Source organism: Micromonospora sp. NPDC003197 (assembly GCF_053590565.1).
Map to the genome: position 1 here is coordinate 1 of NZ_JBSFTE010000037.1, position 57,671 is coordinate 57,671.

At 68.9% G+C, this 57,671-nt stretch carries 50 protein-coding genes (2 of these 50 only partly in view); 29 read left to right on the forward strand and 21 right to left on the reverse strand.

The genetic code is table 11. From position 1 onward, the window contains the following. Nucleotides 1-107: 107 nt before the first annotated feature. The 3 genes from ACWDV4_RS28190 to lnt form a co-directional block, all read right to left on the reverse strand. Nucleotides 108-641 (reverse strand): FxsA family protein, encoded by a 534-nt coding sequence (locus ACWDV4_RS28190; protein WP_449984802.1) that lies wholly within the window; start codon nt 639-641, stop codon nt 108-110. Nucleotides 642-702: 61 nt separating this feature from the next. After that, complete coding sequence (locus ACWDV4_RS28195; protein ID WP_449984804.1) at nt 703-1,512, reverse strand: polyprenol monophosphomannose synthase; 810 nt, start codon at nt 1,510-1,512, stop codon at nt 703-705. Then, the gene (gene lnt / locus ACWDV4_RS28200) at nt 1,481-3,097 is read right to left on the reverse strand and encodes an apolipoprotein N-acyltransferase (RefSeq protein WP_449984937.1); all 1,617 of its coding nucleotides are present in this window, start codon (nt 3,095-3,097) and stop codon (nt 1,481-1,483) included. Before lnt ends, ACWDV4_RS28195 begins: the two co-directional genes overlap by 32 nt. 367 nt (nt 3,098-3,464) lie before the next feature. Between lnt and ACWDV4_RS28205 the strand changes: the two genes are divergently transcribed. After that, a complete protein-coding gene (locus tag ACWDV4_RS28205) occupies nt 3,465-4,703 on the forward strand; it encodes an MFS transporter (RefSeq protein WP_449984940.1) in 1,239 nt (412 codons plus the stop codon). Nucleotides 4,704-5,164: 461 nt separating this feature from the next. On the opposite strand, the gene ACWDV4_RS28210 is transcribed toward ACWDV4_RS28205, so the two are convergent. Genes ACWDV4_RS28210 through kdd form a run of 6 tightly spaced genes read right to left on the reverse strand, consistent with a single transcriptional unit; the run spans nt 5,165 to nt 11,890 of the window. Beyond that, a complete protein-coding gene (locus tag ACWDV4_RS28210; RefSeq protein WP_449984807.1) occupies nt 5,165-6,520 on the reverse strand; it encodes a glutamate mutase L in 1,356 nt (451 codons plus the stop codon). Nucleotide 6,521: 1 nt separating this feature from the next. Continuing rightward, entirely contained in the window at nt 6,522-6,950 is a 429-nt protein-coding gene (gene kal, locus ACWDV4_RS28215) for a 3-aminobutyryl-CoA ammonia lyase (protein WP_449984809.1), read from the reverse strand. Then, on the reverse strand, nt 6,947-7,699 hold the full coding sequence (gene kamE, locus ACWDV4_RS28220; protein WP_449984811.1) for a lysine 5,6-aminomutase subunit beta: 753 nt from the start codon (nt 7,697-7,699) through the stop codon (nt 6,947-6,949). Before kamE ends, kal begins: the two co-directional genes overlap by 4 nt. Then, nucleotides 7,696-9,288, reverse strand: a complete 1,593-nt coding sequence (gene kamD, locus ACWDV4_RS28225; protein ID WP_449984814.1) for a lysine 5,6-aminomutase subunit alpha — start codon at nt 9,286-9,288, stop codon at nt 7,696-7,698. The genes kamE and kamD overlap by 4 nt, the downstream gene beginning before the upstream one ends. Then, the gene (locus ACWDV4_RS28230) at nt 9,285-10,853 is read right to left on the reverse strand and encodes an amidohydrolase (RefSeq protein WP_449984817.1); all 1,569 of its coding nucleotides are present in this window, start codon (nt 10,851-10,853) and stop codon (nt 9,285-9,287) included. The genes kamD and ACWDV4_RS28230 overlap by 4 nt, the downstream gene beginning before the upstream one ends. A gap of 5 nt (nt 10,854-10,858) precedes the next feature. Then, nucleotides 10,859-11,890, reverse strand: a complete 1,032-nt coding sequence (kdd, locus tag ACWDV4_RS28235; protein WP_449984820.1) for an L-erythro-3,5-diaminohexanoate dehydrogenase — start codon at nt 11,888-11,890, stop codon at nt 10,859-10,861. 155 nt (nt 11,891-12,045) lie between these two features. On the opposite strand from kdd, the gene ACWDV4_RS28240 reads away from it, so the two are divergent. Next, nucleotides 12,046-13,467: a KamA family radical SAM protein gene (locus tag ACWDV4_RS28240; protein ID WP_449984822.1), complete on the forward strand. Its 1,422-nt coding sequence runs from the start codon at nt 12,046-12,048 to the stop codon at nt 13,465-13,467. Between the two features lie 71 nt (nt 13,468-13,538). Here ACWDV4_RS28240 and ACWDV4_RS28245 read toward each other — a convergent pair whose 3' ends face one another. Together ACWDV4_RS28245 and ACWDV4_RS28250 are read right to left on the reverse strand one after the other, a co-directional pair. Beyond that, nucleotides 13,539-13,733 (reverse strand): CsbD family protein, encoded by a 195-nt coding sequence (locus ACWDV4_RS28245; protein ID WP_449984825.1) that lies wholly within the window; start codon nt 13,731-13,733, stop codon nt 13,539-13,541. Nucleotides 13,734-13,905: 172 nt separating this feature from the next. Further along, on the reverse strand, nt 13,906-15,480 hold the full coding sequence (locus tag ACWDV4_RS28250; protein ID WP_449984942.1) for an FAD-dependent oxidoreductase: 1,575 nt from the start codon (nt 15,478-15,480) through the stop codon (nt 13,906-13,908). A 176-nt stretch (nt 15,481-15,656) separates the two neighbouring features. Here ACWDV4_RS28250 and ACWDV4_RS28255 point away from each other — a divergent pair, with 176 nt between their 5' ends. Continuing rightward, nucleotides 15,657-16,094: an OsmC family protein gene (locus ACWDV4_RS28255; RefSeq protein WP_449984827.1), complete on the forward strand. Its 438-nt coding sequence runs from the start codon at nt 15,657-15,659 to the stop codon at nt 16,092-16,094. 50 nt (nt 16,095-16,144) lie between these two features. Here ACWDV4_RS28255 and ACWDV4_RS28260 read toward each other — a convergent pair whose 3' ends face one another. Further along, a complete protein-coding gene (locus ACWDV4_RS28260; RefSeq protein ID WP_449984830.1) occupies nt 16,145-17,101 on the reverse strand; it encodes an endonuclease/exonuclease/phosphatase family protein in 957 nt (318 codons plus the stop codon). Between the two features lie 63 nt (nt 17,102-17,164). Beyond that, nucleotides 17,165-18,322, reverse strand: coding sequence for a CapA family protein (locus ACWDV4_RS28265; protein ID WP_449984833.1), 1,158 nt, complete (start codon nt 18,320-18,322; stop codon nt 17,165-17,167). A gap of 332 nt (nt 18,323-18,654) precedes the next feature. Between ACWDV4_RS28265 and ACWDV4_RS28270 the strand changes: the two genes are divergently transcribed. After that, on the forward strand, nt 18,655-19,485 hold the full coding sequence (locus ACWDV4_RS28270; protein ID WP_449984836.1) for a hypothetical protein: 831 nt from the start codon (nt 18,655-18,657) through the stop codon (nt 19,483-19,485). A 66-nt stretch (nt 19,486-19,551) separates the two neighbouring features. Here ACWDV4_RS28270 and ACWDV4_RS28275 read toward each other — a convergent pair whose 3' ends face one another. Both ACWDV4_RS28275 and ACWDV4_RS28280 read right to left on the reverse strand, forming a co-directional pair. Continuing rightward, nucleotides 19,552-20,085 (reverse strand): ATPase, encoded by a 534-nt coding sequence (locus ACWDV4_RS28275; protein ID WP_449984838.1) that lies wholly within the window; start codon nt 20,083-20,085, stop codon nt 19,552-19,554. 217 nt (nt 20,086-20,302) lie between these two features. Beyond that, nucleotides 20,303-20,620 (reverse strand): hypothetical protein, encoded by a 318-nt coding sequence (locus ACWDV4_RS28280; RefSeq protein ID WP_449984841.1) that lies wholly within the window; start codon nt 20,618-20,620, stop codon nt 20,303-20,305. A gap of 267 nt (nt 20,621-20,887) precedes the next feature. On the opposite strand from ACWDV4_RS28280, the gene ACWDV4_RS28285 reads away from it, so the two are divergent. After that, complete coding sequence (locus ACWDV4_RS28285) at nt 20,888-21,877, forward strand: DUF2267 domain-containing protein (RefSeq protein ID WP_449984843.1); 990 nt, start codon at nt 20,888-20,890, stop codon at nt 21,875-21,877. Next, complete coding sequence (locus tag ACWDV4_RS28290; RefSeq protein ID WP_449984846.1) at nt 21,816-22,994, forward strand: AI-2E family transporter; 1,179 nt, start codon at nt 21,816-21,818, stop codon at nt 22,992-22,994. The genes ACWDV4_RS28285 and ACWDV4_RS28290 overlap by 62 nt, the downstream gene beginning before the upstream one ends. Before the next feature lie 19 nt (nt 22,995-23,013). Here ACWDV4_RS28290 and ACWDV4_RS28295 read toward each other — a convergent pair whose 3' ends face one another. Then, nucleotides 23,014-24,318, reverse strand: coding sequence for an NAD(P)/FAD-dependent oxidoreductase (locus tag ACWDV4_RS28295; protein WP_449984849.1), 1,305 nt, complete (start codon nt 24,316-24,318; stop codon nt 23,014-23,016). A gap of 175 nt (nt 24,319-24,493) precedes the next feature. Between ACWDV4_RS28295 and ACWDV4_RS28300 the strand changes: the two genes are divergently transcribed. From ACWDV4_RS28300 to ACWDV4_RS28310, 3 genes are all read left to right on the forward strand, one after another. Beyond that, nucleotides 24,494-26,251 carry a sensor histidine kinase gene (locus tag ACWDV4_RS28300; RefSeq protein WP_449984850.1) on the forward strand — a complete coding sequence of 586 codons (1,758 nt, stop codon included), beginning with the start codon at nt 24,494-24,496 and terminating at the stop codon, nt 26,249-26,251. Continuing rightward, the gene (locus tag ACWDV4_RS28305; protein WP_449984852.1) at nt 26,242-26,925 is read left to right on the forward strand and encodes a response regulator transcription factor; all 684 of its coding nucleotides are present in this window, start codon (nt 26,242-26,244) and stop codon (nt 26,923-26,925) included. The genes ACWDV4_RS28300 and ACWDV4_RS28305 overlap by 10 nt, the downstream gene beginning before the upstream one ends. Nucleotides 26,926-27,106: 181 nt before the next feature. Further along, nucleotides 27,107-27,616, forward strand: coding sequence for a hypothetical protein (locus tag ACWDV4_RS28310; protein WP_449984854.1), 510 nt, complete (start codon nt 27,107-27,109; stop codon nt 27,614-27,616). 99 nt (nt 27,617-27,715) lie between these two features. On the opposite strand, the gene ACWDV4_RS28315 is transcribed toward ACWDV4_RS28310, so the two are convergent. The 4 genes from ACWDV4_RS28315 to ACWDV4_RS28330 all read right to left on the reverse strand — a co-directional run bounded on the left by ACWDV4_RS28315 (nt 27,716) and on the right by ACWDV4_RS28330 (nt 32,028). Further along, the gene (locus ACWDV4_RS28315; protein ID WP_449984945.1) at nt 27,716-28,375 is read right to left on the reverse strand and encodes a 4'-phosphopantetheinyl transferase family protein; all 660 of its coding nucleotides are present in this window, start codon (nt 28,373-28,375) and stop codon (nt 27,716-27,718) included. Nucleotides 28,376-28,377: 2 nt separating this feature from the next. Beyond that, nucleotides 28,378-29,217: a metallophosphoesterase family protein gene (locus tag ACWDV4_RS28320; RefSeq protein ID WP_449984856.1), complete on the reverse strand. Its 840-nt coding sequence runs from the start codon at nt 29,215-29,217 to the stop codon at nt 28,378-28,380. Nucleotides 29,218-29,367: 150 nt separating this feature from the next. Then, nucleotides 29,368-30,657 carry an NYN domain-containing protein gene (locus ACWDV4_RS28325; RefSeq protein ID WP_449984858.1) on the reverse strand — a complete coding sequence of 430 codons (1,290 nt, stop codon included), beginning with the start codon at nt 30,655-30,657 and terminating at the stop codon, nt 29,368-29,370. 60 nt (nt 30,658-30,717) lie between these two features. Then, on the reverse strand, nt 30,718-32,028 hold the full coding sequence (locus ACWDV4_RS28330) for a COG1470 family protein (RefSeq protein ID WP_449984860.1): 1,311 nt from the start codon (nt 32,026-32,028) through the stop codon (nt 30,718-30,720). A gap of 151 nt (nt 32,029-32,179) precedes the next feature. Between ACWDV4_RS28330 and ACWDV4_RS28335 the strand changes: the two genes are divergently transcribed. The 20 genes from ACWDV4_RS28335 to ACWDV4_RS28430 all read left to right on the forward strand — a co-directional run. Then, nucleotides 32,180-32,803 (forward strand): LuxR C-terminal-related transcriptional regulator, encoded by a 624-nt coding sequence (locus tag ACWDV4_RS28335; protein WP_449984863.1) that lies wholly within the window; start codon nt 32,180-32,182, stop codon nt 32,801-32,803. A 135-nt stretch (nt 32,804-32,938) separates the two neighbouring features. After that, on the forward strand, nt 32,939-36,673 hold the full coding sequence (locus ACWDV4_RS28340) for a VWA domain-containing protein (RefSeq protein WP_449984866.1): 3,735 nt from the start codon (nt 32,939-32,941) through the stop codon (nt 36,671-36,673). Nucleotides 36,674-36,676: 3 nt separating this feature from the next. After that, entirely contained in the window at nt 36,677-37,360 is a 684-nt protein-coding gene (locus ACWDV4_RS28345) for a DUF4255 domain-containing protein (protein WP_449984868.1), read from the forward strand. Beyond that, nucleotides 37,357-39,381, forward strand: a complete 2,025-nt coding sequence (locus ACWDV4_RS28350) for an AAA family ATPase (RefSeq protein ID WP_449984870.1) — start codon at nt 37,357-37,359, stop codon at nt 39,379-39,381. The genes ACWDV4_RS28345 and ACWDV4_RS28350 overlap by 4 nt, the downstream gene beginning before the upstream one ends. A 126-nt stretch (nt 39,382-39,507) precedes the next feature. After that, nucleotides 39,508-40,299, forward strand: coding sequence for an eCIS core domain-containing protein (locus tag ACWDV4_RS28355; RefSeq protein WP_449984872.1), 792 nt, complete (start codon nt 39,508-39,510; stop codon nt 40,297-40,299). Nucleotides 40,300-40,944: 645 nt separating this feature from the next. Beyond that, complete coding sequence (locus ACWDV4_RS28360; RefSeq protein WP_449984875.1) at nt 40,945-44,256, forward strand: phage tail protein; 3,312 nt, start codon at nt 40,945-40,947, stop codon at nt 44,254-44,256. Further along, the gene (locus tag ACWDV4_RS28365; protein ID WP_449984878.1) at nt 44,253-44,810 is read left to right on the forward strand and encodes a HEAT repeat domain-containing protein; all 558 of its coding nucleotides are present in this window, start codon (nt 44,253-44,255) and stop codon (nt 44,808-44,810) included. Before ACWDV4_RS28360 ends, ACWDV4_RS28365 begins: the two co-directional genes overlap by 4 nt. A 253-nt stretch (nt 44,811-45,063) precedes the next feature. Beyond that, the gene (locus ACWDV4_RS28370) at nt 45,064-46,614 is read left to right on the forward strand and encodes a phage tail sheath family protein (RefSeq protein ID WP_449984881.1); all 1,551 of its coding nucleotides are present in this window, start codon (nt 45,064-45,066) and stop codon (nt 46,612-46,614) included. Between the two features lie 46 nt (nt 46,615-46,660). After that, the gene (locus ACWDV4_RS28375; protein WP_449984883.1) at nt 46,661-47,104 is read left to right on the forward strand and encodes a phage tail protein; all 444 of its coding nucleotides are present in this window, start codon (nt 46,661-46,663) and stop codon (nt 47,102-47,104) included. Between the two features lie 4 nt (nt 47,105-47,108). Beyond that, nucleotides 47,109-47,567, forward strand: a complete 459-nt coding sequence (locus tag ACWDV4_RS28380) for a hypothetical protein (RefSeq protein ID WP_449984885.1) — start codon at nt 47,109-47,111, stop codon at nt 47,565-47,567. Further along, on the forward strand, nt 47,564-47,722 hold the full coding sequence (locus ACWDV4_RS28385) for a DUF6760 family protein (protein ID WP_449984888.1): 159 nt from the start codon (nt 47,564-47,566) through the stop codon (nt 47,720-47,722). The genes ACWDV4_RS28380 and ACWDV4_RS28385 overlap by 4 nt, the downstream gene beginning before the upstream one ends. Before the next feature lie 181 nt (nt 47,723-47,903). After that, nucleotides 47,904-50,276, forward strand: coding sequence for a hypothetical protein (locus tag ACWDV4_RS28390; RefSeq protein WP_449984891.1), 2,373 nt, complete (start codon nt 47,904-47,906; stop codon nt 50,274-50,276). 43 nt (nt 50,277-50,319) lie between these two features. Further along, nucleotides 50,320-50,757 carry a phage tail protein gene (locus ACWDV4_RS28395; RefSeq protein WP_184538644.1) on the forward strand — a complete coding sequence of 146 codons (438 nt, stop codon included), beginning with the start codon at nt 50,320-50,322 and terminating at the stop codon, nt 50,755-50,757. Nucleotides 50,758-50,797: 40 nt separating this feature from the next. Beyond that, entirely contained in the window at nt 50,798-51,577 is a 780-nt protein-coding gene (locus ACWDV4_RS28400) for a CIS tube protein (RefSeq protein WP_449984894.1), read from the forward strand. After that, entirely contained in the window at nt 51,567-53,402 is a 1,836-nt protein-coding gene (locus ACWDV4_RS28405; protein ID WP_449984896.1) for a VgrG-related protein, read from the forward strand. The genes ACWDV4_RS28400 and ACWDV4_RS28405 overlap by 11 nt, the downstream gene beginning before the upstream one ends. A 13-nt stretch (nt 53,403-53,415) precedes the next feature. Then, nucleotides 53,416-53,697, forward strand: coding sequence for a PAAR domain-containing protein (locus ACWDV4_RS28410; RefSeq protein WP_449984899.1), 282 nt, complete (start codon nt 53,416-53,418; stop codon nt 53,695-53,697). Between the two features lie 2 nt (nt 53,698-53,699). Next, nucleotides 53,700-54,110, forward strand: a complete 411-nt coding sequence (locus ACWDV4_RS28415; RefSeq protein ID WP_449984901.1) for a GPW/gp25 family protein — start codon at nt 53,700-53,702, stop codon at nt 54,108-54,110. Then, complete coding sequence (locus ACWDV4_RS28420; protein WP_449984903.1) at nt 54,110-56,071, forward strand: putative baseplate assembly protein; 1,962 nt, start codon at nt 54,110-54,112, stop codon at nt 56,069-56,071. The genes ACWDV4_RS28415 and ACWDV4_RS28420 overlap by 1 nt, the downstream gene beginning before the upstream one ends. A gap of 46 nt (nt 56,072-56,117) precedes the next feature. Then, a complete protein-coding gene (locus tag ACWDV4_RS28425; RefSeq protein ID WP_449984906.1) occupies nt 56,118-56,657 on the forward strand; it encodes a phage tail protein in 540 nt (179 codons plus the stop codon). After that, nucleotides 56,654-57,671 carry the 5' portion of an NADase-type glycan-binding domain-containing protein gene (locus ACWDV4_RS28430; RefSeq protein WP_449984908.1) on the forward strand. It continues 41 nt past the right edge of the window, so only the first 1,018 of its 1,059 coding nucleotides appear in the window; it begins with the start codon at nt 56,654-56,656; its stop codon lies beyond the right edge, outside the window. Before ACWDV4_RS28425 ends, ACWDV4_RS28430 begins: the two co-directional genes overlap by 4 nt. Continuing rightward, nucleotides 57,627-57,671: the 3' end of a BTAD domain-containing putative transcriptional regulator gene (locus ACWDV4_RS28435; RefSeq protein WP_449984911.1), read on the reverse strand. Its footprint extends 2,883 nt past the window's final position; only the last 45 of its 2,928 coding nucleotides appear in the window; the start codon falls outside the window, past its right edge; it ends in the stop codon at nt 57,627-57,629. The genes ACWDV4_RS28430 and ACWDV4_RS28435 overlap by 86 nt on opposite strands.

Consider the following 57,671-nt stretch of genomic DNA (forward strand, 5'->3'; position numbering starts at 1 on the left):
GGTAACGACGGCGGCGATACGCCTGTTACCGGGAATTCCCGGTAACGACGGCGGCTTTGTCTGCGGCTCGCCTGGCCGCCCACCCAATGGCGGCCGACCGACTGTGGTCAGGGCTGGCGGGGCTCCACGATTTCCCCTTCGATCGCCACCCCGGGCGGGACATCCTGTGCGGCGGTAGGACCGGGCGACGGGGACGTACCGTTCGGCTGTGGCTGCCCGCGATACACCCGTACCCGACGGGGACCAAACAGGTCACCGGCCACCATCGCCGACACCCGCCGCTCGGCGGCGGACTGCACCTGTCGGCGGACCAGCCGCCGTACCGGCGGCACCACCAGCAGCAGCCCGACCGTCCCGGTGACCAGTCCCGGTACGGCCAGCAGCAGCCCACCGGCCAATCCCACCAGACCGTCGGTCACCTGAATCCCCGGTGGTTGTCCCGAATCGACGGCGGACCGGAACCCGCGCCACGCCCGCATGCCCTCCCGCCGCAACAGCAGCAGGCCCAGCGCCGACGCGGCCAGGACCAGCAGGATCGTCCAACCGAACCCGATCCACTGACCAACCGCCACGAACACGACAAACTCGGCGATCGCTGTGAGCAGCAGTGCCAGCGGCACCAACCTCAGTCCTCGGCGCATGTCACCTCAATCCGGATCTGCGGCCATGGGGATCCGCCCATCCAGCATGACACGCCCACCATCACGGCCAGCGAACCTGCCCGGTGGGCCTACCGCGTAACCCTCGTCGCAACGCCGCCCGCCGATCCCGCACACCCCAGACAGTGACCCGCCACAAAGCCTCACCGATGATCGTCGGGCTCATCTTGCTCGCCCCGTGTTCCCGCTCGGAGAACGTGATCGGCACCTCGACGATGCGGAATCCGGCCTGGTGGGCGCGGCGGGACAGCTCGACCTGGAACGAGAAGCCCTGCGACGACACCGACCCGAAGTCGATCTTCTCAAGCACGGGAAGCCGGTAGACCCGGTAGCCGCCGGTAACGTCGGAAACCGGCATCCCCAACGCCAACCGGGCGTACAGGTTCGCCCCCCGGGAGAGCACCAACCGGTGCCACGGCCAGTTGACGACCTCCCCGCCGGGCATCCACCGCGACCCGATCACCACATCCGCCGTACGGGCCGCGTCCAGCAGCTTCGGCAACTCCTCCGGGGCGTGCGAACCGTCGGCGTCCATCTCCACCACCGCGTCGTAGCCCCGGTCCCGGGCCCAGCCGAACCCGGCCACATACGCCGCCCCCAGGCCCTGCTTGCCGCTGCGGTGCAGCACGTGGACGCGCTCGTCGTCGGCGGCCAGCCGATCGGCCAGCGCCCCGGTGCCATCCGGGCTGTTGTCGTCGGCGATGAGGATCTCCACATCGGGTGCCGCCCGGCGGACCCGATCGGTGATCACCTTGACGTTGTCGGCCTCGTTGTAGGTGGGAATCACCACCAGGACCCGACCCACGCCGGGATAGCCGGCCCTACGGTCGGACTTCAGCGCCTCGCTCACCATGTTCCTCCGCCCCCGCCGGGTCACCGACGTCCCCCGTCGTCACGTCCCGCCGGGCCGCCCCCGGGCGGCGGCGTTCGCGCACCGCCAAGGCCAGGATCAGCACGGCCGCGGCCACCAGGGCCACCTCCGGCCACAACCCGACGCGGGTGGCCACCGTACGACCGTCCTGCGGCCGCAACTGTCGTACCACCACCTCACCGGTGTTGAAGCCGGTGGCGTCGGATACCCGCCCGGCAGGGTCAACGAACCCGGACACTCCGACTGTGGAGGCCATCAACGCCGGGCGGCCGTGCTCCACCGCCCGCAGCCGCACCATCGCCATCTGCTGCAGCGCCTCAGCCTCGTCGAACGTGGCGTTGTTGGTCTGCACCACCAGCAGCTGTGCCCCACCGGTGACCGTGTCCCGCACCACCTCGTCGTAGGCCACCTCGAAACAGATCACATCCCCCAGCACCGCCCCGGCGGCCCGGACCACCCCCGGGGTGCTGCCCGGTACGAAGTCCGCCCGAACCCGGTCGACCTCCTTGCTGACCATCCGGGCGATGTCGCGCATCGGGACATACTCGGCGAACGGCACCGGATGCCGTTTGACGTACAGCTGGTCCAGGTCCGGGCCGCTGCCCGGCTGCCACAGCAGCCCCACGTTGCGCACCTGCCCCGCACCCGGACCGGTCAGCACCGCCCCCACCAGGACCGGCACCCCGATCGCCGAGGCCGCCTCGGAGATCCGGGCGGCCGCATCCGGATACCGCAGCGGATCAATGTCACTGGAGTTCTCCGGCCATACCACCAGGTCCGGTTTCGGCTGCTGGCCACTGGCAGCCAGGGCCACCGTCGCGTTGACATGGTTGTCCAGCACCGCGCGCCGCTGGGCGTTGAAGTCCAGCCCCATGCGCGGCACGTTGCCCTGCACGATCGCCACGGTCAGCGCCTGCCCGGTCGGGGTGCCACCCGCCGGCACCAGCAGCCCGACCAGCATCAACAGCCCCGCCGCCGCCACCAGGCCCACCGCCGGCCGCCACCCGGTCAGCCGCCAGCCGCCGTCGGGGCGCCGCCAGGACCGCCACACCGCGGCCACCAGGCACCCCCCGGCCAGCGCCACCCCGAACGTCACCAACGGCGCGCCACCCAACGCCGCGACCCGCAGCAGCGGCGAATCCCCCTGGCTGAACGCCAACCGACCCCACGGGAACCCCCCAAACGGCGTACGGTCCCGCAGCGCCTCCTGCGCCACCCACAGCAGCCCCGTCACCATCGGCCACGACCAGCGGAACCGGTCCACCAGGGCACTGGTCCACGCCCCGGCCGCCCCCAGCAGCGCCAGATACGCCGCCTGCAACACCGACAGCAACACCCACGGCAGAGAACCGGTGTGCAGGTTCGTCCAGCTCAACAAGGGCGCGAAGAACACCAGCCCGGCGAGCAGCCCCAGTCCCGCCCCGGCGCGTAACCGCCGCCGGTGCACCGCAGCCGCCAGCAGCGCCACCCCGACCGGCGCCAACCACCACAGCCCGTACGGCGGAAACGCCACCAGCAGCGCCCCACCGGCCGCCGCCGCGGCCAGCACCGCCCACCCCAGCGGCATTGGACGAACCGCCCGGCCGTCGACGACCTCCACCGGCGTCTTCACCCCACCCCATCACGTCGCGTCCCAGCAGCGGGCCGCCAACCGCCACCGGCGGCACCGGCGACGAGAAATCTCCCGCCGAAGGCTACCGGCCCGGCCCGCCGGGACGCCGGCACCGCCCACCGCCCGTCGTGGCACGGGCCGGGCGGCCAACCGGGAAAGAACTACAGACGCGACATTCAGCCGTAAACGACCATCCGGGCCTGTCGAAAGTGAGCGGGATCATAGCCGGCAAAACGGGCGCCCTCGTGGCAGCATCCCGTGGGCGGCTCGACCCAAGAGCCGAAAAGAACGTGACACCACACCTGGAAAGGCCTGCGTGGCAATGACACAAGTCAAGAGCAAAGAGCGGTTGTGGACCCGGGACCTGGTCCTCGCCTCGATAACGAACCTCTTCCTGGCGTTCGTGTTCTACATGCTCATGACCACGATGGCCGGATACGCCATCGCACGCTTCAACGCCTCGGACACCCTCGGCGGCCTCACCTCCAGCGTCTTCGTCATCGGCGCCACCGTAGCCCGCCTGTTCGCCGGAAACCTCGTCGACCTGGTCGGCCGCCGCCGCACCCTCACCATCTCCCTCGTGGTGTTCCTCATCGCCTCCCTGAGCTACCTACCAGCCGACGCGCTCGACTCACTCGGCGTCCTGCTGGTCGTACGGGCCATCCACGGCGTGGCGTTCGCCGCCGCCAGCACCGCCGCCATGGCCCTGGCCCAATCCCTCATCCCCGCATCCCGCCGCGCCGAAGGCACCGGCTACTTCACCCTCAGCATCACCCTCGCCACCGCGCTCGGACCATTCGTCGCACTACTACTGGTCCACGGCCCCGGCTTCCAGGCGCTGTTCATCGCCGGCTGCATCGCCTCCGCGCTCGCAATGATCACCGCACTGTTCCTGCGCACCCCACACGTGCCGCTGCCCGCCGAACAGCGCGCCCGGCTACGCCGCTTCCACCCCAGGGACATGCTGCACGCCGACGTCGTCCCCGTAGCCAGCTTCATGTTCGTCATGGCCATCAGCTACTCCGGGGTGCTGACCTTTCTCAACTCCTACGCCAACGAACGCGGCCTCGAATCCGCCGCCAGCGTCTTCTTCCTCGTCTACGCCGCCGTCGTGTTCCTGGCCCGGTTCGTCGCCGGCCCACTACAGGACCGTCGAGGCGACAACCTCGTCGTCTACATCGCCATCGGCGCCTTCGCCGCCGGCCTCGCCGTACTCGCCAACGCCCACTCCAACACCGTCCTGCTCCTCGCCGGCGGCCTGATGGGACTCGGCTACGGCACCCTCATGTCCGCACTCCAGTCGATTGCGGTCGCCCGCGTCCCCATGCCCCGCATCGGCGTGGCCATCTCCACCCACTTCTTCATGATCGACCTTGGTGTGGGTATCGGCCCGATCCTGCTCGGCCTGCTACTCAGCCACACCGACTACGCCCAGATGTACCTGCTCCTCGCCGGTGTCGTACTCCTCGCCGCCGCCCTCTACCACCTGGTACACGGCCGCGTGGACCGCAACCGGCACCGTGACAGCACCCCACAGCCGACCGGGGCGGGGACGCACTAGCCCAGCCCACCAGCCAGCAGCAAAGGTCGGAACGGGAACGACAGCGGACAGCAAAATCGGGGCGCGGCCACTGGCCACGCCCCGATGCTCCCAGGCCCTCCCCGGCCGGTGCGGCAAAGGTATCCAGCACGACCTTCGGACCGACCAGACGCGGGCTGGCTGCCCCCGTAAGGCCGTTGTCTACTGGCCGCGTACATTCCCCTGCCCGTACACCGGTAACCGCGGCCGGTTCGCGCCGCCCCGCCGACCCCCGCCCGCTGGACCTGGCCGCCGCGACACAAGAACCATGTCGCTCGGCCAGCGGACGAAGAGACGAAGCGAACAACAGCCGCTTCCCGTAGTAGGACTCAAAGACGGTACGTGGTCGACCCCGGTAACTGTCAACCGCCCCCGGCCAGTCGCCCAGATCGGCTCGGCGTGTCGCACCCGACGCGCCTCGACCACTACCCGGGCTTCCCCGATCACCGGCCGCCCGACCCCGCCACATCCACCAAATGCCGCCGCAGCAACGCCACCGCCGCCCCCGGATGCTCGGCGGCCAGCAACCCACCCGCCGCCAACACGTAGTCCACGTCCACCGCCGTACCGGCCGCCCGGGGCAACGCCCAACCACCAGCATGGTCGCCCAGCACCGCGCCCAACACCGCCGCCGACCGGGCCGGCTCGGCGTGGCGAAGCACACCACCGGAACCAATCAACAACCGCACATCCCGCAGGTCCCGGGCCGCCCGCTCCCCCACCGAACCACCCCGCACATGCCGACGCACCGCCACCGTCGCCGCCAACGCCGCGATCCGCTCGTCGACCGCCCGTTCGGCCCCGCCAACCGCCAGATAACCCGGGTCGGCTGCCCGCGCCGCCGCCGGCTGCACCAACACCGCCCGCTCCGCCTCGGTCAACAGCCGTTCCGCCGTAGCCGCCTCGACGACACCCGGCGCGCTCCACCGCATACCCAGATCACCCTCGACGGTGCGGGCCCGCCACAGGGTGCCCGCCGCCGCCAACCCCGGCCCGCCCGCCGACTCGTCCGGAGTCAACGCCGAATACACGTCCGTGGTCGCCCCACCCACATCCACCACCAACAGATCCCCGCCGGTGTGGTCGGCCAGCAACTCCACCCCGGTCAGCACCGCATCCGGGGTGGCCGCCCGTACCAGGCCCGCGAACCGACGCCCCCGCGACAACCGCTTACCGCCGATCACATGCCGCAGGAACACCCCCCGGATCGCCTCCCGCGCCGGACCCGGCCGCAGCACCCCGATCCGGGGCAGCACATTGTCAGCCGCCGTCACCGGCACCCCCCGCTCGGCGAGCAGACCCGTCAGCGGCCCCCGCACGTCCCCGTTCCCGGCCAACACCACCGGAATCCGCCACCGGGCCCGAGCCAACCGGGACGCGTTGTGGGTCAACACCTCCGCATCCCCGCCATCGGTACCGCCCACCAGAAGCACCACGTCCGGGCGGGCGGCCCGCAACGCGGCCACCCCCGCCCCGTCCAACGGGCCCGCCGCGACGTGCACCACCCGTGCCCCCGCCGACAGACCCACCCGGTGCCCCGCCTGCGCGGTCACCAACTCCTCGTAGCCCACCACCGCCAGCCGCAACCCACCGCCAGCCGACGAACAGACGTACCACGGCATCGACGAGCCGTCCGGAAGCCCCACGGTGGCCTGCGCCACCGCCGCGTCCAACCCGTGCAGCACATCCGTGCCGACCGTCGTGGGCTGGGTCGCGGTCGCCACCAACCGCCCGTCTCCGAGGTCCACCACCGCGACCTTCGTACAGGTGGAACCCACGTCGGCACAGACCGCGTACACGTCACAGGCCCCCAGGGACCGCCCCCGGCGCCGCCGCCGGGGCAGCGACCGGCACCACCACCGTGCCGGTCGCCGACACCGCCACCACCGGCTCGGCCAACACCTCCGCCGCCGACGCCCCCCGGTCGGGCCGGCCCCGGCACACCACCCGGCACTCGAAGTCGATGGTGCGACTACGGTTACCCACCCGGGCCACCGTCGCCACCACCTCCAACACGTCCCCGGCCCGCATCGGATTACGGAACTGCACCTCCGAATAGGACGCGAACAACCCCTCGTCCCCGTCGGTACGGATACACACCTCCGTGGCCACATCACCAAACAACCCCAGGGCGTACGCCCCATCCACCAGGTCACCGGCGTAGTGGGCGTGCGAGTACGGCACATAGCGCCGATGGGTCACCGTCAGCCCGAGACGTGGATCAGTCATGCCGCCGCCTTCACCTTCTGTGTGATCAACGCGTGGACCAGATAACTGGCCACCTCACTCGGGGTGGTGCCCCGACCGAAGATGCGGTCCACCCCCAACTCCCCGGTCATCTTCTCGTCGAACCGCGGCCCACCAACGATCAACAACGGTCGTTTCCCGGCCGGCATCGCCTCCCGGAACGCCGCCGACATCTCCCGGGTGTTGTGCAGATGCGCATCCCGCTGGGTAACCACCTGCGACACCAGCACCGCGTCGGCGCGTTCCGCCCGGGCCGCCTCCACCAGATCCGGCACACTCACCTGCGCACCCAGGTTCGTCACCTTCAGCTCGCGGTAGTACTCCAGGCCCTTCTCCCCGGCGATGCCCTTGACGTTGAGGATCGCGTCGATGCCAACCGTGTGCGCATCGGTGCCGATGCAGCCACCCACCACCGACAATTTGCGCCGCAACCGCTGCTTGACCAGCGCGTTGACCTCCTTGGCGGACAACAACGGAAAGTCCCGCTCCACCACCTGCACCGCCGACAGGTCCACCAGATGATTCACCCGCCCATAGACGACGAAAAAGGTGAAGCCATCGCCCATCTGCTTGGCATGCACCAGCATCGCCGGGTCCATGCCCATCTTCCCGGCCAACTGCAACGCCGCACCCTCGGCCCGCTTGTCGTGCGGCACCGGCAAAGTGAACGACATCTGCACCATGCCGTCACCGGTGGTGTCCCCGTACGGCCGCACAATCGGCCCGCTCATCGCCCCTCCCCCTCGGCCACCGACGAGCCGGCCGACGGAGCCTCCAGGATCTCCGTAGCCGGGTTGTAGTAGCCGTCGGCCTGCGCGGCCACCCCATCCAGGCCCTTGCCCCGATCCGCCGGCCGCTTCATGATCCCGAACGTGCCCTCGGCGATCGCCGTCAACAACGTGTCGTCACCGATCCGCTCCAACAACCCCACCGCATCCGACAACACCCGATTCGCCCGCTGCTGGATGAACCCACCCGACGCCGGCACGAAATCCTCACGCAACCCGCCAGCCGCCCCCAACACGTACCGCACGTTCTGCAGAGCAATGTCCCGATCAGACAACCACGGCGTCACCACCGCCTCGGTCATCATCCCCACCAGCAGAATCCCCTGCCCGGTCAGCGTGCCCACCAGGTTGAAGAACCCATCCAGCAGGTTGCCCCGGAACACATCACCGGTCATGTGCTTCGTCGGCGGCATCCACTTCAACGGCGCATCCGGGAACAACTCCCGCGCCAACAACGCGTGCGCCAACTCCAACCGCAACGACTCCGGCACATCCGGATTGATCTCAAACGCGTGCCCCAACCCCAACTGCCAGTCCGCCAACCCCGCCTCATGGGCGAAGAACTCGTTGAGCAACTGCGACACCGTCACCGTGTGCGCCTCATCCACCGCATCCGCAGTGGTCAGATAGTTGTCCTCACCGGTGTTGATGATGATCCCCGCCCGGGCGTGCACCTGACGAGAAAACCGCTGATCCACAAACGTCCGAATCGGGTTGATGTCCCGGAACAGAATCCCGTACATCGAATCGTTGAGCATCATGTCCAACCGCTCCAGGCCAGCCAACGCCGCCATCTCCGGCATACACAACCCAGACGCGTAGTTCGTCAACCGCACATAACGGCCCAACTCCTTCGACGAGGCATCCAACGCCGCCCGCATCAACCGGAAATTCTCCTGCGTCGCGTACGTCCCCGCGAACCCCTCCCGGGTCGCCCCCTCCGGCACATAGTCCAACAACGACTGCCCCGTCGAACGGATCACCGCGATCACATCCGCCCCGGCCCGCGCCGCCGCCTGCGCCTGCGGAATGTCCTCGTAAATATCCCCGGTCGCCACAATCAGATAGATCCACGGCCGCTGCTTCGGATCACCCCAACGCCTGACCAGCCGCTCCCGCTCCACCCGCCGCCGGTCGATGAGCCGGATCCCGGCCCCCACCGACCGGCGAGCCGCCTTCCGCGCCGCCGTAGCCGCTTTCCCCGCCGGCACCTCAAACCGCACCGACCCCGCCGCCGCCTTCTGCGCCAGCAACGTCAGATCATCCACACCCTCCCGAGCCAGGGCATCGAACACCGGCAACGACACCCCGTGCCCCAACCCCACGTCGGCGACCACCGCATCCACCAACCGGTTCACCCACGGAATCCCATCCGGATCCGCACCCGTCACCCCGGCCAGCCGCAACACCGCCCGCTCCACCGACACAGTGGTATGACTACGCGCCAAATCCACCACCGGCTGACCGGCCCGCCGCGCCAACTCCCGCGCCCGGCCCACCAACACCGGATCCAAAGCCAGCTTCCCGCTCACGGCGTCGTCCCCTCCTCATAGATCACCTCACCGCGCAGCACCGTACGCCGACACACCGGCAACGGCGTCGGATCCTGCGGCCCCCGCAACTCCGCCACCTCCGACACCAGCACCGGCAACCCCCGATCCACCCCCGCCGGCGTCGACCACACCGCAAACGTCGCCGGCGCCCCCGGCACCAACACCCCCTCGTCGTCGTGGTGCACCGCCCGCCAACCACCCCGGGTATGCGCCGCGAACGCCGCCCGCGCACTCAACCGCTGCGCCGGATTGAAATGCGACATCGCCGCCCGCACCGAACCCCACGGATCCAACGGCGTCACCGGCGAATCCGAACCCAACGCCAACGACACCCCGACCCCATGCATCGCCCCCACCGGGTTCGACTCCAACGAACGCGCCCCCCCCAACCGCGACGCGTACATCTGCTGCTCGCCACCCCACAACCGGTCAAACGCCGGCTGCACACTCGCCACGATCCCGTACTCCACGAACCCGGCGATCGTCGCCTTGCTCATCAACTCGGCATGCTCCACCCGATGCCGAGCCGCCCGCAGCCGCTCCACCCCCAACGTCCGCGCCGCCAACCCAAACCCCGCCACCACCGTGCCGATCGCCGCATCCCCGATCGCATGAAACCCGCCCTGCATCCCATGCTCGGCACAATCCAACAGATGATCACGCACCTGCTCGGCGGTGACATACCCGTGCCCACAACCCGGCTCGTCCAGGTACGACTCCGACAGAAACGCCGTACGCGACCCCAACGCCCCATCCGCGTACAGATCCCCACCCGCACCGACCGCACCCAGGTCACGAGCCTTCGCCGAGGCCATCAACTCGCCCCAATAGCCGTATACCTCCGGCAGACCCGCCCCGGACAGCGCCAGCACACTAGTCAGGTCGTTCTCATCCGACGTCCCCGGCCCAGCACACTCGTGCACCGCCGCGATCCCCACCGACGCCGCACGACGTAACGCCGCCCGCTGCACCGCCGTCAGCTGCACCGACGAGAACGACCCGAAAGCGATCTCCGCCACCCGATGGTGCGCGTCCAGCCGCAACCAACCCGACTCGTCATACCCGGCCAACCCCGCCGCCCGCGCGTCAGCAGCCATCATCGCCGTCGAACACAACGCCGAATGCCCACAGACCCGCGACAGATACACCCGCCGCCCCTGCGCCGCCCGATCCAACTCCCGAGCCGTCGGCAACCCCGGCCGCGCCCACCGCGACTCATCCCAGCCGTTGCCGAACACCATCGCGTCAACCGGCAAATTTGCGGCGAACACCGCCACCGCATCCAGAATCTCCGCCCCCGACCCGACCCCCGTCAGGTCCAGCCCCGTCAGCGTCAAACCACTACCGGTGGCATGCATGTGCGCGTCCACGAACGCAGGCGTCACCAACGCATCATCCAACTCCACCACCCGATCGGCGGCCGGCGCGTCGGCATCCATGCCCACCCAGGCAATCCGCCCGTCACGCACCAACAACGCCGTCGCCTGCGGATCCGCCGGACAGTAGAGCCGTCCACCACGGTAAAGAGTCGAGGGGTTCGTCATGCCACTCAGTCTGCCGTGAGCCGCGCCGAAAACAGATTCCGCACCCCGGCGACCTCCCGCACCAACGACAACGCCAACTCGGCGTGCCCCGGCACATAGCCATTACCCACCAGCATCGTCACGTCCGCCGCCAGACCCTCCGCGCCCAACGCCGCCGCCGCGAAACTCGTCGCCATCGAAAAGAAGATCACCGTGCCACCGTCGGCCGTAGCCAGGATCGCCCCATGCTCGCAGCCCGGCACATCCACGCACACCACCGTGACATCCGCCGGACCGCCCAACGCACCGGAGACCGCCGCCGACAACGCCACCGGATCCCGAGCGTCGGCCAGCACCACATCCGTGGCCAGGCCAGCGGCCACCAACCGGTCCCGCTCCGCCGACACCGGCACCACACCCACCGTACGACCGGCACCCGCCCGCGTCGCCGCCGCCAACGACAGCGAGCCGCTCTTACCCGCGCCGCCGATCACCGCCACCGTGGGCCGGTCGTAGCCGGCCACCACCCGGGCGGTCAGCGCCGGCGCACCACACACGTCCAGCACCGCCAACGACAGCATCGGGTCCAGATCGTCGGGCAGCACCGCGGCGATCGACCGGGCGAACAGAATCGCGTGCCCGGAACAGGGCACCTGCTCGCCGCGCCCGTCCCAGGAGGCGAGCCCGTCAGTGATAGTCAGCGGGGTCAACGTGAGCGACACCAGGGTGGCCACCCGGTCGCCGGGCTTGACCGACAACGGTGACTCCGGGCCGACCTCGTCCACGACGCCGATCAGCATGCCCCCCGACCCGGTGACCGGATTCTGCATCTTGCCCCGGCTGGAAATGATCTCCAGCACCTCGGCCCGCACCGCCGCACCATCACCGCCGTGCTTCTCGGAGAGCTGACGGAAACTCGCCGCGTCGAGATTGAGCCGCTCCACCCGGATCCGCACCTCGTCAGCGCCGATCTCGCGACTCGCGTCCAGCCGTAGCGCCGCCTGCGGCAGCACCCCCGCCGGCTCGACCACTCGATGCAAACCCACTGGAGACGTCACGGCGGCCCTCCTCCCACCCGTCGGCCAACATCCAGCCGGTCACTCGACGGCCGGTCGCTCGACGGGAAAACTTCCGGCAGAATAGTTTCTCAGCAGGATATTTTCCAGTAGCCTTCGTGCGGCCAAGAGCATCACGCGGGACAAGAGGAGGGCTCGTGACACAGACACACCCGGTTGAGACCATCCCTCAACCCCGCCACGCCGCCACCGACCCGCCCCAGAGCGCCGCCGGACAGCCCTACGAATACCGCCGACGGCCCCTCGTCGAACCCGACTGGACGCGCTTCCCCGGCTGGCGGCACGTCACGCGGGAACAGTGGGAATCCGCCCAATGGCAACGGGTCAACTGCGTCAAGAACATCAAGCAACTGCGCGCCGTACTCGGCGATCTCGTCGACGAGTCCTTCTACGCCGACCTCGCCGCCGACCAGGCCGACCTGGCCACCATGTCGATGCTGGTCCCGCCGCAGATGCTCAACACCATGGTGCCGTTCGAACCGATGAGCACCGAGGCGTTCCTCGCCGACCCGGTACGCCGCTACATGATCCCGGTCGCCTCCGACCGGCGCACCGACTGGCCATCGCACCCGTACGCCAGCCGTGACTCGCTCCACGAGCACGACATGTGGGTCGCCGAAGGTCTCACCCACCGCTACCCCACCAAGGTGCTCGCCGAGCTGCTCTCCACCTGCCCGCAGTACTGCGGGCACTGCACCCGGATGGACCTGGTCGGTAACTCCACCCCGGCAGTGGACAAGCTCAAGTTGACCCTCAAGCCGGTCGACCGGTACGACGCCCACATCAGCTACCTCAAGGCCCACCCCGGCGTACGGGACGTGGTCGTCTCCGGTGGCGACGTCGCCAACGTGCCATGGCGGAACCTCGAGTCGTACCTGATGCGGCTACTGGAGATCGAGACGATCCGGGACATCCGACTCGCCACCAAGGCGCTGATGGGCCTGCCACAGCACTGGCTCCAAGCCGACGTGGTCGAGGGCCTGGAGCGGGTCGCCCGGACCGCCGCCCGTCGCGGTGTCAACCTCGCCATCCACACCCACGTCAACCACGCCCAGTCCATCACCCCGTTGGTCGCCCGAGCCGCGCAGACCGCTCTCGAGGTCGGCGTACGCGACGTCCGCAACCAGGGCGTGCTGATGCGTGGCGTCAACGCCAGCTCGTCCGACCTGCTCGACCTTTGCTTTGCACTCCAGGGCGAAGCGGGCATCCTGCCGTACTACTTCTACATGTGCGACATGATCCCCAACGCCGAGCACTGGCGGGTCCCGGTCTGGCACGCCCAGCAACTCCAGCACGACATCATGGGCTACCTGCCCGGCTACGCCACTCCCCGGATCGTCTGCGATGTGCCGTTCGTCGGCAAGCGCTGGGTGCACATGCTCACCGAGTACGACCGTGAGCGCGGCATCTCGTACTGGACCAAGAACTACCGCACCTCCATCGAGTCCGCCGACCTGGAGGCGCTCGACAAGCGTTACGCCTACTACGACCCGATCGACACCCTGCCCGACTCGGGTCAGGCGTGGTGGGCGCGGCAGGGATCCGACGTTCTGGCCTGAGAGTGATCCATCCATGGTGAAGGGGTGACCGGATATCCGGTCACCCCTTCACCATGTCAACGCCGGCTTTGTCAGCCGTTGAACATCTCCTTGACGTTTCGCCCAGCGTCCTTCGCGTGCTCACCAGCCTGCTTGGCCTTCGCACCGGTGCGCTCCGAGGCCCCCTCGGCCTGCTGATCCTGGTCGCCCCTGGCCTCGCCGGCCTTCTGCTTCGCTGCGCCCTTCAGCTCCTCGGCCTTGTTCTTGGCCTTGTCGGTCAAGCTCATCGTTGCCACTCCCTCCGGTAGGCGCATCCCGGGTCGGGTTGCGTTCATCGCTGCAGGTGGAGATGCCCGGCCTGGGGTCGGTGAAAACCTGTGCTGTCGAGCTGGGAGGTGGGGCACATCCCCTAGTGCGTCCTAGGACGCTAGGTTAAAGTGGTGGTGCGACGTCTCTCGGTCATGACCGACGGCGGGCGACCATGACCGCATCATGGACAACTGTCTGCTGCCCCTCCTGGCCCAGCGTCGTTCGCGGACGGGTCTCGGCGATCAGCACGTCCCAACCCGCCGGGTCCAGGGCAGCCGCCACCTCCTCGGCGGTGAACATCATGTCCGGAAAGTGCATCCGGTGTGCGCTGGCCCGCAGATCGGATGGATGGTGTCCAACGATCAACAGAGTGCCGCCCCGGGCCACCGCAGCGGCCAGCCGCGCGAACATCTTCTGTCGGACCTCCCCGGGCAACTGCATGAACTGCGCCGACACCAGGTCGTACGCGTCCTCCGCCGGCGGCTGGTCACGCAGATCCGCGTGCACCCACTCGATCCGGTCCCCCACCTGCCCCCCTACTGCGGCGGCATGGGCGGCCGCGCGGTCAAGCGCGGTGGTGGCGATGTCGACCGCGGTCACCTGCCAGCCACGCTCAGCGAGCCAGCGGGCATCGGCCCCCTCACCACAACCAACATCGAGCGCCCGACCGGGAGTCAACTCGGCCGCCTCAACGACCAACTGCGGATTCGGGCGTCCGCTCCACAACGCCGGCCGGGTACGGTACCGCTCCTCCCAGCCGGCTTCGTCAAACAGCGTGTGCAACTGCTGCCGATAGGTCGCCACGGCATCGCGGGTCTCCTCGGCGACGAGGTCGGCGTTTATCGCCGCCCCTGCGGTCAGGCCAGCGGCGGCGGCCATGACCACCTGCGCCCGTACGTCTGCCACGTTGCCCGCGACCCACACACCCGGCACCGTGGTGGCTCCGGAGGCGTCGGCGGAAACCTGGCTGCCCAGGACGTGCCCGTGCATCTCCACCTCGACCGGCGTGATCCCGAGTGACTCCAGGACGCTGGAGCGGGCCGTAAACCGCGGGGCGACGACCATCACATCGAGCGGGACGACCTCGCCGGTCTCCAGTCGTACGCCGGTCAACGCGTCGTCGACCACCTCGAGCCCTGACACGCGGCCGGGCACGATGGTGATTCCGCGCGCGGCCAGCCGCTCGGCCTCCTCACCGCCGGGCGCCAGGTCGGCGTTCACCAGGAACATGACGTGCGGGCTCCACTGACGCCACAGCTGCGCCTGATGCTCGGCCATCGGCCCGGTGGCCAGAATGCCGATCCGCCGGTCCCGGGCCTCCCACCCGTGGCAGTACGGGCAGTGCAGCACGTCACGGCCCCACCGCTCGGGCACCCCTGGCAGCTCGGGGAGTTCATCGACCAGTCCGGTGGTTACCAGCAGTCGCCGGGCCCGGACGTCTCGGCCGTCATCCAATGTCACGCGGAAGCCCTCGGCCTCCCTCGACACGGTCACCACCCGTCCCGCCTCGATGTCGCCGCCGTACTGGGTCACCTCGGCACGGCCGGTTGCCAGCAGGTCGGCTGGCGGTGTGCCCTCCCGCGCCAGGTAGTTGTGCACGTGCCCGGCCGGCGCGTTACGCGGCTGCCCGGCGTCGACCACCAACACCGACCGCCGTGCCCGAACGAGTGCCAGCGCACCGCTGAGTCCTGCGGCGCCGCCCCCGATCACCACCACGTCGTACATCTCGTCCACCTGATTCTTCCCTCCGTTGGTTGCCTGTTGCCACAGTGCGCAACGACGCGACGATCCGGCAAACAACTTTGCCGAATTGGCAAAAGTTGCGGCCGACACGCCTGCGGCAGAGGTGTTTTACGGCGGGTCGGTCGGGTAGGCCGCCAGGGAGTGACGGGGGGAACACCATGCCGGAATCAATTTCCTGGGTGCACGAGGCCACGGCCACCGCCGAAGGTGGTCATCTGCACACCGACGACGGGGAACTGTCCACCACCCTGGCGTCGCCGCTCGCACCGCACTGCAATGGGCTCGCCCCCGAACAGTTGCTGGCGGCGGCCTTCGCTTCCTGCCTGCACCATGCTGCGGTCGAGGCGGCAACGGACATCACCGATGAGGCACACACCGTACGGGTCTCCGCCAACGCGCGCCTCGCCCGTGATCCGGACGGCCGCTACCGGGCCGACGTACGGGCCAGCATCGCTTCCGTGGGGCTGACCCGCGACCAGTTGATCGACCTGGCCGAGTACGCCGACCGGTTGTGGCCGTTCTCCAGCGACGGAGACGGGCGGCACACGTTGACGGTGGTCCCGGCGGAACCGCGTGGACGCGCGTCTCTGCCGTGATTCCGGACCTGGCCGTCAGCAGGCGAGGTGCCTGGCCTGGCGGCTACCGCTCAGCTCCGGAAACCGGCGACCACCGCCCGGTGGTCGCTTGCGGGGGTCCGCACCACACTCGCTGACGTCGCGGTAAGTCCCCGGTAGAGCACATGGTCGGGTCGGGTGACCGGCAGCGCGGAGGGCCAGGTGAAGCCCAGCCCGCGGCCGACGTCGGCATGTGCGTCATCGAGCAGGTCGGTCAGCGGCGTGATCACCCGGTCGGTGCTGGCCGTATTGAGGTCCCCGAGCACGATCAACCGCTCGGCGGGATCCCGGCGTACGGCGTCAGCGAGCGCAAGCACGGTACGGTCCCGGGTGCTGGTGTCCCCGGCTCGGGCCGAACCGAGGTGGACCACGTACACGACAACGTCTCCGGTGGGTGTGGCGATCACGGCGCGCAGGGCCCGGGTCCAGTCGAGTCCGGTGTCGACCCCCACGGACTCGCGGATCGGGAAGCGGCTCCAGAGCTCGACCGTGGACATGGACACCTGATGCGGGTAGTGGTCCCGCAGCACCGCCGCCACCGACGCGTGAACGTCGTCGGAGACCTCCTGTAGGCCCACCAGATCCGCCTTCGTGTCGACCAGGGCGGTCACGGTGGCCACCGGATCCGGATTGCCGGCGAGCAGGTTCTGGCTGGCCACTCGCAACTGCACCGGCCCGCTCCCCTCCGCCGGTAGCCAGGCGGTCCCGAAGACCACGGCCCAGATCACGGCCGGCAGCACCACCACCGCGAGCGCGAGCCGGGACCGACGCAGCACCGCGGCCAGGGCGAGCAGCGGAATGCCGACACCGAGTACGGGGGCCGCGCTATCCACCAGGCTGCCTAATCCGTACACGTTGGGGACGAACCGGTGCCCGACGATGAGCAGGGTCAGCAGAACAGCCGCCGAGACGGTCAGGACGCCGCGACGAAGGATCAGCGGGCCGCCCGTCGGCTTGTTTCCGGATGAGTCGATCTTGCTGCCAGTCACCGTCGACATCGTATCGAGGTGGGGAAAGATCACATCGACGGTCGGGCGGATCGGGTACGGCGGTCAGTTCCGCATCCGTAGGCCGTCGCCCAGTGCCCCGCGTTGGTCGACGTATCGAGTGATCCGCTCCTGGATCCGGGCATAGTCGGCCCGGCGCTCGGCCGGAATCCGGTCGTCCGCCACGGCCGCCTGCAGGTCGACGACCCGTGCTGCGGGCTCGTACTCCATCCAGGTGGCGAGTACCTCCACCCGGGTCACCTCCCATCTGCCGGAGGCGGTACGGGTAAAGGTGAACTGTGGGACCACCGCGTCCTGGGTGTTCTCCGGCGAGCCGTCCGGGAACCTCGTCGTCAGGTTGCCGATGCCGTACGCCACCCACTTGCCGCCGATCTTTTCGAATGGCTGAACCACGTGTACGTGATGCCCGACGATGAGGTCGATGTCGGGTGAGTCCAGCAGTTCCCGGGCCAAGCCAAGTTGTCCCTCGTCCGGCTCGTTCTGGTATTCGGTGCCCCACTGCATGGACAGGACGACGATCTCCGCCCCCTGCTGCCGGGCCCGCCGGGCCTCGTCGAGGATGGCTTCCCGGTCGATCAGGTTCGCCGACCACTCCTTGCCTTTCGGGCGGGGAATGCCGTTGAAGCTGAACGTGTACGACAATTGGGCGATCTTGACTCCGGCCACGTCGATGATGTTCGGCCGAGCCGCCTCGGTCTGGTCCCGGGCGGTGCCCGTGTGCCGCAGTCCCACCCGGTCCAGGTTCTCCAGTGTCCGCGTGATGCCTTCCTGTCCGGTGTCCAGGGAGTGGTTCGAGGCGGTCGAGCAGGTGTCGAAGCCGGCCCACGCGGCGGCGTCAGCCAACGACGGCGGGACACTGAAGATCGGATATCCGGTGAACGGACCGGACGGTTCGGCCAATGGTGTCTCCATGTGGCAGATCGCCAGATCGGCTTGGCTGACCAGGGGCCGTACCGAGGCCAGAACCTGGGTGAAGTCGTGCCCGTCCCGGCCGGCGGCCCGCGCGTCGGCGGCAGCCTGGTCGGTCAGTGGCGGGTGCACCAGCAGGTCACCGGCGGCCACGATGGTGAGCTCGGACCTCGGCATCACCGGTTGGACGGTGGCCGGCGGATCCGAACGCTGTACGGTCGTTCGACTCGGCGGTGCGGTGCAGCCGGTCGCGAGCAACACCGCAAGCAGGGATATCCCCGGTGTCTTCCTCATCGCGCATTCCTTAGCTCGGTGCGAGGCCCGGTTAAGCGCCCCACCAGGGCAACGTCGTCTCCTCTGAGGAGCCGATCAGCCCTCGCTTGAACAGCTGACTCACCTCGACCGAACAGGGGATCCGGAGGGAGGTCCAAATTCTTCGACCAGGGTCACTGCCACTGACGTGGTTCAGGCCAGGCGATGGCCGCATTTCGCACATTTGCCTTTTGTCGCTTGTATCCCGGCGAGTCATATCTTCACCTTCGATGCCCGGCCAAGTAGACGAAACTGTGGCTAATGCCACCTTCGGGTACGGCCACCCTCGCACCACGAACGCCTAGCCTCGGCGGGTGCGTGCCAAGGACAGTGCGGTTCAGGAAGCAATCGCGAACGAATCAGCTACCCGTACAGCCGAAGTTGCATCAGCTGATCGGCCAAGTGGGCGTCATCGGGCGGCCGGCCCAGCGCAGCGCAAGCTGCGATCGCGGCTGGCCCCTCCCCCGGTACGGCTGGCGCTCGCCGTCGGTGTGACCGGCTGCCTCGGGCTCGTCGCGTTCACCGGGTCGCAGGCACCCATCAAGTCAGACGAACCGCCGCCGACCGTGCTCGCCGAACTCACCGAACGCGCGATGGCGGCCGAGGTGCCGCCCGCCTCCCGGGCCACCGAACGCGCGCCGGTGCCGACCAGCTCACCGACGCCTCGCCCCAAGCCGACCCGGACCGTACCGCCCAAGCCAGCGAAGCCCAAGCCGGTCGCCGGTCTCACCCAGGCCCAGATGGACAACGCGCAGACCATCGTCCAGGTCGGTGGAAAACTCAAAATCCCCCGCAAGGGACTGGTGGTCGCCATCGCCACCGCGATGCAGGAGAGCAATCTCTACAACCTGGCCAGCGACGTGCTACCGGAGTCGAAGAACTATCCGCATCAGGGCAGCGGTTCGGACCACGACTCGGTCGGCCTGTTCCAGCAACGCACCAGCAGCGGATGGGGCGCGGTAAAGGACCTGATGCGGCCCGCATACGCCGCGCAGAAGTTCTTCGAGGCGCTGGTTCAGGTGCCTGGTTGGCAGCAGCTCAGCGTGAGCGCCGCCGCCCAGGCCGTACAGGTCTCCGCTTTTCCCGACGCGTACGCCCAACACGAGAACCGAGCCACGACCATCGTCGCCGCCCTACTGGCCTGACCGGTGGCGGCCCGGCGTCCGGACCACCACCGGTTCCGCTCGATGGTCGATGACGGGATGACCCCTTCAGCCGGCCGGGGTGGCCCGCTCGGCAGGGCCGGTGGCCGCCGCCCGGGTCGCCGGTACGGCCGATGCTGTGGCCCCACCCGCCCCCTGCTCAACCGATACGGCGACCAGGTCCACCTCACGCAGGATCTCGTCCACCCGCGCCTCGCGCCGGCGACGGGCCTGCAGAGCAGCCTCGAAGTCCCGCCGGGCCTGCAACGCCTCGGCGTAGACCTGGTCTCGCAGAACCCGCGCCTCCTCCCGGGCGGAGGTGAGTTCGTCGCGGGCCTGCGCCCGGATCTGCGCCGCCTCCTCCTGCGCGACCGCCAACATCTCCTGGAACCGGGACGCGGCGGGTGTGCGATAAGCACCCGGCTTCCCGCTCAGGAGACCGCGTAGCCGCTCGACCTCCTCCCGTACCAGATCCAACTCCTCGGTGGCCTCGGCGGCGGCCTCCGCCTGCGCCGCCATCCGGCCCAACTGCCGGCACAGGTCCTCCAGACAGGAGTCAACCTGGTCCTGGTCATAACCAATCTCAACGACGGAGAACTCCATACTTCGCCCCCCAGGCAGCCTGGTCCTACCTTCCACTGAAATCCTCGCCGAGCAGGTGGTCCGCGCACGGCGGAATCAGAAAAATGCTCGACATTATCGGGTCGCCCGGCGGCCCGGCGGCCGTCCCTGCTCCCGGGTTTACCCGGACGTGTCATGGGTAGGTGCGTCATCGCTTCATCCCTGGCGATACAGAAACTCAGGTAGTGATCGGCAGACCTCACGTGGTGATCGGCGCCAGAAGTTCCGGCGGAACCCCACTACCGGAAGTGCTCCGGCCGACGTGGAAGGCATCCGCAGGCTGCCCTTCGTCGGGCGCGTGGAAGAGATAGCGAACGAAGTCCGACCCCGCCTCGTTGTCGTCGGAGCCGGGCCACTGGCCGACAGAGTCGACGCCTACGACCTCACGCCTCGCTGCGTCGGTGTCCTCCACCAGAGCCCACACGGTCACCGGATAGGAGCAGGTGGTGCCGGGCGCAGTGCACCAGCGGGCGTACCAGCCAGGCCGAGCAGGCACTATCTCGATAATTCTCCTCATGGTGACCTTCCTTCCGCGAACGTCGGATGGTCCAGTTCGATGATGGGGTTCCCACAGGTGAGCGCCCCTCATCCCCATTGGGTGAAGCTCCGCCGTCCTGCCCGCCGGCTACCCCCACCGCTTCGGTGCGTCGGGGTGGACGCCCGGTTTCGGGGTGCGGTGCGGGGGAAGGCGGCACCCCAGGTAGACACGGCCACGCCAAGGCACGACGGTGCGGCACAGCGAACCGAGCAAGGCGCGGTTTCCTGAGCGAAGCGAGGCGCAGTCATGGGAAAGCAGATGGAGGGCGACAACAAACGGCGGCGGGCCCTGGCCCGGCAGGCCCGCAAGGGCGGTCAGCAGCCCAGCCAGGCCGGAGTGACGCTGGGCGCATCCAAGCAGTTCGAACATCTCGACCGTGCCCAGCGGGACGGACCGCAGCCTGCCGGCACGCGCAAGCCGACACCGGACCGGGGTGGACCGGTTCCGCCAACGCCACCGGCACCCGCAGCCCGTCCGTGGCCCATCCCAGACTCGCCCGCTGAGGCGGAACTCGCCGACACCAGCAGCGGCGTTCCCGTCATCCGGTACCAGGACCTGGTGGCTGACGTCGGCAGACGTACCGGTATCGACTTCGACCAGGCCCGGGCCGCTGCCGAGGCGACCGTGATCGCCCTGGCGCAGGCGCTCGACGAGGCCGACCGGGAACGGTTACTCGACGCGGTACCCAACGAGCTGTACGACGACCGGTCGACCGCCACCAGGAACACCCGGCGAGACCTGTCCGGATTCCTCGACGAGATCGCGCGGCTCAGCCATCGCACCCCAGAACAGGCGCGCTATCAGGCCGAGGCGACGCTCCACGCGATCGCCGAACGGGACCAGGACCTGGTCGAGTCGCTGGATCTGCCCTCTGATCTACGGCAACTGCTGCAACCGCTGCCGAGCGGCGGATCGATCCGGCCGGGTGCCCGGGTCAGCCCGCTGACCGACGAGGAACTACGGGCCGCGCTGGCCGGGCTGCCGTACTGGTCGGGAGACCGACGAGCGTTGTCGCGCACCATCGAGCTGCCCCGGGAGAACCTCGACCGGGTGCTGCGGCGACTCGAACTGCTGCATGAGCAGACCGGGCGTGGGCCACGCATCGGCCGGGAGAGCGACCGTACCGCCCGGATCGTCGTACGGACCCGTCGGCTCGACGCGGTAACCGCGATGGATGTGGAACTCGCCCACCAGGTCGACGCCGCCATCGACGAGGTGGGGGCCGGAATGGCCTGACCGAGGCCAGCGCCCCACAGCAGGAAGGAGAGACCGGATCGCACTGGACAACGCCGAGGACCGGACCCTCGTACGGCGGTTCGCGATCATCCTCGGTCTACTGCTCGCCGTCGTACTGGGTCTGCTCTTCGTGTACGCGACCCGGCGGGTGCTGGTGTGGATCCTGATCGCGGTCTTCTTCGCGGTGGCGCTCAACCCGGCGGCCAACTGGACCCAGCACCGACTGGTCAAATGGCGCTGGCTGGCCACCCTGCTGGTGTTCCTGGCCGCCCTGGGGCTGCTTGCCTCGTTGACCGCGCTGCTCGTCGTGCCGCTCCTCGACGAGATGGGCCGACTGACCGAGGAGATCTCCCGACTGCTACACGATGCTCGGGCCGGGCACGGACCGATCGGGCAGTTGCTCGAACGGCTCCATCTGCGCCGCTACCTGGAGTCGCGGGAAATCCGGGAATATGGTTCCCGGCTACAGAAGCCGAGTCTGAAGGCGCTGCGGGACGCGGTGTTCGGCGTCGCCGGCACCGTGACGGTCTTCGTACTGGCGTACCTGATGGTTCTCCAGTCGCCGAAGGTCGTCGACCGGTCGCTGGCGCTGGTCGACGAGCGGCACCGCGCCCGCATCCGCCAGGTCGGTGGCCGATGTGCCCGCACCATCACCGGTTACCTCTCCGGCAACCTGCTGATCAGTGTCATCTGCGGGGTGCTCACCTACGCGACGATGGCAATCATGGGCGTGCCGTACGCCGGGGTGCTCGCCCTACTGGTGGCCGTCGCGGACCTACTGCCGCTGGTCGGGGCGACGCTGGGTGCGGTGATCGCCACCGGGGCCAGCTTCGTCCACTCGACCCGGGCCGGCATCGTGGTCCTGGTCTTCTTCGTGCTCTACCAGCAGATCGAGAACCACGTACTCCAGCCGATGATCTACGCCCGGGCGGTCCGGCTCAACCCACTGACCGTCCTGATCAGTCTGCTGATCGCCGCCGACCTGGCCGGAATCCTGGGCGCGCTGCTGGCCATCCCGGCTGCCGGCATCATCCAGATCATCTTCCTCGACGTGTACCACGGGCGTCGCCGTCGACGCGCGTTAGGAAGGGCCCCTTCCAAGGCAGAAAGCGATTGAAAGGGGCCCTTCCTAACCGCTAGGCGCGGGAGCGGACGGGCACCTCGGGCGACTCGCTCTCCAGCGGCACCGCGTTGGCGGGGACCAGGCCCAGTTGCACGCTCTGCCGGGACGAGGTCGCGTCGAGCAACCAATCCGCGCCCACCCGGGCCCGGTTCCCCGGCATCGCGTAGAGGTGGTAGCCCCGGGTGACCGTCTTTGCGGGCAGCCCGGACAACGGCATCCGCAACGGGTTCGCCGCCGCGTCGGTGCCGCCCAGATCCACCACGAACCCCAGGTCATGGTGGCGGTACGCCCGCCGCTTGCCCTGCCCGAACGAGGCTGCCACGTTGTGCGCGGCCAGCTTGCCCTGCCGCTCCGCGTGCTGGGCGGTCATCGGGGTGACCTCCCCGGGGCGGGTCAGGTCCGGCACCGCCGCAGCATCCCCGCACGCGAACACCTCGGGAAACCCGGGCACCCCGAGGAACTCGTCAACCACCAGCCGGCCCCTCTCCGTACGCAGCCCGAGGCCGGCCACCAGCGGATCGGGGCGTACGCCGACACACCAGATCAGGGACCGGGTGGCGAGATAACTGCCGTCGCTGAGGCGTACCCCATCGGCGGTGGCCTCCTTGACCGTCGTGCCCATCCGCACGTCGACCCCGCGCCCGTCCAGTACCCGACGCGCCGTGTCGGACATCCGCTGGTCCAGCTCGGGAAGCACCCGCTCCGCGATGTCGAGCAGCAGCCACCGGGGTCGGGTGGTCAGCCGGGGATGCTGAGCGGCCAGCGCGTCGGTGAACAGTTGACCGTGGGCAGCCACCTCGGTGCCGGTGTAGCCGGCCCCCACCACGACAAAGGTGCTGTGCGCCTCCCGCCGCGCCGGATCGTCAGCCGCCTCGGCCAGCTCGATCTGACGGACCACGTGGTCGTGCAGGTAGAGCGCCTCCGGCAGGCCACGGAACCCGTGTGCGTGCTCGGTGATCCCCGGAATCGGCAGCAGCTTGTTCACACTGCCGACGGCGAGGACCAGCCGGTCGTACGCAAGATCGGCGCTGTCCCCCTCCGGCCGCCGGTAACTGACCCGACGCTGTTGTAGATCGACTCCGTCGGCTTCGCCGATGACCACCTGCACTCCGTCGAGCGAGCCCGCCAGCGAAATCGTCAGCCGGGTGGGCTGCAGGATTCCCGCCGCCACCTCGGGCAACAGGGGCACGTAGAGGAAGTAGTCAGTCGGATTGAGCAGCACTATCTCGGCACGGCCTCGGGCGATCCGAGACAGGTTCCGGGCCGCGTGGTAACCGGAGAAGCCGGCCCCGACGATCACGACGCGTGGTTTTGTCATGCCTTGCCGTTCCCGGGCACAAGCTGGGCAAACCTCGACCGGGCGGCTACCTCCCGAGCAGGTAGAAACCGCCCGTTCGTACATCGTCTCTGTCTGACATACGCCGGTTCCTGGCGCCGCTGGCCGGCCATGGTTACCTTCTGACTCCCGGGCGACTCGCGCGCTCACGCTGCTCGTGGCCCTTCCTGGAGTCGGATTGTCCTGCCTGCCCTGGCGTCACCTCGTGGTGGCCTGCTCGATGCTCGGCGGCCTGGCCTTCGCCGCCATCGGAATGTTGATGTCCCAGCCGGTGCTGAAGGGCGGTCCAGTCGAGATCGCGTTGCACGGCTTCGGGGCGCTGGCGATCGTCATCGGTGCGGTGGTGTGGCTCCGCTCCCCCACGCCCCGGATCGGGCAGCTCCTACTCCTGTTGGGCACGTTCTACTATCTGGGCGATCTGCGGGCCAGCTCCGACCCGACCCTGTTCGCGATCGGCTTCTGCCTGGCCTACCTGTGGACCGCGATGGTCGGGCACATCGCGCTGGCCCTACCGGGCGGACGGGTCACCGGCGCACTGGCCGGGCTGCTGGTGGTGGCCTGCTACCTCGGCGCGGTCGGCACCCAGGTCGGCCGCTACGTCACCGAGGCACCGCAGCCGCCCTGGTGGTGGAACGTCGCCCCCGGTCCGAACACCGGCTGGGCGAAGGCAAGCAGTCTCGTCTACATCGGCCTAGCGCTGGCCGTACTCCTGCTGTTGGCTCATCGGTGGGGGTCCGCGACGATGCTGCGCCGCCGGCAGGCCACCGCGATGTGGGTCGCGGCCGGAGTGGCCGGGGTGGCCGGCATCGCCGCCGCGACCGTCGCCGCGTTCGGTGCACCGACCGAGGTCCGGGTCGGCATCCTGCTCGTCGCCCTGACGGTCGACCTGGTGGTCATCCCGTTGGTCGTGCTGGCCCGGCGGATCCACCAGGAGATGGCGCAGGGCCGCGCCGCCCAGGCCATGCTCGACCTCGAACGGGTCGAGCCGCTCGCTCCGCACCCGGTCCGCCTACAACGCGCCCTCGCCGAGGCAATCGGCGACCCGACACTGACCGTCACCTATCCGGCCACCGGGCTGCCGGACTCCCCGGCACGCATCCACCCGCCGCCGTCGGGCCGGGCCGTCACCCCGATCCGACGTCGGGAGGCGCTCGTCGCACTGGTGGAACACGACGCGGCGCTGATGGAACAGCATCGGGTCGTCGAGGCCGCCCTCGGCGTCGCCGGCCTGGCCATCGAGAACGCTCAACTCCACGCCGTGCAGCACGAGCAGACCGAGGAACTGCGCCGTTCCCGTACGCGACTGTCGACCGCCGCCTACGAGGAGCGGCACCGCATCCAACGCGACCTGCACGACGGGGCTCAGCAACAGTTGTACGCCGTACTGCTGCTGCTCGACGTGGCCCGGCACAATCTGACGGGGGCCACACCGGATGCCGCCACGGCCGCAGACACCGTCGGTCAGGCCCACACACTGCTGCACCACGCGATCGCGACGCTGCGGAACCTGACCCAGGGCATCTATCCGGCCGAACTCGTCACACACGGTCTCGTCGCCGCCGTCGCACACCTGACCGACGTCTCCGCCGTGCCGGTACGCGTGGACGTGGCCGCCGGCCGCTGGCCGCGACACGTCGAGTTGACCGCCTACTTCCTCGTCGCCGAGGCGCTCGCCAACACGTACAAGCACGCCGGAGCCAGCCGGGTCGACCTGACGGTCCGGCCCGATGGCTCCCGGCTCATCGTCGAGATCGTCGACGACGGCCGGGGTGGGGCTGCCGGCCGTCCCGGTTCCGGTCTCAGCGGCCTGTACGACCGCGTGGCGGCGGCCGGCGGCCGGCTCACCGTAACCAGTTTCCCCGGCCGGGGAACCCGGCTGCGGGCAGTGCTACCAGTGGAGGAGCTGTGCGGGTAGGCATCGTCGAGGATCAGGCTCTGCTCCAGGACATCCTCGCCGCAGGACTGGCCGGCCGGGGCATCACCGTGGTCGGTCGGGCCCGGGATGCCGCCGGAGCGCTGCACTTCGCGGAGCACACCTCTCCGGACGTGCTGTTGCTCGACATCCGGCTGCCGCCGACCTACTCCGACGAGGGGCTACGCATCGCCGAGGCGGTACGGGAACGCCACCCGACGATCGGTCTGCTCGTCCTGTCGTCGTACGCCGAGGTCACCTTCGCCCAACGCCTGCTGAGCATGCAGGACGACTCACGGGCGGTCGGCTATCTACTGAAGGAGCGGGTGGGTGACCTCGACGAGTTGATCGAGGCGATCCGGCGGGTCGCCGACGGCGAGGTCGTCATCGACCGGCAACTGATCAACCGGCTGTTGTCCCGTCGACGCAGCGCCGACCCGTTGGACCGGCTGAGTCCACACGAGCGCCGAATCCTGGCGCTGGTCGCCGAGGGCCGGTCCAACCTGGGAATCGCCCAACAGATGGACTGCCGGATCAGCACCGTCGAGAAGCACCTCACGGCGATCACCCACAAGTTGGGCCTGGGTGGGATCGACGAACCGGCCCGCCGCGGGGTCAACGTACGGGTCCTCGCCACGCTCGCCTTCCTTCGCGGCGGCGACGGCGGGACTGGCTGACCAGGCCGATGTGGTCACACCACCGGGTTTTCCGACCATCGTGGTACGGACTTCCACCGCCGGCGGGCGCGGATTTCCCCGTCGTCTGCGCGCTGTGCCGACGGCGAAGCTGGAGGCACCCCGGCACCGGCCCGGTCGGCACCCGGGGCCCACCCGTCACGACGTACCGGAGGACAACCAGATGAGATTCCGACCCGCCGCCGCACTGAGACGAGCCGCCCTGCTCCTGGCCACGAGCATCCTGGCCATCGGAGCCGTCGGTGTCGCCGCGGCACCGGCCAGCGCCGGCCCGATCGGATCCTGCAAGAACCTACGCAGCTTCGTCCTCGAGTTCCGCACCGGCGGTGACGACCTGCGGTACAACTCCGAGGTCATCACCTGGCTCACCACCACCTCGGGCACCGTCGAGCTACAGCATGTCTGGGGTACGTTCGGCGGAAACAGCAGCACCTCGCGGAACGTGACGTTCTTGAATCCCAACTGGACCGTCAACTCGTGCACGGTCACCGGGGTGCAACTGCGGATGGTCTCCCACCCGGAGTGGTACGAAACCGCGGACAACTGGAACATGGACGGCTTCGCCCTGTACGGCTACTCGGCGACCGGCGCGTACGGCTACCACGTGTCGGCCGTCGGTGCGCCCGTCAAGCGCTTCACCGGCAGCGACCAGTGGTTGACGATCCCGGGCTGATCATCCGCCACAGCCTCGGTCCTGGGCGTACCGCCACCCGGTGGTGGTACGCCCAGCGGTCCCGGGGCCGGCCCAGGTCCCCGGTCCCCGGTCCCCGGGTCAGCGGGCCAGTACCGCTATCGCCGTGCAGACCAGCCCGTCCCGGACCAGCCATCGACCGGCGAACCCCGACACGGTCTGCCCGGCCACCACCGGACCGGGCACGAGCAGTCGGGCCGTGAAGCCGTCCGCCCCGGCATCCATGGTCAACACTGCGTCCTCGAATCCCAGCCACCGCTGGGTCAGCGGAAACCACGCCTTGTAGACGGACTCCTTCGCGCTGAACAGCAGCCGGTCCCAGTGCACGTCGGGCCGAACCTCGGCCAGCCGCCGCAATGTATCGCGCTCCTCGGGTAGCGAGATGGCGTCCAGCACCCCGTCGGGCAGCGGCTCGTGTGGCTCGGCGTCGATGCCGACGGTCACGACCTCGGCGGCGCGCCCCACCACGGCCGCCCGGTAGCCAGCACAGTGGGTCATGCTGCCGACCGTGCCGTCCGGCCACAGGGGAGCGCCGCGCAAACCGCGAAGAATCGGTCCGGCCGGCACCCCGAGCGTGAGCAGAGCGCGGCGGGCGCAGGCCCGTACGGTGGTGAACTCCTGGCGCCGTTTGTCGACTGCCTTGGCCACCAGCTCCTCCTCCTGTGGAAACAGCTGGGCACCCACCTCATCCTCGAACGCCTCGACGACCACCACCGTCGTCGGCAGGATCTGCTCGATCATCGTCACGCCCCGAAAATCGGCAGAATCTGCCGAAGCTGACCCGGAGCGGTGCCCCGTTGACGCCACTCCCGGGGATAGCCCACCGAGACCTCCTCGAAGCGCACCCCGTCCTGCCAGGTGGTACGGGGAATGTGCAGATGTCCGTACACCACCGCCGCCGCGTCGAAGCGCAGGTGCCAGTCTGCGGTGCGTTCCGTTCCGCACCATTGGGCGAACACCGGGTACCGCAGGACCTCGGTGGGATGGCGGACCAGCGGGAAGTGGTTGACCAGCACCGTCGGCAGGGTGGGATCGCGCTGTGCGAGCCGCCGTTCGGTCGTTGTCACCCGATGCCGACACCACTGTTCGCGACTCGGATACGGGTCCGGATGCAACAGGAACTCGTCGGCACAGACGACCCCCTCGTCGTACGCCCGAGCCAGCGCCTGCTCCTTCGTGGTGCTGCCGTCGGGCAGGAACGAGTAGTCGTAGAGCACGAACAGCGGGGCCACCGTGACGGCAGCACCGTCGGCTCCTCGCCACACCGGGTACGGATCCTCCGGCGTGACCACGCCCAGCCCGCGACAGAGTTCCACCAGGTGCTGGTAGCGCTGCTCGCCCCGGAGCTGTACCGGGTCCTTCGACGGGGTCCACAGCTCATGGTTGCCCGGTGCCCAGACCACCCGGGCGAACCGCTGGCTGAGCAGCCGTAACGCCCACTCGATATCGGCCACCAACTCGCCGACGTCACCGGCCACGAGCAACCAGTCGTCTGGCGAGCGGGGTCGCAACCGTTCGACGATCTCGCGATTCTCCGGGTAGGCGACGTGCAGGTCGCTGATGGCCAGCAATGCCCCGCTCATGACCGGCCAACCGTCCGTCCTGGGCTCCACCGGCAGCACTGCGCGGACGGCATTGATCACCTTCACCTTGGTGTCCGTGGATGGCCATGAAGGGCCGGGGCCAAGAGTATCTCGCTCCCTCGACACCAGGGGTCGGGCCAGCCGACGGCACTAGCGGATCGGCTTGGGCCGCCCGTCGATCCAGGCCCGAATCTGCTGCTGCTCGCCAGTTCCGAGGTCCATCTGCGCGTCGGCGGCCAGCCGCAGAATGTTGTCGGCGAAGGCGTCGGCGAGGGCGTGCTCATCCTGCGCCGGGTCGGTCCAGTCCAGGCCGCTGTACCGGAAACCCAGCAACACGAAGTGCACCGCTGCTCGGGGCACCGCGTGTCCCTGGCGGGTGCACGCGTCCCGGGCGGCCTGCTCGGCACGTGCCTGGCCATCGCTGCTGGCTGCTCGGGCATCGGTGACCAGCGCCCGGAACAATGCCCGATAGCCCTCCGCCGCGAGCAGGGGGGCACCGACGACGCGATGCACCCGTTCGGCCACTTCGGGCACGCTCGCTGGGAGCAGCCGGTCGGGGGTGCCGTTCCTCGGCACCGAATGCCGGGTCGGGTCGTACAACCAGCCGGGCGGACGTCGGGTGTAGACACCGAGCTTGTCATCGACGAAGCCGGTAACAAGCTTGCCGAAGCCGCCGCTGCCCGCCCAGCCGGTCGTGTCGACCTGCTCGCCGACGATACGCCGGACCTCGTGCGCCGCCGCGGCCATGGTGACCGGTTCGGTGGCGGCGGCCACCAGATCTCGTACCACCGATTCGATCTGGCCGCGTAGCTGGGCGAGTTCCTCTCGGCCGGGTACGGCAACCGTGGTCACACCGGTGGGTACGGCTTCCGCCGCTGCGACAGGCTCGTCGACTCCCATCCCGAGCGCCTCGTCGAGGAACATCGAGTCGGGAATGGCGAAGTCGCAGGCGGCCTGCAACGCGGCGGCCGCTGGCCCGCTGACCAGCATCGCGGTACGCCGGTCGTGCTCTCGCAGACGCAGCAGCACCGGTGTGAAGTCGGCGTCCACCGACAGCACGATGAACTCGTCGAACCAGGTCGGATGGGTAAGGGTGTCCAGGATGTCGAGCACCATGTAGATGTCAGCGCTGTTCTTGCCGGCTGCGGTCAACGCCGGGCAGTCGACGACACGGAACCCGGCTCGGGTGAAGTACGGCCGGAACTTACTCGACCGGGCCGGATCCAGGTAGCAGATCCGTCGTAGCAGCGCCCGGGGATTTTCGTCATCGTCCACGAGCAGTGGTCCCAGGTCCCGCTCCATCCACTGCACCCAACGCGCGGGGTCGGTGGCGAACCGCTGGCCCGCCTCCCGGCTGGAGGCGCACAGCCCTGGATAGACGTTTTCGAAGTCGACGAACAGGGCCGCCCGCCGATGGCCCGTACCCCCACGGTCGGTCATCGCGCGTGCTCCATTCCGTCGCCGGCCCCGGAGGATCCAGCTTAGGGCCGGTTCGACGGATCAGGGCGTTGGGCTCGACGCGACCGTACGGTGGTAGCCGCTCAGCAGTGCGAAGTTACGACATTGCCCGCTGCCTCCGGTGCCAGCCAGTGGGGCGCCGGCCCGTTGACAGGTGACCCGCATGCTGATCACCCGACCGGCCGGCACCTCGATGGGCGAGACCATGTGGTAGTCGAGGTCCCGGAAGTTGTTCAGGGCCACGGTGAGCACGACGGTGCCGTCCACGACGAGGTCGAGCCGCCCCTCGTCGCCCTGCGGGTTCTGCAGGAAGATGTCGGTGAGTACGAACGTCCGCCTTGAGGGAACCGTGTACTGGTCACTGCGGGTGGCATTGGTCCCCGTCGTGGTCTGCAACCGGCGGGCGAACGCCTGGGCACCGGCCGGTACGCCCGGTAGCTGTTGGGTGGGTGCGACGCTGGGGGCGGCAGTCGGAGTCGGGCGGCCCGCGCCACCGTTGGCCCCACCTGGGCCAGCCGCCTCGACCGCCTTCTGCGCCTTCTCGTTGGCCTCGTTGGCCTTCTGCGCGATCGGTGCGAGTTGCTCCTGGGTCGCTTCCTTGGCCGCCGTTTTCACTGCCGGGCGCAATAGCGCGAACCACAGGCCGGTCAGCAGCAACAGGAGAACCACGAGCGCCGCCAGCAGCCGACCGAGGTTGTTCGGCAGGATCGGGGGCTGCACGGTGGCCGCGTCCAACGCCGCCGGGGGTGCGTCGTTGGGGGCCACCACCACCTGGAACGGGAGGGTGACCGGATGCCCCCGCCACAGCATTCGGCGTGGCTTGACCCGCAACTTGACGAACGCCGCCTGCCCGGGGTTGATGGTCAGGTTCTCGGGCTGGGTGCGGAACCGCAACCGGTCGTCGGGGTCGGTCGCGGTCAGCGCGACCTGGACGGGAGTGTTGCTCCGGTTGTCGATGGCGACCTCGTGCTGGGCACCCCACCGCCCCTTCGAGGTGCGCGGGACGATCTCCGCCGTGGTATCCACGAAGGGCAGGACGTGCACCGTGCCCTCCGGCACGGTCAGGTCCTGCGGGTGCTCCGTGGGCACCACCCGAAGGGCGTACGGCAACTCACCGGCTGGCACCTGGGCGGAGCGCGGCGGCCGGAAGTAGACCGATACCTGCTCGGAGGTGCCCGGGTAGACGGAGACCACGGACGGTTCGACCGTCGTCCATGCGGCGGCGTCGCCGACCACCTCCACCGCGTACGACTCGACGATGGAGCCGTCGTTGCGGATCTCCAGCAGGCACCTGGTCTCCTCCCCCGGAGTTACCTCCACGGAGATCCGGTCCAGGTTGGCAACCGTGGTCATGGCGTGACCCTAGGAATACCTACAGCCTGCGGCGGCAGCCGGAGAGGAAGACCTAAGGGCAATCCGGATGGCCCGTTGAGCCCACGTTAACTGCACGGTTGGTACTCACCTAAATACTGACCGGCAGTTCACGTCAGGGATGGGGGACAAAGTGGATCGCATACCTGTCTATCTGTCGGCAACCGACATGATTTCACGCGCTGGTCTGGTCAGCCAGTTACGGCCCCGACCGGAGGTCCTGGTGCTCGCCGAGGAGGAGCAGAGCCTGGCCAGGGTGGGCATCGTGATGAGCGACAGCATCGACGACCCGACGTTGCAGACCCTGCGCGCCCTACGCTCCCGCGGGGTACCCGCGCTGGTGCTGGTGGTCACGCAGGTGGACGACGCGGGCCTGGTCGCGGCGGTGGAGAACGGGGTGGCTGGGCTGGTCCGCCGGGCCGAGGCGAGCGCTGACCGGCTGGTCGGCGTCATCCGCGCCGCTGCGGCCGGGGACGGGTCCGTACCACCGGATCTGCTCGGGCGGCTGCTGCAACAGGTCGGTGCCCTTCAGCGCAACGTGCTCGGCCCCCGGGGCATCTCCTTCTCCGGTCTGGCCGACCGGGAGGTCGAGGTGTTGCGGCTGGTGGCCGACGGGCTGGACACCGCGGAGATCGCTGCGAAGTTGTCCTACTCGCAACGGACGATCAAGAACGTACTGCACGACGTGACCAGCCGGTTGCATCTGCGCAATCGTTCCCATGCCGTGGCGTACGCGCTACGCAACGGCTTGATCTGAGCTGTGCCGACCACACATCCCGGGTGGACTGCCCGATGAGGCAATGGCAGCTGCCCTCATTCCGGCACCGCGTGGCACTACCTGAACAAGCCGCTAGGACCACCGTGTGAGGCAGGTAGGACCGCAGGAGGTGTCGTGCGCAGGGGGATTCGTCGAGCGGTGCCGCTCGTCGTCGTACTGCTCTCCGGTCTGGCATTGGCGGGTGCCCAGCCGGTGACCCGGTCGGCACCTCCGACCGAGCTGCTCGCCGCGCCGGCCGCCACCGGCTATCGGCTCGGCTACACCAGCACCGAACAGCCCACGCTGCGGGTGGCGGTCCCGGGTCAGTCGGCCCGGCCGCTGCTGTCGGCGGACGACCGGGGTGACGCCGATCTGGAAGCAGACTCGCGCGCCGGGATCCTGGTGTGGGTCAGCCGCCGTGCGGCGGACTCCCCGGCCGATCCTGGCGGGGACCTCTACCTGCGTCGACCGGGCTCGGGGATCACCCGGTTGACCAGTGGCTCCGGGGCGGACAGTCAACCGGCGCTGTCGCCAGACGGCCGGCGGGTGGCGTTCGTCTCCGACCGGGGCGGCAGCGCCGACCTCTGGCTGGTGGCGACGGACGGGTCGGCACCGCGGCGGCTCACCGACCACCCCGGCGAGGACACCGGACCCAGTTGGTCGCCGGATGGCACTCGGATCGTGTTCAGCAGCACCCGCGACGACCCAGCCGGGGACCTCTACGTCCTGGACGTCGCCAGCGGCCGGACCACCCGGCTCACCAGCGACCCGGGAGCCGACAGCCAACCGGCCTGGTCACCGGACGGCACCCGGATCGCATTCACCACCTCCCGGTTCGCCCCGGCCGACGGTTCGGGTGCGGCCACCGAGGTGGTGACCATGCCGGCGACCGGCGGTCCGGTCACCCGGGTCGTACCGGCCCCATGGGATTCGGCCCAGCCCGCCTGGGCACCGGACAGTCGGCGGATCGCGTTCGTCAGCACCCGGTTCGACAACGCCGGAGACGTCTACCTGCTCGATCGGGGTACGGTCACCCCGGTCGCGGCGTCGGAGCTGGCTGAGCGGCATCCGGTCTGGCAGGACAACGAGGTGATCTTCACCGGAACCGAGGCCGAATCCTCCACCGACGTGTGGACCGCCGACTCCAACGGGCAGGACCGCCGTGACCGGACGGTGCGGCCGGGGTACGACGAGACCGGGCCGGCGTTCACCGCCGACGGGACCCGTCTCGCCTACAGTGCCGAACAGCCAGCGGGTGGGGCCCGAATCGTCGTCGCCGACGGCGACGGCCGCAACCCGAGGATGCTCGCCCCACCCGGCACTCAGGTCGGTGACGAGGACAGCGACCCCACCTGGTCCCCCGACGGCACCGCGATCGCGTTCACCCGGCGGCCCGCCGGACGGTCGCTGCCAACGCGGATCCTGGTGGTTCGGGCCGTTGACGGCCACCTGCTCGGGCAACTACCGGTGCCACACCACCTGGCCGCCCAGGACACCGAGCCAGCCTGGTCACCTGATGGCACCCGGATCGCGATCTCCCGTACCGCCACCCGACGGCAGAGCATCGTCGATCCAACGCTGGTCGACCAACCGTCCCTACCCGACCGCGAGTTCACCGTCACCACCCGGGTACGCACTCCGGCAGTGCCGCCCCGACCGGACATCGTCTTCCTGGTCGACAACACCGGCTCCATGGCGGCACCGGGAGAGGACGGCAGCAGCGTCATCGAACAGCTCAAGGCCCGAATCCCCGAGGTCATCGACAGTGTCCGGGCCGACCAGCCGGACGCGCACTTCGCCCTGGCCACCTTCGGCGGTCAGGGCGATCCGAAGCTCTACGATCCACGGCTGGCGCTGACCCCCGCCGACACCCCAGAGAACATGCAGACAATCCAGGACGCGATCGACACCCTGGAGGCGGACAGCGGGTACGGCACCGAGAACTGGTTCTACGCGCTGCGGCAGATCGCCCGGAACGACCGGACCGGTTTCCGGGCCGACAGCAGCCGGATCGTCGTACTGATCAGTGACACCTACAGCATCGACCAGACCACCCCCGCCGGGGAACGGATAACCCGGGAGTCACTCGGGGATGAGCTGGTCGGGGCCGGAATATCCCTGATCGGCGTACCAATCACCGGCGCGGGCGGCGAAGCGGGGCTGAACTACGACGGAATCGCCGAATCGCTGGCCCAGCAGACCGGCGGCCGACTCACCCCCAACAGCCAGCCGGGCCAGCTCATCCCGGCGATCAAGGACGCCATCCGGAGCCTGACCCTGACCGTCACCCCCGTCGTCGAGCACTGTGACGACGGGCTCAACGTCACGTTCACCCCGAATCCGGCCCGGGTGCCGGCGGGAGAACCGGCGGTCTTTCAGGAACTGGTGACCGTCGCGCCGGGTGCGACACCCGGCGCGGTGCTGCGCTGTGTGCTCCGCTTCGACGTCAACGCGCCGCAGCCCGGGTTGGACTCCCGGCAGGACCTGATCGTCCGGGTGGCCCACCCGGACCATCCCTTCGTACGGGTAGACGACGTCACCGTGGCGGCAGAGGGCACCGACGGCACCGTGGTGCAATATCAGGCGAGCGCGGTCGACGCCGCTGGCCGGCCGCTGATCCCCCGGTGCGAGCCGGCCTCGGGGTCCCGGTTCCCGATCGGGCAGACCGTGGTGACCTGCACCGCGGTCGACTCCGCCGGACGAAGCTGGCAGGACGTCGCCACCATCACGGTGCTGGACAAGGACGGTAGTGGTACCCGGATCTGGGTGGTCCGGATCGCCGCGGCCACCGCCGACACCCTGTCCTTCGGCGACCAGACAGACATCAGCGCCCGGGTGAGCGAGCCGTGCCGGGCCCGTACCGGGGACCGTGGGCCAGCCTGGTCTCCGGACAGTGCGGCCCTGGCCTTCACCGACGGCGGACAATTCGCGACGCTGTGCGTGGTCAACGCCGACGGAACCAATGCCCGCACTCCGCTCTCCTCCATCGACCAGGCGGGCCGGCCCGCGGCCGACCCGGCGTGGGCACCGGATGGCAGCCGGATCGCCGTCGCGTTGAGCGTGCCCGGACCGGGCCTGACCGCCGCCTGCGACTGCGCCATGCCGTCCTCGATCGTGACCGTGCCCAGCAGCGGCGGTCCGGCGATCACCGTTATCCGACATGTCGGCTACCAGCCCACATACCAGACCCTTCCGGTACCGGATCTGAGCCTGACGGTCTCCGTGGGACGACAGCCTGGTTACGTCGGTGGGGACAGCATGCCGGTCACCTACACGATCCGGAACACCTCTCGGCAGCCGGCGAGCAACGCGTGGCTCAGCCTCGCCCTGCCCCCCGCCCTGCTTCCGGCGGTGTCGATGGACAGCCGCTGCGACGCCACCACCGGGCTGTGCCGGCTCGGCACGTTGGGCATCGGCGACCAGCAGGTGGTCAACGTGGTCCTGCCCGCCCGGGCGGCGACCTCGCAGGCTGTCGCCGGCCGGTTGACCGCCACTGTGGGCGAGGGCACCCCCACCACCCGGTTCGCGCAGGCTCCGCTGCTGGTGCTCGCACCGACCATCGTGGTCGATCCACCGATCGGTCCACCCGGCTTCGTCACCAAGGCCGTCGGCACGAACTTCCCGCCCGGGGCGACAGTCCGGCTGCGCTGGGACCTCGGCATCACCGCCACCCCGAACACCGTGGTCGTCCAACCCGACGGAACGTTCCAGGTCCAGGTGCTGATCCTGCGGAAGGATCCGTTGGGCCCGCGCCACCTGGGCGCGGTCCACGTCACCGGTGGTACCCGGTTCGGGCCGGTCCGCACCGAGCAGCCGTTCCTGGTCGTACCTCGGGCTCTCGACCCACCCAACTTCCACGAACGGCGGTAACCGGTGATCCACGAGATCGACGAGGCGCTACGTCGGCTGGTCCGCGACGAGGCCCTGCCGGCGGCAACGGTGGACATCGTGTTCGAGGCCCCCACCAAGGAGTGGGCGGCCCGGCGGAACGCCCCGACCGTCAACATCTACCTGTACGACATCCGCGAGGACCTGCGTCGCCGGTCCCGAGGTCTGATCAACGAGTACGACGAGCAGGGCGTCGTCGCCCGTCGGGTGATGCCACCGCGCTACCTCAAGTTGTCCTATCTGGTCACTGCCTGGACCCAGCGGCCGGAGGACGAGCATCGGCTGCTCTCCGCGCTGCTGCTGGGTTTCATCCGGTTCGATGCCATGCCGACCGCCCTGCTGACCGGCTCGGTGGCCCAGGTCGGTATGCCGGTGCCGATGACGGTCGCCCTGCCGCCACCCGAGGACCGGGCCTTCGCCGATGTGTGGACGGCGCTGGGTGGCGAGTTGAAACCGTCGTTGGACGTCGTGGTGAGCACCCCGCTGATCACTGGTCAGGGTGCACCAGCCGGTCCACCCGCCCGCGAGGGTGTGCAGGTGGACGTCGCGGACCTCACCGGTCAGGGCGGCACCGACGATCGGGTCGGCCACGCGCCGGGCGTCGCCGACCCGACCGGCGACGGCCGGGTCGCGATGCGCCGGCAGTCCGGGGGTGACCGGACGTCATGACGCAGCCACCATCGGCACTGCTACGTCGCCTGCAACATCTGGAACAGGCGGTACGAACCGCCGTGGCGCAACGCCGCGACACCGACCCGAACCCGGACGACCCGTTCCGTGGGCTCTACCTCTCCGACGAGATGCTGGACGCGACTCTGGCCAGCGGGCGGGGGCCGTACCCCAGCTGGCCGGAGGAGGACGGCGATCCGCCGGTAAGCGAGTTCGGTGATCGGCTCGACGCGTTGGCGGTGGCGGCCGGACTCGCCCCGTTGGACGTGGCGCTGCTGCTGGTAGCGCTGGCTCCAGACGTGGACAGCCGGTTCGAACAGTTCTACGGCTATCTCAACGACGACGTCACCCGCCGTCGGGCCACCATCGGGCTGGCGTTACGACTCTGCGGACTACCGGAAGCCGCCGCGGTGGCCCGGGTCCGACTCGCCGCCGGAGCACCATTGATCGATCTGCGTCTTGTCCAGGTGGACGATCCGGATCGGCCGGTGCTGACCCGCGCGCTGCGCGTACCGGACCGGGTCAGCGCGCACCTGCTCGGCGCCGACGCGCCGGAGCCGCTGCTGGCCGGGATCGCCGAACCAATTGACGCGCAGGGGCAACCGCCGCCGGGCGCGGCAGAGCTCGCCCAGGCGCTGGACCGGGCCGGAGTCCGGCTGGCCTACCTCCGGGAGCGCGCCGGCGCAAGCGCGCTGGCCCTGGGTGCGGCTGCCCTGGCGCAGGCCGGCCACACGACGCTGGCCGTCGACCTGACCCGGCTGGCCGACAGTCCGCACGCGGCCGAACTGGCGACCGTCGTGCTCCGGGAGGCCGTACTGACCGGGGCCGGGGTGGTGATCGGGCCGGTGTCCGGGACCGAATCGTGGGAGGTCTGGGCGCAGCTCGCCGCCGGGTCGACACCGGTCCTGGCGTACGGCGGGCAGACCTGGGACCCGAGCTGGGCCCCACGGGCACCGTTGCAGGTCGAGGTGGCGCCACTGTCCAGCGCGGACCGGGCGGCGGTGTGGCGGGAGACGCTGGCCGGCACCCTGGCTGACGGGGTCGACCCGGCCGCCGCCACCGCACAGTTCATCCTGGGCGCTCCGGCCATCCGCCGGGCCGCCTCGGTCGCCGCCCAACTCGCCGCTGCCGCCGGTGAGGCGGTCGATGAGTCACACCTGCGTGCCGGTGCGCGTACCCAGAACGCGGCCGGACTGGAACGGCTGGCCCGGCGAATCGTCCCCGAGGTTTCCTGGAACGACCTGGTGCTACCCGGTCCGATCCTGGCGTTGTTACACGAGCTGGCTGGCCGGGCCCGTCACCGCGACCGGGTGCTGCGCGAGTGGCGGATGCGACCCGGCGGTGGCCGGGGGCACGGCGTCACCGCACTCTTCGCGGGCGACTCCGGTACCGGCAAGACCATGTCGGCGGAGGTGGTGGCCGGCAGCCTGGGCCTGGACCTCTACACGGTCAACCTGGCCACGGTGGTCGACAAATACGTCGGTGAGACAGAGAAGAACCTGGAGCGCATCTTCGCCGAGGCGGCGGGCGTCAACGGGGTGCTGCTCTTCGACGAAGCCGACGCGATCTTCGGCAAGCGCTCCGAGGTACGCGATGCGCACGACCGGTACGCCAACATCGAAAGCGCCTATCTGTTGCAGCGGATGGAGACCTTCGACGGTCTGGCGGTGCTGGCCACCAACCTGCGGGCCAACCTGGACGAGGCGTTCACCCGTCGACTGGACATCGTGGTCGACTTCCCGGTGCCGGACGAGGACGCCCGAGGGGCACTGTGGGAACGCTGCCTCGGTGATCGGGTGCCCCGCAGCAATGACGTGGACTTGGATTTCCTGGCACAGGCGTTCGAGCTGGCCGGCGGGCACATCCGCTCGGCGGCGGTGACCGCGGCATACCTCGCCGCTGGGCTCGGCCGTCCGGTCGGGATGGCCGAGCTGATCGGCGCGGTGGGCCGGGAGTACCGCAAACTCGGCCGGCTCACTCTGGAAAGCGAGTTCGGTCCGTACCTGGCCCTGGCGCACTGATGGTGGCCACTTATCGCGGTTACCCGAAAAGGCAGCCGCGTCTGCCCGGAAGGCGAGGCGACGGGATCTGGCCGACAACTGCCCAGAGGTGGACGGTCAAGGGTGCCGGTGGTGAAGGAGGTAGAGATGCGGGGAGAGCGCGAGTTCGACTCGGAGTCGGCGGTACGTCCCGCTGGTGATCGGGTCCGAGCAACCGAACCGGAGCACGACGCATTGATGTACCAGGCGGCTGCGACCGGCCGGACCGACGTCCTGGGCGCGTCGGGGCTGCTCGGGCTACAACGGGCGGTAGGCAACGCTGGCGTCACGGAACTGCTGGAGCCGGCCGAGGAACGTTCACCGGTGCACTCGGTGGTCAACTCGGGCGGCGGGTCAGCGCTCGCACCGGACGTACGCACCGACATGGAGGCGCGGTTCGGTGGTCAGGACTTCGGCGACGTACGGGTGCACACTGACGGGGCGGCACACGAGTCGGCGAAGTCGGTAAACGCGCAGGCGTACACGGTCGGCTCGAACATCGTCTTCCAGAGGGACACCTACGACCCGTCAAGCACCGCAGGGCAGCACATGCTGGCCCACGAACTGACCCACGTGGTGCAGCAGCGCAGTGGCCCGGTGGACGGCACCGACGCGGGTGGCGGCGTGAAGGTCAGCGACCCGTCCGACCGGTTCGAACGCGAAGCGGTGGCCAACGCCGACCAGTTGATGTCCCAGCCTGCGCCCGCCACTGTCTCGGCAGCCGGGCCGGCGGTGCAGCGGCACACCGAGGACGACGGGCACGACCACACCCATGCCCAGACGTACGTCCAGCGTCAGGAGAGCGGCGACGAGTACGAAGAGGACGAGGCCGCCGCCCAGACGTACGTCCAGCGCCAAGAGGCCGGTGAGGAAGAAGAAGAGGAAACGCCCGCCGCATAGGAGGTGCGTGTGAAGGCGCCGGCGGAAGACCTGGGGTCGGAGCGGGCTTCCGTACGCCGTTCCACGGCGCCTTCCCCCGATCGTGCCCCCGCCGTCACCAGCACCTCCGGTGAGTCACCGGCTACCAGCTCGGCAGTGTCGTCGCGGACGCTGAGTCCGGCGGTGGCGCAGCGGTTGCAGGCGGCGGCGGGTAATCGTGCGGTGTCGGGTCTGATCGCCCAGCGGCGGGCGGCTTCGACGCGTTCGGCAAAACCACCTGGTACGGGCCCGACTGCTGCCGCTGCTGCTCCGCAGTCAACATCGCAAGGTGCCACCTCCTCGGGCTCGGCGTCTTCGGCCGGGTCAACGGAGACCGAGTCGGTGTTGTTGCCGGCGGTACAGCGATTGGCGCCGGGTGCGGATGGTGGGCCGGTGGCTCGGCCGCCGGCGTCGGCCGAGCCGAAGTTCGCGGCGTTGACCGGGGATGTGCGCGGTAAGCAGAAGCAGATGTCGGCGCATCCGCCGGCCGCGTCGGAAGCCGGTAAGGCGCAGGGTGCGGCGAAGCCTCCGTCTGATGACAAGGAGGCTCAGGGTAAGACCGCGAACGCGGAGAAGATGAACGCGGCGAAGCCTGGCGGGTTCGACAAGGCCGGGTTCGTTACGGCGGTGAACGAGGCGATCGCCGCGCAGGCGCCGAAAAATTTGGATGAGGCGGACAAGTTCGGGGAGTCGGGTAAGGCCGACCAGGTCAAGGGGCAGGTGCAGGGGCAGGTCACCGACGGGAAGAAGGCGTCGGCGGAGGCGATCGACACCGCGACGAAGGCACCCCCGGACACGTCGGCGGCGAAAGACAAACCAGTCACGCCGTTGGTGGCGGATCGGCCACCGGGTGTGCCGGGTACCCCGGATCCGGGTAAGGCGGTGCCGGACAAGGCCCCGGCTGCGGCGACGGACTTCTCCGCTGGGCCGGCGCAGGTCGATCAGCAGATGGCGGATGCGCAGGTCACCGAAGACCAGTTGGCGAAGTCGAACGAGCCGGAGTTCACCGGGGCGTTGAAGGAGAAGAAAGCCGGCGAGCAGCATGCCGCCACCGCACCGGGTGAGGTGCGGGCGGGCGAGGCGCAGACCCTGGCGGGGGCGAAAGCTTCGGCGGGCGCGGCGGGTGCGGCGGCGATGACTGCCCTCGCTGCGGATCGTAAGCGGGCCGGGCAGGCGGTCGGTGAGGGGAAGGAGTCTGCGAAGGGCTCGGACGAGTCGAAGCGGGCGCAGGTCACCGCCGTCTTGCAGAAGGTGTTCGACGCGACGAAGAAGGACGTCGAGGGCATCCTCACCGGTTTGGACAAGAAGGTCGACGACGCCTTCAGCAAGGGTGAGAAGGCGGCGCGGGATGCGTTCACCGCCGATCACAAGCGGCGGATGGACGACTACAAGGACGAACGCTACTCGGGGCTGGTCGGTAAGGGCCGGTGGATCAAGGACAAGTTCGCCGGGCTGCCCGAAGAAGCGAACCAGATCTTCGTGGCGGCCCGTAAGGGTTACGTCGACCGGATGCAGCAGGTCATCTCCGGCGTGGCGGACATCATCGGCGCGGAACTCAACCGGGCGAAACAGCGCATCGCCACCGGCCGCGACCAGTTGCAGGCCGAAGTCAAGAAACTCCCCGCCGAGTTGCAGGCCATCGGAAAGGAGGCCGCCGGCGAGTTCGCGGGCAAGTTCGACGAGCTGACTGAATCGGTCGACGCCAAGGGCAAGGAACTCGTCCAGACCCTCGCCAGCAAGTACAACGAGGCCTTGAAATCGGTGGACGAGGAGATCGCCGCCGAGAAGGAGAAGAACAAGGGCCTGATCGCCAAGGCCATCGACGCGGTCGGCGGGGTCATCAAGACCATCATGCAGCTCAAGGACCTGCTGCTCGGCGTCCTGGCCAAGGCCGCCAGCGCGATCGCCGGCATTCTGAAAGATCCGATCGGGTTCCTCGGCAACCTCGTCAGCGCTGTCGGCGCCGGCCTGAAGGCGTTCATGGCCAACATCGGCGAACACCTGAAGAAAGGACTGATCGGCTGGCTTCTCGGCTCGATGGCCGGCGCTGGTCTGGAACTGCCCGCCAAGTTCGACCTACGCGGCATCATCACCATGATCGCCAGCCTGCTCGGGCTCACCTGGGCAGCGCTACGCGCCAGGATCGTGTCCCGCGGCGTGCCCGAGCAGGCCATGACCGCTGTCGAAGCGTCCGTCCCAGTCGCCCAGAAACTCCAGTCCGAAGGGGTCGCCGGGGTCACCGACGAAATCAGTCAGCAGGTCGGCGACCTCAAGGGCAACCTCCTCGGCAAGATCAGCGAATACCTGATCCCGACCGTCCTGATCGCCGGCATCACCTGGATCATCAGCCTGCTCAACCCCGCATCGGCGTTCATCAAAGCCTGCAAGATGATTATCGATATTGTCACGTTCATCATCGAACGCGGCGCCCAGATCATCGAGTTCGTCAACGCCGTACTCGACGCCGTCATCGCCATCGCCGGCGGCGGCGCAGGCGGCGTACCCGCCCTCATCGAGAATGCCCTCGCCAAATCCATCCCCGTCCTCATCGGCGCGCTCGCCGCCATCCTCGGCATCGGCGGCATCGCCAACAAGGTCAAATCCTTCTTCCAGACCCTTACCAAACCGGTACGCAAAGCCGTCGACTGGATCACCGACAAGATCGTCGGAATCGGCAAGAAAATCTGGGCAAAGCTCAAGGGGTCCGGGAAGAAGCTCAAAGACAAGTTCGGAAAAAAGCGAGCACAGCAGCAGGACGACTCTCGACCAGCAGCCGACCACGACCAGCGGCATCGCGACCTCGAACGAGCAAAACGCGAACTACCTCCGCAGATCGAACGACTTCTCCAATCTGGCATACCCGCATCGAAGTTGCAGGCAACTCTCACCAGATGGCGCCTTGCATACCGCCTGCGAGTCCTCACGATCCGTACGGACGGAAACAACTCCAGGGTTGTCGCGGCAAACAGCCCCGAGGTCGACCTCGTCACTCGCATCGTACAAAGCCATGGAGATTTCCTCAGCCGGCTAATCCGAGACCTCTCCCAACAGGTCATGGACGAACCAGATGTTCGCAGACTGGCACAGCAGATTCTCGACCAGCGGATAGCCGGGGGCGGAAGCGTACAGAATCCAATCGAGAACCCCGAAGGATACGGCGGAGCACCGGCTGCCCTCGACCTACGGAACATGAGCATCGCCGGCCCGAACAAGCCCGGCTCCCGTCAGGTGGTCCCCGGGATTCCAGGCATCACTGCTGGGCAGATCAAACTTGGAAAACAGTATCCGCAGGAAGAACAGATCAAAATGTCCAGCGCGACGCAAGGCACCACTGTGGGTGAAGTTGCCGCCAGCAGCCTGCATCCCGGCAACGTGGTCGTAGTCGGCCCCGGCAAATACTCCGAAACGGCAGCCGCCCCTCCTGCCGATCCACAGTTGCTCATGCAAGCAATCTTCGCGTTGCAGGCTGGACACGAACCACCACCCGGGCTCTCGTCGACGGATCTGAAACGTGCAGCCGAGTTGGCACGACTCGCCCAAGTAGAATCTGGACGGGGCTCCGGCGCGCTGGTAACCGAAAACCTTGCCAACCACCTCGGCACGGAAGGATCATTGTCCTGGGCGGACCGTTACGGAGAGGAGCAACCAATGGTTGCGACCGGATCTGGTGGCATCTCCCGCCGAACCCAACACCAACTTGGCCTGCCGGAGACACCCGGCGTGGGCAGCAGTTTCGGCAAAGCGAAAGAAGCGGACGTGGCCGTCTTTCTCGGGCGGGAGTTGCGCCTCATCGCGCGCCACCTGGAGTCACAGATGTTGGCGCAACCCGAGTTGTACGACAATCAGGAACGATTGGAGCGCTACGTGCTCAAGCATCTACGGGACCATCTCAAACAAATCCTGTTCTTCCAGGCGCGTAACCACGGAGCAAATTCGTGAGACGCGTCGTGCTAGGCGATGCCGTAACTCGGGTACAGTTTGAAAACCTCGGGTTCATCGCCGGCTGGATACCTGTGCAAACCGTAGCCGCAGACGGTACGCATCCCTACGAGCAGGTGTGGCGGGCTGGGGCCAGCGCCGTCCACTACATAGAAGACGACTTACTAGGTGTAGCGTACTGCGTGTGCCTTGGCCCTGACGAGGACAGCCTCGGCAGACATCTGTCAGAGAGCCTCGGTGCCGTTACGGTCTCCGATGTGACTGGAGCGCTATCCACCATCAATGGAATAGATGCCCGCCGCCATGCAATCGCTTTCCTCGCCGCGCTTGGCGCACAACAGGCAGCAGACTCCCGCATCGTGGACGCTCTCACCACAGCGCTGGCCGATCCGGAGCGTGAGGTCCGCACCGCGGCGCTCTTCGCAGTCGCCTATCTGTCTTGGCCCGAACTCGATCCAGCTTTGAGCCGAGTAGCTGCGAACGACTCCGATGACGGCGTCCGCGCCGACGCGGAACGCACCATCAGAGTGATCCATAGTCATCGCTCCGGCTGAGCCGGTGACAGAAGAGCGCGGATGTTGACTGGAGTCTGATCTACCCGGGCCTCTGACAGCCACGTCACACCCACTCAACGAACATCGACGCTCACAGCTCGATGACACCTGGCCACAATCTAACAATTTGCCCATTTTGCGACTAGGTGCCCGTACGGGCATCGAAGGCTTCCCGATCAAGCGTCCTGTCGGTCGTGTCCGCCGCAGCGGTGGCGCGCGACGCTCTCCTCATTCCATAGGACGAGGAGGCGTGATGCCCAACTATCTGGCGCCGGGCGTGTACGTCGAAGAGGTGGAGTCCGGCTCTCGGCCCATCGAAGGCGTGGGTACCGCAGTGGCTGCCTTCGTCGGCTTCGCCGCGCAGGGCCCGTTCAACACCCCGACGCTGGTGACCAACTGGAGCCAGTATTCGCAGGTCTTCGGCGAGTTCGTGCCGGACTGCTATCTCGGCCACGCGGTCTACGGCTTCTTCCTCAACGGCGGCGGGGCCTGCTATGTCGTACGCATCGGTGGTGACCGTGCGAACGGCACGGCCGGCGCCGGACAGGCCGCCCTCGGCCCTGGCCCCACTGCGACGGTCGGTTCCTATCGGGTGACCGCCCGGGAGCTCCCGCGCGGCGGCACCCCGGACGACCTGACCGTCGAGGTGACCGACGCACCCGAGGGGGCACCCGAGGAGCGGTTCAACCTGGTCGTCAAGCGCGGCGGCAAGGTCGCGGAGACCTTCGAGAACGTGACCACCAAGCGCGGCAAGGACAACGTCGTCACGGCGGTCCGCGAGAAGTCGAAGCTGATCACCCTTGAGGAGACGGTGCCGGCGGCACAGCTGACCCGCCCGAGTGGCGGCGAGGTGGCGCTGACCGTACCCGCACCGGCCACGGCTGCCCCCACCGAAGTCGCCGCGGACGAGTACGTCGGGGATGCGGCGGAGCGTACCGGTTTCGGCGGCCTGGAGGCGGTCGAAGAGGTCACCATGGTGGCGGTGCCCGACCTGATGGGGGCCTACCAACGAGGGGCGATCGACCTGGAGTCGGTCAAGGCGGTCCAGACCGCCATGATCGCGCACTGTGAGCTGATGGGCGACCGGATGGCGATCCTTGATCCGCCGCCCGGCCTCTCCCCCCAGCAGGTCAAGGAGTGGCGCACCGACCAGGCCGGCTACGACTCCAAGTACGCGGCGCTCTACTACCCGTGGATCAAGATCTTCGACCCGGCCTCCGGCATCAACCGGTACGTCCCGCCATCCGGCCATATCGGCGGCATCTGGGCTCGCAACGACAACGCTCGGGGCGTACACAAGGCTCCGGCCAACGAGACGATCCGTGGCGCGGTGGCGCTGGAGACCCAGCTGACCCGGGGTGAGCAGGAGTTGTTGAACCCGCTCGGCGTCAACTGCCTCCGCACCTTCCCGGGACGGGGAATCCTCGTCTGGGGCGCTCGGACCCTCTCCTCCGACCCGGCCTGGCGCTACCTGAACGTACGTCGGTTGTTCAACTACCTGGAAGAGTCCATCCTGGCCGGCACCCAGTGGGTGGTCTTCGAGCCGAACGACGACGCGCTGTGGGCCCGTATCCGCCGTACGATCAGCGCCTTCCTGGTGATGGAGTGGCGGCGGGGTGCTCTGTTCGGGCTGACGCCTGACGAGGCGTTCTTCGTCAAGTGCGACCGGGAGACCAACCCCGCCGAGAGCATCGACGCCGGCCAGGTGGTCTGCCAGATCGGTATCGCCCCGGTGAAACCGGCCGAGTTCGTCGTCTTCCAGCTGGCGCAGATGTCCGGCGGCACCAGTCTGGTCAGCGAGTAGTGACCGACCAGAAGTCAGCACTGGTCAGTGAGTTGAGGAGGTAACCGTGCCGCTCCCCGATTTTGACTCCGCCGTCGGCCACTCGTTCGGGCTGGAGGTGGACAGCGTGATCATCAAGCAGATCACCGAAGTGTCCGGCCTGAAGATGGAACAGGACGTCATCGAGTACAAGTCGAACACCGCGGACGGGAAGTTCTTCGTCCGTAAGGCGCCGGGTGCGCCGAAGGCCGGCGAGGTGACCCTGACCCGGGGTCTCACCGCCGACAACAGCTTCGAGCGTTGGATCAAGGACTGCCGCTTCGGCAAGATGGGCGACGCGCGCAAGGGTGGCGCAATCATCGTCTTCGACTACGAGGGCTTCCCGATCAAGCGCTACAAGCTGACCAACGCCTGGGCGAAGAGCCTGGAGATCAGCTCACTGAAGGCCGGTGACACCAGCGTACTCACCGAGAAGCTGGTCATCACGTACGAGTCGATGGAAGTCGAGTAGCCCGATGCGCCGTACCTCCGCGCTGGCCTCCCCCACCGCGACCGTCGCCGGTGCGGCCCAGACCGATGTCGCGGTCGCACCGCAGCGGGAGACACTCCGGACCGAGTTCCCGTTCGAGCTGCCCCGAGGCTACGTCGACGGCAGCGGCACGGTGCACCGCGACGGCGTGATGCGGCTGGCTACCGCCCGGGACGAGTTGGTGCCACTACGCGACGACCGGGTACGGGAGAACCCGCCCTACCTGACGGTGGTGCTACTCAGCCGGGTGATCACTCGGATCGGCACGGTAGTCGACGTGCATCCGGGAGTGGTGGAGGATCTGTTCGCCTCGGATCTGGCATTCCTTCAGGACATGTACCGACGGATCAACAGCGAGGGGCACACCCGCGCGAGCGTCGTCTGTCCTGAGTGCCAGCACCGGTTCGCGGTGGACCTCGCGGGTGGGCGCCTGGGGGAATCGTGACGTACGCGGCCGAGCGGATCTACACCGAGGTCGCGTACGTCGCCTACCACTTCCACTGGTCGTTGGACGAGATCCTCGACCTCGAACACGGCGAACGGCTGCGCTACGTAGCCGAGATCGCCAATATCAACAACCGGATAAGCCAAGGACGGTGAGAACATGTGGCCGTGGCGTCGCCGTCAAGCGTCGGTGCAGCGGTCCACTGCGGACTCCGCACCACCGCCCGTCCCGGCTCCTACTCGCCCGGCGGAGGTAACGCCGGCTGGGCCGACGGCACCAGAAGTCGTCCCGCCACCACCGGCGGCCTGGCGTTCCCTACCGCCGATCCAGCGGACGGTGACCGGCAGTCCGCTGCTGAACCCGTCGGAAGAGTTCACTTCCTCATTGGCCGCCTGGAGTAATCCGTCGTTCGTCGGCTCGCTGGGGCATGCGCTCGGCCCGGCCGAGCCCGCCGGGGTGCTGCACGACCTGGCGGTACCGGTGCCACCGGCTTCGGCGCACAGTGATTACCCACAGTCGCCCTCGGCTGATCCGCCGCTCGCCCTGCCTCCGACCCGTACCGCGCCGCCGAAACCATCCCTCCAACGGCAGGTCAGCGGGGTGCAGGCCGCAGCGGCACCAAGCTTCGCACGGCCCGCAAGCCCGGCACCGTCGCCAAGCCCCGCACCGGCACCACACTTCGCGCCACCGGCGGAGCAACTGGTGCCGGCCGAGCCGTTGCCTATCAGCCGCCTCACCGTGGCCCCGACCCCACCCGTATCGCTGACGTTGCCCGTGGTAGCCGCCCCGCCGATCATGCCCGCTCTCGATCCGGTGCCGGACCATACGCCCGGTTCCGCTTCAGCCGAGGTAGCCGCCCCTAGCGGCTCGCCCAGTATCGAGACACAACCCGAGCCAAGCGGCGCGAACGTGCCGGATCTGGTATCGGAAGGCGTCGTACCCACCATCGGTGTGGCAGCCGTCGAGCATGCTGGCGGCATCCAGGACAGCGCCGCAGACAGCCCAGTCGAGTCGTCGTACGCCCCTTCGCCCACGTCGTCTGTGTCGCCTGTCGTCGTATCTCGCTCGCTCGGCGACTCCCCACCGTCGGCGCCGTCCCAGCCCTCGTCCCCCGGCATTGAGCGGTCGGCATCGGCACATGCCGGGGACGGGCCCGCAGCGGAGACTGTCCAACGCAGCGCAGACTTCCTGGCCGACGCCGGTAGTGCGACCCGACCAGCACGCCGGCTCGGGCTGGGCGAGCCGATCGTGCCGCCGGCCCCGCCGATGACCGCCCAACGCACCCCGACCATCCCGTCGATGCCCGCTGGACCGGTGGTGGGACCGTCGGATGGCGCACCACGCGCCCCGGCCGGGCCGGCAATGCCGATGGTGCAGCGTACGCAGGCCGCAGCGTCACCATCCGGCCCGGCCTCGAATCCGCCGACGCCGACTCCGACACCGGAACCGGCAGCGCCGACCGTGGCGACACCCACCCTGCCGACCGACCCGAGCGGCACCGCCGAACTGCTGGGCAGCGAGGTCATTGTGTCCCGGCTGGCCGAGTCGGTCGGGACCAATCAGGCGGGGCAGGACCTCGGCACGTCGAACTCGGAGTCACCGACGCGCGGCCAGTTCGACGAGCTGCCGCTGACTGATGGTCCGTCCCCGCCGGAGTCGATCCGGTCAGTCGATCCCGCGCCCAGCGAGCCGGTGACACCCCCGGCGGTGACCTGGATCGACACCGCTCCGACCGACAGTGTGCCCACGCTCGGTAACACCGAGCTGGCCACAGCCACGCCGAGCCTCCCTGCTGCCGAGAACGGTTCCGCGGACGGTCAGTCGATACAGCGGCTCACTGAACCGGAAAGCCCCGATCTGCCGCTGCGCCCGATCGGCGGCGGCGGAAGGTCGACGCCCAGCAGCCCTGCGGAGGGAGTTCACTCGGTGACGGCCGCGGCCCCGCCACTGGTGGTGGCCCGGCTGATTGGGGACCGCTCGATCGAGCCGCTGACCGGCGAGGGCAAGGAGAGCACGAGTCCCTACCTGCCGGCTCCGCTGCCGCCGACAGCGCAACGGCTCCACTGGGACTCCGCTCCCGGCAGGCCGGCCGGAAGCAGCAGCACGGCCGGAAGCAGCGGCACTGGCGACACCGGCTTCACCGCAGTCACCCCCGCGTCATCACCGGCCCCCAGCCGCCTCGACTCCGTCACTCCGGCAGATGCGGTGTTTCCGGTCGGGCGAATCAGCCAGCCCAGCCCGGCCGACGTCGTGCCGGTACAGCGGTGGACCGGCACCGGTGCAGTATCGGATCTGCAGACGGGTCCGACGTACCCCGGCCAGGCTGTGGGTGCGACTGCCGCACCGGTACTGGCCGTGCCGTACCTGGCCAGCCAGCCGACAACTGACCCGGCGACGCCCATCGCCACGCCAGTGGCACAGCGGCTACCTGAGCCGGCAGCGCCGCCCGATCCGCCGCCGACCGTACCGGAGGAGCCGGCCGCTGCTCCCGAACCGGAGCCCGCGCCAGCCCCGACGGCGTCCGGGGCGACTCCACCGCCGCCCGCGCCGGGCGGCGGCGCCCCCGGCTCCCCCGGTGCTAGCGGGGCTGCCGGGGCGACGGAACCGGAGGAACTGCTCAAGAAACTGATCGACCCGCTACTGCGCCGGCTCAAGGTCGAGCTGCGCCTGGATCGGGAGCGGTACGGGGTGCTGGACGGTCCGGACTGACGACCGGAACCGGAACGGAGCAGCACCCAGAAGGAGGAGAAGGATGGTCAGGGACGAAGTCGCCGTCGCGGTGGCCTTCGTGGTCAAGATCGACGATCAGGATCTCGGCGCGTTCAACAGCTGTGACGGCCTGGGCTGCGAGGTGGTCGTCGAGCAACGCGAGGAAGGTGGCAACAACGGCCACGTCTGGCAGCTGCCGACCCGGATGAAGTTCTCCAACGTCAAGCTCTCCCGCCCGGTCACCGCGGACAGTGCCAAGCTGATGCGCTGGTTCTCCGGCATGGCGGGGGGGCTCAAGCGCAAGACCGCGACCATCGAGGCACGTACCCAGGAGGGCACGGTGATCGCCCGGTGGGGGCTGCTCGACGTCATCCCGATCCGATGGACCGGGCCGCAGCTCAACCCGGACACCCCCAAGGTCGCCACCGAGACCCTGGAGCTCGCCCACCATGGTTTCTTCGGTCCCGGCACCGGCGGATGAGGTGGCTGGCGATGACTGACGACCGTAGGAAGTGGTCCGCATGAGCGCGTCACCGGTCACCTTCAGCGCCGCAGGCGGTTCGGGCGTGGGCGGTAGCGGCGGGGCACCCCCACAGCTCACCCACGCGTACCTGCAACTGCACGAGCCGCCGAAGAACGGCGGTACGGCCAATCCGGGCCCACCGCTGGGCCGGATTCCGTTCCAGTTCAACCCCAAAGAGCTGTCGCTGACCAAGACCGCCAAGTGGAAGCGGGACGCCCAGCGCAACGCCAAGAAGAGCGGCGTACCGGAGTTCACCGGTGCCGACCCGTGCAAACTGACCGTGGAGATGTTCTTCGACGCCACCGACACGATGGACTCCAGCGTCGTGAAACGGGTCGAGGCGCTCTTCTCCTGCTGCGTGCCCACCGATGCGAGCCGGGACCAGAAGAAAGGCTCCCCACCGTGGGTGGTCTTCCACTGGGGTGGCATGGTCGGTTTCCCGGCGTTTGTGGCCAGCGTCAGCGCGAAGTACACCCTCTTCACCCCGGGCGGCACCCCGATCCGGGCGCTCTGCACAGTGACCCTGGAGGAAATCTCCGGCGAGCAGGGCGGCCAGAACCCCACCTCCGGGTCGCTGGCCGTCCGGGACGTACACACCGTCGTCGCCGGGGACACCCTACACTCGGTCGCCTACCGGGCGTACGGCCGCTCTGGATTGTGGCGCGAGATCGCCGACGCCAACGACATCGACGATCCGATGCGGCTACGTCCGGGTACGACACTGCTGGTGCCCGCGCTGGAGGAGATCGAGTCCGGCGGAGGTCGGCGTGGCCAATGAACAGTTCGCCAACTCCCTGCTGATCGAGGTGGGGGGCAACCAGTTACCGGCCGACGTGGCGTCCCTACTGGTCTACGCGTACGTCGACGACAGCCGTAACCTGCCCGACCGGTTCCTGCTGCGCTACCGGGACCCGGGCCGGACGGTGTTGAGCAAGGCGGGCTTCAAGATCGGTGCCGAGGTGAAGCTGCGGGTACAGACCTCGGACCCGGGCGGCCCGGAACCGCTACTCACCGGCGAGGTCACCGGCTTGGACTGTGAACTCGACAAGACTGGCACCTTCACCGAAGTTCGCGGGCTGGACCTGGCCCATCGACTGTTCCGGGGACGCCGGGTGGCGGCGTACCCGAACATGACCGTGCCGGACGTGGTGCGCAAGGTGGTCCAGCGGGCCGGGCTCAAGGCCGGCCAGATCGACCCGGTCAAGGGCTTCGGCGGCAGCCCGGACAGCCAACTCAGCCAGGACAACGTCAGCGACTGGACGTTCCTGACCCGGCTGGCCGAGTTGGTGGGTGCCCAGGTGATGATGCTCGACGGGGCACTGCACTTCCGGCTGCCCGAGCCGCCCACGGGGGCACCCGATCCGAGCACCAAGGCCACCCAGGACCCGCTGGTGCTGGAGGTCAACCGCAATCTGGTCAGCTTGCGCGCCGGCATCACCGCCACCGCGCAGGTACCCGAGGTGACCGTACACGGGTGGGATCCGGCCGCGAAGCAGGCTGTGTCGGCAGCGGCCAAACCGAAGGCGGCCGGGACCGAGGCGTCCGGGGTGGACCCGGTACAACTGGGAAAGACGTTCAACAGCCCGCCGTACCTGGTCACTGACTCGACCCTGGCCAACGACGCCGCGGTCCGGGCGGTCGCTGACGCCACGGCTGGACGAATCGGCACCGGGTTCGCCGAGATAGAGGGGGTGGCCAAGGGCAACCCCAAGCTACGGGCCGGTACGGCGGTGGCGCTGGCCAACGTTGGCGAGCCGTTCCAGGGCAAGTACATCCTGTCCAGCACCCGGCACCTCTTCAGCCAGCAGGCCGGTTACACCACCGCGTTCACCGTCTCCGGCCGCTCGGACCGCTCGTTGTACGGGCTCACCGGCGGCGGGCCGGCAGCCGGGAAGTTGGCCAACGGCGTACTGCCGGCGATCGTCAGCGACGTCAAGGATCCGCAGAAACTGGGCCGGGTACGCCTGACCATGCCTTGGCTGGATGGGCAGTACACCACTGGCTGGGCCCGGTTGGTCCAGCCCGGGGCGGGGGCGAAGCGGGGCCTGGTGACCGTGCCGGAGGTCGGTGACGAGGTGCTGGTCGGGTTCACCGACGGCAATCTGGACGCGGCGTACGTCCTCGGCGGGCTACACAACGGCAAGGACGCCCTGCCCGCACTCGCCGCCGAACCGGTGGATGGCAGCAGCGGCGAGGTCGTGGTCCGGGCGCTGGTGTCCCGTACCGGGCACCGATTGGAGTTGACCGAGACCTCAAGCGGCGCGGACGGCGTGCTACTCACCACCGGCGACAACAAGTTCAGCCTCCGCCTCGACAAGAAGGGCCAACTCGTCGAAATCATCAGCGAGGGCAAGATCAAGGTCACCGCGAAGAACGGAATGACCGTCGATTCTGGCACCGGCCCGCTGGAGCTGTCCGGCCAGAAGGTGACGGTGAAGTCCAAGAGCGACGTCGGCATCGAGGGCACCGGCCAGGTGAGCGTGAAGGGCACCGCCGGCGCCTCCGTGGAGGGCGCGACGGTGAAAGTCACCGGTCAGGGCAGCACCGAACTCACCGCCAGCGGATCGGTCACCGTCCGCGGCGGCATCGTCAAAATCAACTGAACGGGGGTACGCCATGCCACCTGCCGCGCGCGTCGGCGATCCGACCGGCCATCCCGGTGCGATCGGTGGGCCCGGCGTACCGACGGTGCTGATCGGCGGACAGCCAGCGGCTACCGTCGGTACCACCCACGCCTGCACCTTTCCCGGCACTCCCCCACACCCGCCGAGCCCGATCGTTCCGCCCGGCTGCCCCACGGTCCTGATCGGCGGACAGCCAGCGGCCCGGATGGGCGACCTGACCGGGTGCGGCGCACCGATCGTGGTGGGCTGCCCGACCGTTCTCATCGGCGGCTGACCATGCGCTCGGACTTCGTCGGGGCCGGCTGGGCGTTCCCGCTGCGTACCGACGCCACCGGGGCGATCGCCCTGGTACGTGGTGAGCGCGAAGTGGTGGAGAGCATTCGGCTGATCCTCGGCACCTCTCCCGGAGAACGGCCCGCTCGACCCGAGTTCGGCTGCGGCATCCACGAACTTGTCTTCGCCCCGGCCGACGCCAGCACCGCAGGCCAGATCGCCTATCAGGTGAGAGTGGCCCTGGAACGGTGGGAGCCGCGCATCGTGCTCGACGACGTCATCATCGACTTCACCGACGCCGGGGAGGGCACTCTCTACATCGACATCCGGTACCGGATTCGCAGTGACAACGACCCTCGGAACCTGGTCTTCCCGTTCTACGTGATCCCCCCGCACCCGCCCGGAGCCGACTGATGCCGCTACCCGCCCCGAATCTCGACGACCGGCGCTTCCAGGATCTGGTGGACGACGCCAAACGCCTCGTCCAGCAGCGCTGCCCGGAGTGGACTGACCACAACGTCTCCGACCCCGGAGTCACCCTGATCGAGACCTTCGCGTTCATGGTCGACCAGCTGTTGTACCGCCTCAACCGGGTGCCGAACCGGCACTACCTCAAGTTCCTGGACCTGCTCGGGGTCACTCCGTTCGCCCCCACCATGGCCAGCTGCGAGGTCACCTTCTGGTTGTCGGCCGCCCGGGACGCCAGCGTGACGGTACCCACCGGAACGCACATCGCAACGGTACGGCTGGAAACCGAGGAGCCGGTCACCTTCGAGACAGTCGAGGAGTTGGTGATCACTCCGTGCGGCCTGGACCGGGTGCTGACTGCCCGGGGCGACGCCGACATCACCGACCGCACCACCGAGCTGACCGGCGAAAACTGGGTGGCGTGTTTCTCCGATTCGCCCGCGCCCGGTGACGCCACCCTGTTCGGGCTCACCGAGCCGATACCGGGCTGCGCGGTGCTGCTGCGGATGGACTGGACGGTCGCCGGGCGGGGCGTGGACCCGACCGACCCGCCGTTGGTCTGGGAGGCGTGGACCGCCGACGGTTGGCAGCCCTGTGTCGTCGACCGGGACACCACCGGTGCGTTGAATCGAGCCGGGGAGGTGGTACTGCACGTACCGGCCGGGCACATGGCGTCGGTGATCGGCCGCCGCCGGGCCGGCTGGCTGCGTTGCCGGTTGACCGAGCCGGCCGAGGGACAGGCCTTCTACCATGCCTCCCCACGGTTACGCAGTGCCAGCGCCGCCACCATCGGCGGCTCGGTCCGTGCCGAGCACGCGGTGCTGGTACGGGAGGAGACGCTGGGCCTGTCCGAGGGGGTCCCTGGCCAGCGGTTCACCACGCAACACGTACCCATCGTCACCGGCGACCAGCCGATCGAGGTGGAGGTGGCCGGCGGGGACGCCTGGACGACCTGGCAGGAGGTGCCGTCGTTCGCCAACTCCGGGCCGCAGGATCGGCACGTGGTCGTGGACCGGGCCAGTGGCGAGGTGGCCTTCGGACCGGCCGTGCGGCAGGCCGACGGGACCATCCGCCAGTACGGTGCGGTGCCGCCGAAGGCCGCGCCGATCCGGATCGGCAGCTACCGGACCGGCGGTGGTCGGCGGGGCAACGTGGCCGCCAACAGTCTGACCGTGCTGCGGGATCCGGTGCCGTTCGTCTCCACCGTGACCAATCGCGCCGCTGCCGTCGGGGGCGTCGACGGCGAGTCGCTGGCCGAGACGGCGACGCGCGGACCGCTGATGTTGCGAACCCGGGAACGGGCCGTCACCACCGACGACTACGAGCAGCTCGCTCGGGAGGCGGCGCCGGAGGTGCTGCGGGTGCGCTGTGTGCCGGCGGGCGGTGATTCGCCCGCGATCCGGCTGTTGGTCGTACCGCCGCTGAGCGCGCACACCGAGGCCGACGACGACTCGACCCGGTTCGCCGCGCTCAAACCGCCGGACGAGATGCTTCAACGAATCCAGACCTATCTGGACGCGCGGCGCTGCGTGGGCGCCACCGTACTTGTGGAACCGCCGTTCTACCAGGGCGTCACCGTGGTGGCGCAGTTACGCGCCCAGCCTCGTACGACGGCGACTACTTTGCGCGAGCGGGCGCTACGCGCGTTGTACGACTATCTGAACCCGGTCAGCGGCGGCCCGGACGGAGCCGGCTGGCCCTTCGGCCGGCCGATCCAGTCCGGGGAGGTGTACGCCGTGCTCCAGCGGGTCGAGGGGCTGGATCTCGTCGAGGACATCCGACTCTTCGCGGCCGACCCGTACACCGGCGAACGGGGCGATCCGGTGCAACGGATCGATCTGGGCCCCCACGCGCTGGTCTTCTCGTACGCCCACCAGGTGCGGATCACCAACCGGACCACCAGTTGACCGCCACCGTCCCAACCACCCCTCCGACCGAGTCCAGGAGCTGCCAATGCGCGCTGCGGTACCGGGGCTGACCAGCCCTTTTCCGATCGGGATGGCGCTGCCAGCGCTCTATCTCGACGATGACTTCACCCAGCGGTTCACCGCCGGGCTGGACGAGGTGCTCGCGCCGGTGCTGCTCACGCTCGACTGTCTCGACGCCTACCTGGACCTGGAACTGGCGCCGCCGGACTTCCTGGACTTGCTGGCGAGTTGGGTCGCTGCCCCGACTGACGGCACCTGGCCGGTGGAGCTGCGCCGCGAGCTGGTCCGGCACGCGGTCGAGTTGCACCGTTGGCGCGGCACAGCCCGAGGGATCGCCCGCGAGATGGAGATCCTCACCGGTGGCACGGTAGAGGTCATTGACAGTGGTGCGGTGTCCTGGTCCAGCACCCCGAACACCCCTGCCCCACCGGCCGCCCCGGCCGAAGTACGGGTGCGCATCCGGGTGCCCGATCCCGCATCGGTGGATCAGCCCCGCCTGCAACATCTGCTGGCCGCCAGCGTGCCGGCGCACGTATCGGCAATCGTCGAGGTGGAAGCGGCATGATCGTCTGCGCGGAATGCGGCACCAGCAACCGGGACGACGAGCGGTTCTGCGGCGAGTGCGGGGCGTTTCTGGAGTGGGATGGCGCGGTGGCCGAACGTACCGCGCCGGTACCGGCTCCCCAGACCAAACAGCAGGCCGAGACCACCACCGCCCCTGCCCCCTCCTCGTCCCCTGACGACAGCCCCGAGACCAAGCCGAGCGACCCGGTGGAACGTCCGACGGTGGTGGAGCGGACCACGGATCCGGTGGCGGTCCAGCCCGGCCAGGTACAAACCCGCCGACCGGTACGCCCCGTCGAGGAGCCCCGGTCGGCGGTGGCAGCCGGAGACCGGGTCTGTCCTCGATGCCAGGCCGGTAACGAGGAACTCCGCCGATTCTGCCGCGCCTGCGGTGCCCCTCTGGTCGAGACGGAGGTGGCCGCTCGGCTGCCCTGGTGGCGCCGGTTACTCAACCGCCTACGTCAGCGCAGCCGGGAAGCCCGCAGTCGCCGGGACCGGCGGGCGACGGCCAACGCCAAGCGGCTACTGAAGATCGTCGCGGTGATCTGCGTACTGGTGATCCTGGCCATCGTCGGTCCGCCGCTGGTGTCTCGGGCGATCAGCGAGGTCCGTGACCTGACCCAGCCCCATGTGCCGCTCACTCCCGCCACGGTGACCGCCTCCTCGGCTGGAAACGCGACACCGGCCAGCCGAATCGCCGACGGCGCCCACAACCGGTACTGGGCACCCACCGGTCCGGCGGTCGACTCGTGGGTGGAGGTCACCTTCGCTCGCCCGGTGCGGGTGTTGGACATCCTGGTGACCCCTGGCATCAACGTCGATCAGGCGAAGTTCCTCACCGTCGGGCGGCCAGACCAGTTGGAGGTGTCGGCCACCACCAGCGATGGCAAGGTGATCGGGGAAACGCTGAAACTACGCGACCAGCCGGGTGCGCAGACGTTCAAGTTCGAGGCCAGCGGGGTCGTCCGGCTCAGGATCGTCGTCCGATCGACGTACGGGCCGCAGTCGGAGCCGA

Excerpts from the sequence above, each read along its gene's own strand:
- ACWDV4_RS28190 (WP_449984802.1), bottom strand. The coding sequence starts at position 641 with ATGCGCCGAGGACTGAGGTTGGTGCCGCTGGCACTGCTGCTCACAGCG.
- ACWDV4_RS28195 (WP_449984804.1), bottom strand. The coding sequence starts at position 1,512 with ATGGTGAGCGAGGCGCTGAAGTCCGACCGTAGGGCCGGCTATCCCGGC.
- lnt (WP_449984937.1), bottom strand. The coding sequence starts at position 3,097 with ATGCCGCTGGGGTGGGCGGTGCTGGCCGCGGCGGCGGCCGGTGGGGCG.
- ACWDV4_RS28205 (WP_449984940.1), top strand. The coding sequence starts at position 3,465 with ATGACACAAGTCAAGAGCAAAGAGCGGTTGTGGACCCGGGACCTGGTC.
- kal (WP_449984809.1), bottom strand. The coding sequence starts at position 6,950 with ATGACTGATCCACGTCTCGGGCTGACGGTGACCCATCGGCGCTATGTG.
- kamE (WP_449984811.1), bottom strand. The coding sequence starts at position 7,699 with ATGAGCGGGCCGATTGTGCGGCCGTACGGGGACACCACCGGTGACGGC.
- ACWDV4_RS28230 (WP_449984817.1), bottom strand. The coding sequence starts at position 10,853 with ATGACGAACCCCTCGACTCTTTACCGTGGTGGACGGCTCTACTGTCCG.
- ACWDV4_RS28245 (WP_449984825.1), bottom strand. The coding sequence starts at position 13,733 with ATGAGCTTGACCGACAAGGCCAAGAACAAGGCCGAGGAGCTGAAGGGC.
- ACWDV4_RS28250 (WP_449984942.1), bottom strand. The coding sequence starts at position 15,480 with ATGTACGACGTGGTGGTGATCGGGGGCGGCGCCGCAGGACTCAGCGGT.
- ACWDV4_RS28255 (WP_449984827.1), top strand. The coding sequence starts at position 15,657 with ATGCCGGAATCAATTTCCTGGGTGCACGAGGCCACGGCCACCGCCGAA.
- ACWDV4_RS28265 (WP_449984833.1), bottom strand. The coding sequence starts at position 18,322 with ATGAGGAAGACACCGGGGATATCCCTGCTTGCGGTGTTGCTCGCGACC.
- ACWDV4_RS28275 (WP_449984838.1), bottom strand. The coding sequence starts at position 20,085 with ATGGAGTTCTCCGTCGTTGAGATTGGTTATGACCAGGACCAGGTTGAC.
- ACWDV4_RS28280 (WP_449984841.1), bottom strand. The coding sequence starts at position 20,620 with ATGAGGAGAATTATCGAGATAGTGCCTGCTCGGCCTGGCTGGTACGCC.
- ACWDV4_RS28285 (WP_449984843.1), top strand. The coding sequence starts at position 20,888 with ATGGGAAAGCAGATGGAGGGCGACAACAAACGGCGGCGGGCCCTGGCC.
- ACWDV4_RS28290 (WP_449984846.1), top strand. The coding sequence starts at position 21,816 with ATGTGGAACTCGCCCACCAGGTCGACGCCGCCATCGACGAGGTGGGGG.
- ACWDV4_RS28295 (WP_449984849.1), bottom strand. The coding sequence starts at position 24,318 with ATGACAAAACCACGCGTCGTGATCGTCGGGGCCGGCTTCTCCGGTTAC.
- ACWDV4_RS28310 (WP_449984854.1), top strand. The coding sequence starts at position 27,107 with ATGAGATTCCGACCCGCCGCCGCACTGAGACGAGCCGCCCTGCTCCTG.
- ACWDV4_RS28315 (WP_449984945.1), bottom strand. The coding sequence starts at position 28,375 with ATGATCGAGCAGATCCTGCCGACGACGGTGGTGGTCGTCGAGGCGTTC.
- ACWDV4_RS28320 (WP_449984856.1), bottom strand. The coding sequence starts at position 29,217 with ATGAGCGGGGCATTGCTGGCCATCAGCGACCTGCACGTCGCCTACCCG.
- ACWDV4_RS28325 (WP_449984858.1), bottom strand. The coding sequence starts at position 30,657 with ATGACCGACCGTGGGGGTACGGGCCATCGGCGGGCGGCCCTGTTCGTC.
- ACWDV4_RS28330 (WP_449984860.1), bottom strand. The coding sequence starts at position 32,028 with ATGACCACGGTTGCCAACCTGGACCGGATCTCCGTGGAGGTAACTCCG.
- ACWDV4_RS28350 (WP_449984870.1), top strand. The coding sequence starts at position 37,357 with ATGACGCAGCCACCATCGGCACTGCTACGTCGCCTGCAACATCTGGAA.
- ACWDV4_RS28355 (WP_449984872.1), top strand. The coding sequence starts at position 39,508 with ATGCGGGGAGAGCGCGAGTTCGACTCGGAGTCGGCGGTACGTCCCGCT.
- ACWDV4_RS28370 (WP_449984881.1), top strand. The coding sequence starts at position 45,064 with ATGCCCAACTATCTGGCGCCGGGCGTGTACGTCGAAGAGGTGGAGTCC.
- ACWDV4_RS28380 (WP_449984885.1), top strand. The coding sequence starts at position 47,109 with ATGCGCCGTACCTCCGCGCTGGCCTCCCCCACCGCGACCGTCGCCGGT.
- ACWDV4_RS28395 (WP_184538644.1), top strand. The coding sequence starts at position 50,320 with ATGGTCAGGGACGAAGTCGCCGTCGCGGTGGCCTTCGTGGTCAAGATC.
- ACWDV4_RS28400 (WP_449984894.1), top strand. The coding sequence starts at position 50,798 with ATGAGCGCGTCACCGGTCACCTTCAGCGCCGCAGGCGGTTCGGGCGTG.
- ACWDV4_RS28410 (WP_449984899.1), top strand. The coding sequence starts at position 53,416 with ATGCCACCTGCCGCGCGCGTCGGCGATCCGACCGGCCATCCCGGTGCG.
- ACWDV4_RS28415 (WP_449984901.1), top strand. The coding sequence starts at position 53,700 with ATGCGCTCGGACTTCGTCGGGGCCGGCTGGGCGTTCCCGCTGCGTACC.
- ACWDV4_RS28420 (WP_449984903.1), top strand. The coding sequence starts at position 54,110 with ATGCCGCTACCCGCCCCGAATCTCGACGACCGGCGCTTCCAGGATCTG.
- ACWDV4_RS28425 (WP_449984906.1), top strand. The coding sequence starts at position 56,118 with ATGCGCGCTGCGGTACCGGGGCTGACCAGCCCTTTTCCGATCGGGATG.